Consider the following 57,671-nt stretch of genomic DNA (forward strand, 5'->3'; position numbering starts at 1 on the left):
TTAGCTCCTAAGATCCTAGTCCAAACATTCTAATCATCAGCAGCATCAGAGTCTGGAGTTTGCTTACTTTAAAATATTTCAAACCTTATCCCATCCAATTTTCATATTTCAAATGAATTAGTGTGTTTAACTATATAAGTAATCACTTACTGGAGAAGCTTTTTCAACTGAAGTGATTATTTTTGGAGAATAAATTAAACCACTGGTTTTGTATAAATTATAATCAAGCAAGCTGAGCCTAATTCATGCTAAAATGCTCGGCTTTCATCTTTGATCTAATTTTAGATCTCCTATCATCTGCCAGCCGAGAATTGCTAGCCATGTCTACTGCTTATACCATGCAGACTGCGCCAAAAGCGTTGTTTGATTACGACAAATATTGGGCGTCTTGCTTTGAACCTGCGCCATTTTTGCCGATGTCACGTGAGGAGATGGATCAACTCGGTTGGGATAGTTGTGACTTTATTTTAGTCTGCGGTGATGCGTATATTGACCATCCCTCTTTCTGTTCGGGCATTATTGGCCGTACTTTGGAGGCTCAAGGTTTCCGTGTCGGGATTATTGCCCAGCCGGACTGGACCAGCGTGGATGCATTCCGTGTCTTGGGTAAACCGAATATTGCCTGGGGTGTAACGGCAGGGAATATGGATTCCATGATCAACCGTTATACTGCTGACCGTAAAATCCGTTCAGATGATGCTTATTCTCCAGATAACGTAGCGAATAAACGTCCTGACCGCGCGGCAACCGTATATTGCCAACGTGTGCGTGAAGCTTATCCCGATGTGCCTGTGCTTTTAGGCGGTATCGAAGCTTCATTGCGTCGTATTGCACATTATGACTATTGGTCAGACAAAGTCCGTCGTTCAGTGTTGATGGATTCTAAAGCTGATCTTCTCATGTATGGTAATGGTGAGCGTTCGATTACTGAAGTAATGCATCGTTTGGCCAAAGGCGAAAAAATTCACGAAATTACTGATGTTCGTGGCACTGCATTTATCGTGAATAAGTTAAACCGTCCATCTAAAGCCAAGTTTGTGGAAATTGCATCGAATGATGTCGATACTATTGGTCGTGTAGATCCGATCATCAATCCTTATGTGATGACTGAAGACTTGGATGGCTGTGAAATTGAAAAAGATAAGGGTAATTCTTTAACCCAATACCAAAATTTCCAAAAAGAAATTGTTACGAATCAAATTGTTCGTGAAGGGGATCAACTCGATCCTGATACGCAAATTGTACAGTTACAGCCCGCATCCAAAGCAATTAAACACAAATTGCCACCACGTGAACTGGCGGTAATTCGTTTGCCTGCATTTGAAGAAGTGGTCAATGATCCTGTGCTGTATGCCCATGCCAACCGTATTTTGCACTTGGAAACCAATCCCGGGAATGCCCGTGCCCTGGTACAAAAGCATGGCGAACGTGATGTTTGGTTAAATGCTCCACCGATTCCGTTAACGACGGAAGAAATGGACTATGTGTTTGACTTGCCTTATGCACGTCTGCCACATCCAGCTTATGGTAATGCACGTTTCCCGGCATTCGACATGATCAAGTTCTCTGTGAATATCATGCGTGGTTGTTTTGGTGGTTGTACCTTCTGTTCGATTACGGAACATGAAGGTCGTATTATTCAAAACCGTTCAGAAGAATCGATTCTACGTGAAGTTGAAAAAATTCGTGATACCGCGCCTGGCTTTACTGGCATTATCTCGGACTTGGGTGGTCCAACCGCAAACATGTACCGATTGGCATGTAAAGATCCTGAGATCGAGAAAAATTGCCGTAAGCCTTCTTGTGTATTCCCGGGCGTGTGTCAAAACTTGCATACCGATCATGCACCATTGACCCAGCTGTACCGAAAAGCACGTGCGTTAAAAGGCATTAAGAAGATTTTGATCGGTTCAGGTTTACGTTATGACCTAGCGGTGTTAAACCCAGAATATGTCAAAGAATTGGTCACTCATCACGTCGGTGGCTACTTGAAAATTGCGCCTGAACATACCGAAAAAGGTCCATTATCCAAGATGATGAAACCGGGTATTGGCACCTATGACCGTTTCAAACAAATGTTTGATCGTTTCAGTAAAGAAGCCGGTAAAGAACAGTATCTGATTCCTTACTTCATTGCGGCGCATCCTGGCACGACTGATTACGATATGATGAACCTAGCGATTTGGTTGAAGAAGAACGGTTTTCGTGCCGATCAGGTACAAACCTTCTATCCATCGCCAATGGCCACAGCAACGACCATGTATTACACCGGTAAAAACCCGCTGGCGAAAGTGGCGCGTTATACTGAAAATGTGGATATTGTAAAAGGTGAGAAGCGTCGTCGCTTGCACAAAGCTTTCTTGCGTTACCATGATCCAAATAACTGGCCAATGTTACGTGAAGCTTTGAAAGAAATGGGCCGCTCAGACTTGATTGGTAATTCGAAACAACATCTGATTCCGAGCTATCAACCGCAAGGCACAGAAGGGCAATATCAGTCGGCACGCAAGAAAAACTCGACCTTGGCGGGAGATTCTGCAAAACGTACCGGTGAAAATACTGCACGTAATCAATCACGTAATGTTGCCAATACAAATGGCAATAATCGTCCTAAAAAAGGCCAGATCCTGACTCAACATACCGGCTTACCACCACGTGAAACTGGGGAAAAACGTCCATTTTCGGGTTCTAAATCCAAAACTAAATCTAAGCCTAAGTCAAAAGCTTGATTTAAAAATCAAAAAAGGACGCTTAGGCGTTCTTTTTTATCATTCAATTAAATAGCACTCTAATGAAAACAGCTCATCGGAATTGTAGGACAATATGCAAAAGTAGTCTTGCATCCCTACTGTGCCTTGAGCTACAGTAATTCGGTGTCAGATAATGGATGAATCCTAGGCATAGATGTAAAAAATAAAATCAGTGCAACTTTTTGTCAGCATTTATAATGATTTTGTCATGATTGAATGCAGTTCGTTTGCTTGAAATATTTAATAAAAATAAGCGTTGTATACTGAGGTTGATAACAAGCATCGGTGTGACACCGGAAAGACTATAAAAAATTAAAGGATTAAGAGGATGATAATTTATATTTTGGTAGGAAGTTTACTTCTGTTTGGCATTCTGCTGAAGGCTTGGAAAAGTCTGGAAGGTAGTGCTAAACAGCAAGATAGTGCTTTAAAACAAAGGGCTATTTTTAATATTAGTGAACAGATAACCTTTACACGCCTTAAAGAAATATTGCCGCGCAGTACCGTGTTGGTTCATGTTTCATTTGATGCCTTGCTGACGACCAAATACAGCCGTACCCGCCATAAATATCGCAATATGGTGGCAGATTTTGTGATTCTGGATGAACATCATCAGGTGCTTGCCATTATTGCATTGGATGATCCTATGGCCTTACGGCATCCGCAAAATGCCCAATATCAGGATGCGCTGTTGGCGATGGCCGGGTATCGGGTGATTCGTTATGAAGATGTGCCGGAATATTTTCAGTTAAGACAAGATTTTTTAATTGAAAACCCTACTGATTTTCAGCTAGATGAGTTAACAGAAGCTTCAATAAAAAAGTATGATTTTTATCCAGATTTAGGCCGTAAGAAAATCCGAATGTTAGGTTAAATCAGCATAAGCATGAATGACATTCATGCTTATTTTTTTGCATTTTTAATGCGATGCACGAACAGCAGTAACCGTCATTTCCACCAAAACATCAGGGGCATACAGCTTGGCTTCGACACAGGTACGGGGCAGGGCTTCAATATCAGTCACCCAGGCATCCCAGATTTCATTCATTGCTGCGTAGTCATTTTCAATATCTTTTAAATAAATAGTTACAGACATAATCTGGCTCTTGTCTGTACCCGCATCTGCCAGCAAGCGATCAATAATTTCCAGGGTTTGTCGGGTTTGACCTTTAATATCCAGTGTGGTATCTGTAGCCAATTGACCAGCCAGATATACCAGATTGCCTGAAATAGCAATTTCAGAAAAGCGCTTTTCAACATGCAGGCGTTGTACTGTCATAATATAAGTCCTATATTTTTGGCATAGTTGCTGCGAGCCATATCTTGGTCATACAAGCCTGCAGCTAGGTAGATGACAACATCATAATGCCATGAGCCTTTAGCGTAAATCATTTATCGAGCAGCCATGGTTAAGCTAAAGCTGTCGCAGAAGAGATTTTTAAAATTAACGGGAAAATTAGAATATGCAGCCTGAAATAGACTGTTTTTTAAGAATGTATAGAGAGGTGTAAAAGGATATGTAAGAGGTAGAAGAGAGAAGCCATGCTGTTCAACAGAGTTGCCCTGTAATATTCGGATTTGATCGTCACGCCAATCACAGGACAGCATGCTAAAAGTAAAGGTGATTTTTAGCATCTCGGCGTTTACATGGATAAATGTATCGCGCCCATAGAGTACCGCAAAAATACCTGTTGTGTGTAATCAATTGGTCTAATTACATTCTTTTGGTTGAAAAACACGCAAAATATTACCAAAGAGAAAGCTGTGACTGATCTTGCTGATCGGAAAGCTGATACAGCCCAACGCCAATGAGGCGAAATTGAAAATGTTTCGGAATATGCATTTCAATGAGTAGCTGTTGCAACACCTGTTCCAGTTGTTGCCGATTTTGCAAAGGCTGTTTGAAACTCTTGCTGTGTTGTAAGACCTGAAAATTTTTTAACTTGAGTTTGGCTGAAACGCCGCGTGCGCAAAGTTGTTTGCGTTCTAAACTGTTCCAGACTTGGTCAATCAGTCGAGGCCAAGAGTTCTGGCATTGGGTTAAGGTCAGGTCATCATCAAAGGTGGTTTCTTTGGAAATTTGCTGGCGTTCGCGCTCCGCCTGAACCGGACGTTCATCAATCCCTTGAGCATAGAGAAAAAGTTGTTTGCCATATTTGCCAAAATGCTGTACCAGCACATTCTGCTCAATTTTTTGTAAATCGCCCAGTGTTTGCAATTGCAGCAGTTTTAATTTTTCTTGCATTACTTTTCCCACACCGGGAATTTTTTTCAGCGGTAAATCCTGAATAAAGTGCTGCACCTGTGAGGGCTTAATCACACAGATGCCATTGGGTTTGTTCCAGTCTGAAGCAATTTGGGCTAAAAATTTATTCGGTGCTACGCCAGCAGAAGCGGTGAGACCCGTTGCCTGAAAAATGTCTTCCCGAATACATATGGCCACTTCAGTTGCACTGGGAATATTTTTCAGATTTTCAGTCACATCTAAATAGGCTTCATCTAAAGACAAAGGTTCAATGAGCGGGGTATAACGCTGAAACACCTGATGAATTTGCGCAGAGACCGCACGGTATTTTTCAAAGTCAGGTTCAATCACGACCACTTGCGGGCAGCGCTTGCGGGCTTGTGACATCGACATGGCAGAGCGCAATCCGAACTCGCGCGCCGGGTAGGATGCTGCACAAATGACGGCCCGTGGATGATGTGAAGACACGACTACAGGCAAATGCTTTAACTCTGGCCGGTCTTTCAGTTCCACGGATGCAAAAAAGGCATCCATATCGATGTGAATGATTTTTCTCATGCAGTCCCAAATTCTGCCTGTACATGCTGGACTAGTATCTCATCTTCATTGATCAAATTGTAGAGCAGGATCAGGTGGATACGACACAGGCTGACTGAGTAAAACCAGCCGGGTGTGTTGTTGTTCAGCCGCTTGAATCAGAATCTTTAAGCTTTGTTCGGTGTTGTCCGCCAGATAAGGTAAAAATTCCAAAGGTTGATCAATCGGCTTGAAAAAATTGTCCCAATGAATGGGTACAACCACTTTAGGTTTTAAGGTTCTCAGGGTTTGATCGAGATAGTTTTGCTGAAATTCTTTCGATTGGCGTGACAGCTGGGCAATGCCTAAAAATAGCGTATCGATTTTCAAATTCTTTAGTTGATCTGGAATGACGCCCGTACTGGCTTTAACTAAAATGCGCTGACCTGAATGTTCAATCAGATAGTCAAAACTATGACCTTCTTTAAATGCCGAGAAGCGGGCAGGAAGTTGCAGCGGTTGGGTAATTTCTTCACCCAGATCATTGTTTACGGCAGTGGGTGGCGTATGTTGTGACGGAATGGCGGTGACCCTAAACTGGTCAAACAGCATAGTCTTAAAAGGTTGCACCTGTAGCAGTTGCTGATCTGAAACGTGTCCACCCCGGGCGATATTCAAACTACTTTTAGAGCCGACAATTTTGGTCTTATTCAAGGCTTGAGCCAAAAATGCAAGATCAAGGGCATGATCATAATGTGAGTGGGTCACCAGTATAGCCCTAGTACGCTGTAACTGATATTGATTAATAACCTGTTTAAGGATTTTGGGCTGGCTTTGGATTTTAGAAAATAGCACTTGGCTAAGCGAAGGACGACTAAAGAAACCGTCAATCAAAACTTGTGTTTTGCCATCATCGAAAAGCAGGGTGGAAACGCCAAAGAATTTGACCTTTAGGCTTGAAGATGGAGCCGCTTTTGCAGACGACGGATATTGCCATTTTTGAAAATCAGACACTTGACCTGAAGGTTGCAGTAGCAGAACCACGGCAGCCACCAGAATGAGTATGCTGATGCCGAATGCCAGCCAAAATCCTTTTTGAATTGCCATCATTTTCCCATTTTTTATGCAGTTTTATTTTTATTGTGGATCAAGATTGAAGCTTATCTTGTTATTTTTTAGGTAAATTTTCAACCTTTTTAATTGGATAGATATCATTGCCTTCTAAAAAGTGCATCCAGTCTTCTTTATCACCATTAAACACATTCAAGTCCACTTCTTTAGGGATGCCTTTAATTTGTCCCTGATTGGTATGCTGCCAGAACAGCCATTTCGGATTGCCTTTTAAATCCGGTTTGCCGTGATATTCACGTACCCAAAGTGGTGTTTTTGTAAATTCCCCAGCCAAAATAATGTTATAGAAGGCTTTGGATGTATAAAAAATCGGTTGTTTACCATAATGCTGAGATAGCCGATCATGCATGACCTGAATTTCTTTAAGTAGCTGTTCCCTGGTATAGGTGTTGATGCAGTGACTGTCATATTCCAGATCAATCACCGGCGGCAGGGCATCGGCTTTATTGGGCACGGTTTCAATAAAATTTTGTGCCTGAATTGCGCCATCACGACATAAACGGTAAAAATGATAGGCGCCCACAGTCAAACCTTGTTCACGGGCTTGTAACCAATAGTCCTGAAATTTTCGATCTTTAAAATCGCCGCCTTCGGTAGCTTTCAGATAGACAAATTGATAACTCTTCGGTGAAATCTGTTGCCACTGAATATCGCCCTGATGATGTGAAACATCAAAACCTTTGACCGGATATTCCTGTGCAGAGGCAGGATTATGGTGCAAAACAAAAACATACAATACGATTGCAACACAGCTCAGCATGAGACCAATGCAAGAGGCATACAGCTTGTGATGATTGGATTTGGCTAATCGTTTTTTAGGCATAAAATAATTTGTGATGTTTTATCAGGCACATGATAACGCGATCTGAACATTCAGACCACGTAGTTTCTGATGCCAGCTGATTATACCGGGGTGTGGCGTGGAATTTGCCAGAAAATTGCTGCGGTAATCAGGTTAATGCATCCGAGGAAAATTAAGGTGCTGTGAAAAGCCGTCACGATTTGCTCGCTACCGAAATAGGCCGTAAACAGGTTCACCAAGGTGCCGGCTAAAGCTACCCCTATACTCATCGACACCATCATGATCATGGACAGGAAGCTGTTACCACTGCTGGCATCCTGTTGCGGTAAATCCTTTAGGGTCAGGGTATTCATGGAAACAAACTGCAAAGAATTCAGCATGCCAAAAACAAAGAAATGCAAGGTTCTTAACCAGATCGGAGTCTCCGCCGTGCTCAGGGCAAAACTGGCAATACATGCTCCGACCAATAAGGTATTGACCAACAATACCTTACGATAACCAAAGCGTTGAATAATCTGCCGGATAATCGGCTTGGAGGCTAGGGAACCCAGTACGGTCGGAATCATCAACAGACCGGTAATAAATGGTTCAAAACCGAAAGCCACCTGTAACATCAGCGGAATTAAAAAAGGTATCGCGTTGCCGCCCAAGCGCGCAAAGAAATTACCCACAATACCAATGGCATAAATGCGATTGCTAAATAATGTGCTACGAAACAGCGCATTGTGATGGGTATGCGCATGAATGGCATAAAGGATAGCTGCAAATATCCCCGCAATCACCAGCGCAATACTCCACCATAGTGACTGATGTGGACTGGCAAAATTTTCAATGCCCAGTGAAAGTCCTACCATGGCAATAACCAGTAAAATAAAACCTGAAAAATCAAATTTTTTGACGCTAGGCTCGGTCACATTTGGCATCGCTTTAAAGGTAATCAGGCAACCTAAAAACCCCATTGGAATATTAATTAAAAAAATCCAGTGCCAGGAGGTAACTTCAACCATCCACCCACCCAGTGTCGGACCAATCAGTGGACCCACCAGACCGGCCAGACTCATCAAGCTCATGGCCGATAAAAACTGGCTGCGCGGAATGACCTTGAGCATGGCCAGACGGCCTACCGGAAGTAACAATGCGCCACCAATCCCCTGAATGACCCGATAAACCAGCAGTTCATTTAAGCTGTTGGCCAATCCACATCCCAGCGATGCCAAGGTAAACACAATAATGGCTGTAAAGTAGGTATTGCGTACGCCAAAACGGTCGGCCAGCCAGCCACTTAAAGGAATACAGGCGGCGACCGAAAGCACATAGGCCACCACCACGCTATGCATTTGGAGCGGATCTTCAGCGAGACTGGCTGCCATGGCTGGAATTGCGGTATTGACAATGGTGGTGTCCAGACCTTGCATGAAGAAACCGATCGATACCAACAGAACCAGCAGTCGGAATTCAGGTTGTAGGGCTTGATGCGAAGGAGTGGCATTCATAACAATATTAAAGTGATTTTTTACAGAGTTTAAAGCAATACGTTCAAAGTGGTGTAATAAAAAGTTGTGCTATCCATTATGGGACAGCACTGTCTGGAGTTCGCTTTTTTGTGTTTGTTAGAAAGGGGGCTTAAATGGCAAAGTGTTTCGGGGCACCCAGATTTTTAATGGCATTGATAATCTGGTCGGCATGATTGCAGATAATCAGTTTGGCCCGATGCTGCGGCGGTAAAAAGCCTTCAGTAACGGCATGATCCAGCTGGCTAATCAGGGCATCATAAAAGCCATTCACATTATACAGCATCATGGGTTTCTGGTGCTGATTCAACTGTCCCCAAGTGGCAATTTCCAGAATTTCTTCAAAGGTGCCCAAGCCACCTGGCAAAGCCACAAAGGCACTGGCACGCTCGGCCATCATGGCTTTGCGTTCATGCATGCTGTGTACAATGTGTAACTCAGTCAGCTGGTGATGTGCGATTTCATAATCCAGCATAAATTCAGGAATCACCCCGACCGTTTCACCGCCACGCTGTCTGACGGCATCTGCCACTTGTCCCATAAGGCCAATACTTGCGCCACCATAGACCATGCCGAAACCCAGGTCTGCCAGTGCCTGAGCCAAAGCTACGGCTTTTTCCTGATAAATTGATTTATTGCCTGAACGTGAACCACAGTAGAGTGCTATTAAAGGTTGAGTTGTTTTGGGAGTAGGATTGTTATGTTTAGGAGTCATTTTTAATACACTGTTCATCATTATATTTTTACCATAGCATTTTATTTTTTCAGTCTCTAGCTTAACTGTTAAATATGACAGGTCGTGATCAGCCTTATACTGACTTTGCAAAGATTTGTTGAAATTGGCTGAGCAAAAAACAGCGCAGTGAGGAAAAGAGGATGAATTTCTACCTCATCTTGTTATACTAAAAATCTGTTTTCCAACAAATGAATTAACATGGGTAGTGGTTGTCCTCGCTCTGAACACTTCAATGCTTCCGAAAAAAATATACAGCATGCTGTTCATCGCATATTCAGCGATTTTAATATGAACCTTCTAAAATCAGTCCCTCATCATCCTGCGCAGGAGAACATCCAATGATCTTGGAATGGATGTCAGATCCATCGGCATGGATTGGACTGGCAACTTTAGTGGTTCTAGAAATTGTACTGGGTATCGACAACCTAGTTTTTATTGCCATTTTGGCGGAAAAACTGCCCCCGGAACAGCGTAATGCAGGCCGTATCGTCGGCTTAATGATGGCTTTGTGTATGCGGTTGATTTTACTTGCATCCATTGCCTGGGTAGTCACCTTAACTCAACCATTGTTCCATGTTTTAGATCATCCTTTTTCCGGTCGTGACCTGATTTTGTTGTTTGGTGGTGTGTTCCTTTTATTTAAAGGCACCATGGAGTTACATGAGCGCATAGAAGGCGTTCAGCCGCAAAAAGAAGACAATCCTGTACATGCTGCCTTCTGGATGGTGATTGTTCAGATTGTGGTGCTTGATGCAGTATTCTCTCTGGATAGCGTGATTACTGCAGTCGGCATGGTCAAAGACCTGTCGGTGATGATGATTGCGGTGGTGATTGCTGTCGGCATCATGCTGTGGGCATCGAAACCGCTGATGAATTTCGTCAACAAGCATCCGACCGTAGTCATTCTATGCCTCGGCTTCTTGATGATGATTGGATTCTCACTCATTGTTGAAGGTTTTGGTTTCCATATTCCAAAAGGCTATCTATACGCCGCAATTGGTTTCTCTGTGGTGGTGGAATTTATTAACCAAACCATGCGCCGTAATCAGGAAAAGATGGTGACCACTACCGACTTGCGTTACCGTACTGCTTCTGCCGTGATGCGCATGCTCGGGGGCAAGTCAGAATCGCAAAATAATGAAGCTGAAGATGTACTGGCAACCCGTGCCTTTGCCGATGAAGTCTTTAATGAAGATAATGGTGTTTATCACAGCGTGATGGTGCAAGGGGTACTTGGACTGTCAGAGCGGCCAGTGAAATCGGTGATGACACCGCGTCCGGAACTGGAATGGATTGATCTGGATGAAGATGATGCTTCGATTAAAGAACAGTTATTAAGCACCACCCATTCGCGCTTGATTGTGGCGCATGGCGAACTGGACAATATTGCCGGTGTGGTACTGACCCATAAAGTCATGAACGATTATATCGAAACCGGAAAGCTGAATTTTGAAGGTCATTTACGTGAACCGGTGATTGTGCATGAAAATGCCCAGGTGTTGATGGTGATGGAGCAGTTACGCCAGGCACCGTTACAAATAGCAATTGTATTGAATGAATATGGTTCAATTGAAGGGATTGCCACCCCGATTGATGTACTTGAAGCCATTGCCGGTGAATTCCCGGATGAAGACGAGTTTGAAACAGCTGCCGAAAGTCTGGAAGATGGGACTTTAATCCTGGAAGGTTCAACTGATATTCGCCATGTTTCCTTGCTTTTAGGTTGTGATTTGGTGGATGAATCTGAACAGTATTCAACGCTTTCCGGTTATATCCTGTTCCATCTGGGGCGTTTGCCGGAAAGTGGTGCCAAGCTGGAAGCAGACAACTATATCTTCGAGGTTGTCACCATGGAGGGCCATAAAATTGATAAGGTCCATATTATCCCGCTCAATCAAGATGCGGCTGAAGATTAATTTCATTCTGCGCAGATGAGTTTTAAACACCAAGATTGAATTAAAATAGCCCGCATAGTCGGGCTATTTTATTGCTCATTTAAATGGGAAAAATTGATGTCAGAAACACAGTGTCCATGTGGGACAGCTGATTATGCCAGCTGTTGCCAGCCACTCCATTTGGGGCAGGCCCAAGCGCAAAGTGCAGAACAGCTGATGCGTTCGCGTTATAGTGCCTTTGCCAAGCATGAAATTGACTACATTGTTAAAACCACCGCATTAGGCCAGCAACAGGCGCTGGATGTGGCTGCGATTGCCGACTGGAGTAAAGCCAACCAGTGGCTTAAGCTTGAAGTGGTGCAGGCTCAGGAAAAACTGGATAAACACCATGCCCAGGTCGAATTTAAGGCCCATTATCATGATGGCAAACAGGCTCAGGTTCATCATGAAATTTCACATTTTGTGAAGCATGAAGGTGCATGGTATTTTCTTGATCCGACCACAAATATGCACATCACCATGAAACAGCCCTGTATTTGTGGTTCAGGGAAAAAATTTAAGCAATGTTGTGCGCAATTTTTATAACTTTCTTCTAGATTTGTCTTAGAATAGCGCGCATCGATAACCCTCACTGGAAGCAGGGCAATGTTGCTATTGGTCATTTATATTATTGCGATTACGGCTGAAGCTATGACAGGCGCACTGTCGGCAGGCCGGCGTAGTATGGATTGGTTTGGTGTAACGCTGATCGCCTGTGTGACTGCACTGGGTGGAGGTTCGGTTCGCGATGTGCTGCTGGGACATTATCCGCTGACCTGGGTCAAGCATCCCGAATATCTGGTGCTAACCTGTGTGGCTGCCTTTGTCACCATCCTGATTGCCAAATGGATGCGCCATTTACGTTCTATCTTCTTGATTCTCGATGCCTTGGGCCTGATTGGTTTTACCATCATTGGCTGTCAGATTGCCTTGCAAATGGGGCATGGTTTTGTGGTTTCCGCGGTCGCCGGGGTGTTAACCGGAGTATCCGGCGGTATTCTGCGTGATATTCTCTGTAACGACGTGCCTTTAGTATTCCGCCGTGAACTGTATGCCAGTATTTCCTTTGTTTCCGTGATTTGTTATTGGATTTGTCAAGATATTGGCTTCTCGCTGGAGGTCACGGTTATTTCGACCTTAATCTTCGGTTTCTCTTTGCGCTGCATCGCCATCTATTTTGGCCTGGAAATGCCGAAATTCATCTATAAAGATGATGATGACCAGTCCGCATCTTCCAAAGATGCTTCATAAAATGACCGCCACAGGATGAATGACTGACGAAATAAGCGGTCATCATCTGTAAATTGGCGTATAAAAATCAATACAACTATAAATCCTGTTGGGAAAGCAGCATCTATTCTTTCACCAAATCAGAGCTCTTGTTATGGATTTAGTCTCACGCATACAACGCTTACCGATTGGTAAGTTTCACTATACCTTGCTATGGGTGATCGGTCTCGGCTGGATGTTTGATGCCATGGATACCGGATTGATTTCCTTTATTCTGGCCAAAATGGCCGAAGACTGGGCCATGACCCCGGATGATAAAAGCTGGGTAGTTTCCATCGGTTTTATCGGCATGGCGATTGGTGCGGTGTGTTCAGGTGGCCTTGCGGATCGTTGGGGACGTAAAACAGTCTTTGCCTCAACCTTGGTGATTTATAGTCTGGCCACTGCTGCCTGTGCTTTTGCGCCGAACCTGACCTGGTTACTGGTGTTCCGTTTCATTGTCGGACTTGGACTGGGTGGTCAGTTACCTGTGGCCGTGACGCTGGTGAGTGAATATATTCCTGCCCATGTCCGCGGGCGCTTTATTGTGTTGCTGGAAAGCTTTTGGGGTTTGGGTTGGCTGGTTGCAGCACTGGTTTCGCGTTTTATTATTCCTGATTTTGGCTGGCATGCCGCTTTCCTGATTGGCGGGATTCCTGCGCTGTATGCGCTGGTGATCTGGAAAATGGTTCCGGAATCGGTGCCGTACTTAATTAACCGTGGTCGTTTTGAAGAAGCGCATGCCTTGGTGAAAAAAATTGAAGCCAAATGTGGTGTGGAAGTCATTGAAATCTTTGAAGTCAAACCGGTGGCTGAAAAGCATGATATTAGCTTCTCTCAGCTCTGGTCAGGTATTTTTGCCCGTCGTACCCTGATGCTGTGGCTGATCTGGTTTGGGATCGTATTTTCCTACTACGGTATTTTTACCTGGCTGCCAAGTTTGCTGGTCAAAGAAGGCTATACCATCGTACAGTCTTTTGAATATGTACTGGTGATGATTTTAGCGCAGCTTCCGGGTTATTTAGTAGCAGCTTGGCTCGTTGAAAAGTTAGGTCGTAAGGCTACGCTTGCAGGCTTTATTGGGATGTGTGCACTGTCTGCCTACTTCTTTGGTCAATCGGACAATGTGACCCAGATAGTGGTGTGGGGTTGTTTGATGTCTTTCTTTAACCTGGGTGCTTGGGGTGTGTTATACACCTATACGCCAGAACAGTATCCAGCCAATATCCGTGCCTTCGGTTCTGGTTGGGCCGGAGCCATTGGTCGTATTGGCGGTATTTTTGCGCCATTTGCGGTGACTCATATGATGGTGCTCGATCATGGTTTTAGTTATGTGTTTATGATGTTTACTGCAGTTTTAATTGCCGTGGCACTGATCATTCTGGTGTTGGGTGAAGAAACCAAAGGCAAAACCCTAGAGTCGATTGGTTTATAAAATTGCTGATTTTTTAGTTGATTGACCCTTATAAAATGGATATTTTTAGTCCATAAGACACAATTTGTCGCAGAGTGTGGGTTACTGCCCTTGTGTAGTCTGCACCTGCGACATAGCATAACAACGTAGATACAAAAACGAATTATTTAGGATTTCACGCTTTTATGACCAGCCTTGTGCATCATGCGACAGAAAATCGTTCCGTAGCCGAATTTACTGAACAAGCTTACCTTAACTATGCCATGTACGTGATTATGGATCGTGCATTGCCGCATATCAGTGACGGTTTAAAACCGGTACAGCGTCGTATTGTCTTCGCGATGAGTGAACTGGGCTTAAAGCATAGCGGCAAGCCAAAAAAATCTGCCCGTACTGTGGGTGATGTACTCGGTAAGTACCATCCGCATGGGGACTCTGCCTGTTATGAAGCCATGGTGCTGATGGCACAGCCATTCAGTTATCGTTATCCTTTTATTGAAGGTCAAGGTAACTGGGGTTCGCCGGATGATCCGAAATCCTTCGCGGCGATGCGTTATACCGAAGCCAAGCTGTCGCAATACAGTGAAGTGCTGTTGTCTGAACTGGGGCAGGGCACCTGTGACTGGCAGGACAACTTCGATGGTTCAATGAAAGAGCCGGTGAACTTGCCTGCGCGTGTACCGAACATTTTATTGAACGGAACGACCGGTATTGCGGTGGGGATGGCCACCGATATTCCACCGCATAACTTGCGTGAAGTGGTCAAAGGCACCATCGCGCTGATTCGTAATCCGAATCTGTCCGATGAAAAGGTGGCGGAATATATTCCAGCGCCAGACTTGCCGACCAGAGCGGAAATTATTACTTCACCTGAAGAATTGCTCAAAATACAAACCACAGGTCGTGGCAGTTACCGTACCCGTGCGGTCTATAAAATAGAAAGAAATGAAATCGTGATTACCGACTTGCCGTATCAGGTGTCGGGTTCCAAAGTCATTACCCAGATTGCCGATCAGATGCAGGCAAAAAAATTGCCATTGGTCAGTGACCTGCGTGATGAATCGGATCATCAGAATCCAACCCGTCTGGTGATTGTGCTGCGTTCCAACCGCATTGATGCCGAAGCGGTGATGAGCCATCTATTTGCCACTACCGATTTAGAATCCAGCTATCGTGTCAACATGAACATGATTGGTGCTGATGGCCGTCCGCAAGTGAAATCGATTCGTCGCATCCTGCTGGAATGGATCGAGATTCGTAAAAATACCGTAACCCGCCGTCTGCAATATCATTTAAATAAAATTGAAAAACGCCTGCATATTCTTGTAGGTCTGATCATTGCCTATTTAAACATTGATGAAGTGATTCGTATTATTCGTGAGGAAGATCAGCCCAAACCGGTGCTGATGTTACATTTCAATATTGATGAAATTCAGGCCGAAGCCATTTTGGAACTCAAGTTACGTCATTTGGCCAGACTTGAAGAAATGGAAATGCGCCGTGAACAGGAAGAACTGGAAGCAAAAGCAGCCATTATTCGTGAACAACTGGCCAATCCTGAATCTTTAAAAGTATTGATCATCAATGAATTGAAAGAAGATGCGAAAAAGTTTGGCGATGACCGTCGTTCACCAATCGTGAAACGTGCTGAAGCACTTGCTATTAACGAACAGGACATGTTGCCGGCCGATCCGGTCACAGTGGTGTTGTCTGAAGCCGGCTGGATTCGCTCTGCCAAAGGCCATGAGGTCGATGCTGAAAATCTCAACTTCCGTGCCGGCGACCAATATTTAAGTCATGCCCAAGGTAAATCCAATCAACGGGTCTATGTACTGGACGATACCGGTCGAAGTTATGCGCTGGCCATTAACAGTCTGCCATCGGCACGTGGTTTGGGTGAACCTTTAAGCTCCAAACTATCACCTGCCAGCGGCGTCGGGTTTATTCAAATCTTTATTGCCGAAGATGACACTGAAGTTTTGGCCTTAAGTTCTAAAGGTTATGGTTTTAAAACTCAGGCTAAACAGCTGGATACCAATGCCAAAGCCGGTAAATCCTTCCTGACCGTACCGGAAGATGCTAAAGCGATGCCACTGCAGGCAATAGAACAGGCGACCCATGTAGCCTTGCTTAGTTCAGCGGGGCGTATGCTGGTGGTCGATTTGTCAGAATTACCAAGTCTGAATAAAGGTAAAGGTAATAAATTGATACAACTCGAAACAAAAGATCAAATTGTATCCATGACAATGCTTAATTTAGATGAAATAATTCAAGTGTTTGCTGGACAGCAACAATTAAAACTAAAAGGTGATGATCTTCAGAAATATATTGGTAAGCGAGGCAGTAAAGGTCAACTCTTACCACGAGGATATCAAAAAGCAAATAGACTGTTCATTCAAAGATAAAACTAGCATCCCAGATACGAAATACGCTATATATGGTGTAATTCGTGCAAATGGATGCTTTGTTGAACACCATAAAAGGAAAAAACTAGGTTCAGCAAAGAAAAAAACAGTTTAAAAACTAAGGATTAAGATTGGAGTAATACGCATTATGGAAAAGATTTGGTTCGCTGAATACCAAAAGACAGGGATTCCGGAAACTGTAGAATTACCTGCTGAAAATACCTCATTGGTTGATGTATTTGAACGTAATTTTCAAAAATTTGGCTCACGTGACGCCTTTATTTTCATGGATAAAGTTCTCACTTTTAATGAGTTGGAAGAAGCAAGTCGTAAATTTGCAACATATTTACAAAGTTTAGGTTTGGAAAAAGGTACACGTGTGGCGGTGATGATGCCAAACGTCCTTCAATATCCTGTCGTGGCATTGGGTATCTTCCGTGCCGGTCTGATATTGGTCAATGTAAACCCGTTATATACGTCGCGTGAGCTTGAGCATCAGTTAAATGACTCAGGTTCGGAAGTGCTTGTTATTGTTGAAAACTTTGCAACAGTTTATCAGGCTATTATTGGTAAAACTCCTGTGAAGCACGTTGTCGTCGCTTCTGTGGGCGATATGCTAGGTGCCTTAAAAGGTACACTGGTGAATTTTGTGTTACGTTCAGTACGTAAGCAAATCCCAGCTTGGAATATTCCAGGACATATCCGTTTTAACGCAGCAATGGCTAAAGTGAGCGCAAGCAACTATAAACGTCCTAACCTCACGCTCAGTGATACAGCGGTACTTCAATATACCGGTGGTACTACAGGTGTTTCTAAAGGTGCTGAACTGACCCATCGTAACTTGGTTGCGAACATGTTGCAGTGTGACGGTATTTTCCAAAGTAAATTTGGTGCTCAAGATGGGCAACCGGATGACCGTATTTTCTGTGCCTTACCGCTTTATCACATCTTTGCATTCATGGTGTGTGCGTTGTACGGTATGTATAAAGGTCAAGCCAACGTGCTTATTCCAAACCCGCGTGACTTACCTGCGGTAATGAAAGAACTGCGTAAATACCAGCCATCATTCTTCCCTGCAGTGAATACCTTGTTTAATGCATTGGTAAACAATGAAGAATTTAAACAGCTTGATCATAGCAAACTGAAAATGGCTATGGGTGGTGGTATGGCGGTATTGCCTTCTACTGCTGAAGCATGGAAGAGAGTTACCGGTACCAATATCATTGAAGGTTACGGTTTATCTGAAACTTCACCTGTTGCAACAGCGAATCCACCGCAATCAACTGAATTCAGCGGTACCATTGGTATCCCATTGCCACTGACTGAAGTTGCTATTCTGGATGATGATGGCAATGAAGTTGCTCTGGGTGAGCAAGGCGAAATCTCGATTCGTGGTCCACAAGTCATGAAAGGCTACTGGAACCGTCCAGATGAAACTGAAAAAGTGATGATCCATGGTTTCTTCCGTACCGGTGATATCGGTGTAATGGATTCTCGTGGTTATATCAAGATTGTCGATCGTAAGAAAGACATGATCTTGGTGTCTGGCTTTAACGTTTATCCTTCAGAAATTGAAGAAGTGATTTCTAAGCATCCAAAAGTATTAGAAGTTGCTGCGATTGGTGTACCTGATGAAAAATCAGGTGAAGTGCCTAAACTGTTTGTTGTGAAAAAAGATCCATCACTGACAACTGAAGAAGTACTTGCTTTCGCTAAAGAAAACTTAACCGGTTATAAACGTCCTCGTTATGTTGAATTTATGGAAGAATTACCGAAGTCCAACGTAGGTAAAATCTTGCGTAAAGACTTGCGTAAAACTGCATAAATGCTGCAATAAAAAAAGCGCCGTGATTGGCGCTTTTTTTTATTTGGGCCTTAATCTTTTAACAGCCATCGATCAATATAGGGACGTGCTATGCCAAAAATACCGACAAAGGTAAACATGGTACCAAATTGACGGCTAAAGCCGGGTAAATACAAGCTACCATAGCTGAAATAGTTGTCGATGAGGCAATACACCAAAATGCCTGATAGCCAGGACCATAAAGGTTGTCGTTTAATGGTGACCATCCACAAAGCTACAATTAAAATAATCAGGGTACCCAGCATAGACCAGGCATTCATATTGGCACAAATTGTAGCAACCAAGAATGCAACAATAGGCAATACGACTTTGAGTACACGATCCACTTTACGTTGATGTTGGCGTTGCTTTTCGAGTACATCAAACATTTTGTCTTGATCAGGATTGACCATCATGGATCCTTATTGCTGATTTATAAAAACACTATAATTTACAAAAAATATTGCGAAAACACCATGCTATGATAGGCAGCATAAAATTTTAATGAGAAAAATGAGATGCAAAGCATTAGCGGAATAATCTATCTCATCTTAATTGCATGTTTATTGCCCTATGTTTTTACCACTATTGCAAAAAAAACAGCAGGTTTTAAAGCACGAGACAACCAGAATCCGCGCGAATTTTTGGCTAAAACCACAGGTTTAGCAGCACGTGCCCATGCGGTACAACAAAACAGTTTTGAAAGTTTACCTTTATTTATTGCCTCTATTTTAATGGCAGAATATATGGTGGTTTCTCAAAACATCATTATGACTTTTGGTGTGGCATATATTGTACTCCGTATTTTCTACGGCATCTGTTATTTAGCCAATTGGGCCACTTTGCGTTCCATTATCTGGACCTTATCCTTGCTGTGTCCGATTTGTCTGTTGCTACTGGTGATTAAATTAACCACCTGAGCCTGAAAATGTGAAAATACATATTTTCACCCAGCAGATGTATAATCGAAAAGTTATTTAATACGCAAAAACCGTTATAATCGTTGCGGTTTAAAAAAGATTTAACTTGTTAAAGAGTGATGCTATGAGCTACAGCAATATCCCAGCGGGTAAAGATGCACCAAACGACATCTATGTAATTATTGAAATTCCTGCAAATGCAGCACCAATCAAATACGAAATCGACAAAGATTCTGATGCATTATTTGTAGACCGTTTCATGGGTACTGCAATGTTCTACCCGGCAAACTACGGTTATGTGCCAAACACCTTGTCTCTTGATGGTGACCCACTTGACGTATTGGTTGTGACTCCACACCCGGTTGAACCAGGTTCAGTCATTCGTTGCCGTCCTGTGGGTAAATTGAACATGGAAGATGACGGTGGTGTTGATGCGAAACTGGTTGCAGTTCCACACGACAAATTAACACCGATCTATAAAGACGTTCAGGAATATACCGATCTTCCTCCGCTTTTGATCAGCCAAATCGAACACTTCTTCCAGCACTACAAAGACTTAGAGCCAGGAAAATGGGTGAAGTTAAGTGGTTGGGAAGGTGCTGATGTTGCAAAACAGGAAGTACTTAGCTCAATTGCAGCTTATACAGAAGCAAACAAATAATTGTTTGTTTCGAATTTAGCCTGAAAGGCTTACACAAAAAAACCTGCACATTGTGCAGGTTTTTTTATTTAGCTTAAATAAGCTGTGGAATTAGAATAATTTCACAGGAATATCCAGGAAAATACGCCATTCGTTAGTGTCACCGATGTAATTACTTTGATAATCATTGCTTGCACGGTAGTAAGAATTACGTACGCGTAAGCTGGCATCTTTGGCAAAACCACTTTGAACAGTATATTTCACCTGGTTAAAGAACTCGCGTTCTTGAGCATCGTTACTGATCATTGTTCCCTTATTATCAGTTGCTTTGATGTCCCAACCGTAAACGAACGCTGATGTCCAAGTTAAACCAGGAACATTCATTGCACCAAAGTCATAAGTATATTGAATTTGCGCTGATTTTTCGTCATTACCAATAAAGTCTGACAGATAAGAGTTTGGCATGTAAATGGTTTGATGACCGTCACCCACACCTCGACCTAAACCATAGTCATAACCAGTATTGCCTGAGTTTTGCTGGTAAGCCAACATGACATTATGCGGACCTTTGTTATAAGTACCAGAAACTGCCCAAATTGAGTTTTGGTAATCACCATCAGCTGGACCAATGAATGAATATAAGTTGCTATTGGCGCCACGATCCCATTCAGTATGATAGCCACTGAAGTCATAAGTGAGTGAACTGTTGTTGGCAAGATTTTGCTTAAAGTTTACATTGGCATAATGGCGTTCTAATTTATTTTTAATATCAGTACCATAATATGAAGTATTCAAGTTGTCATTAACTTGATATTTTGCACCCCATACCACTGCACGGTCTAGTTCATTACCATCTGAATTGATCTGGTCTGAATACTGGTTTTTAGTGAATTTACCTGCGGTTAGTTCCAGACCTTTAATTTCACGGCTTGTTACAAGGAAGCCGTCGAAATATTCAGGAACTAAACGAGCTGTATTGCTGGCTAATACAGGCAAGTCTAAAACTTGGGTACCATAACGTACATCAGTATTAGATACACGTGCTTTTACATTGGCACCACCACGGGTCCAGTGATCATAAGTATCACCTGCACCTTTGGTGAGTTGACCTTGACTGTTTAGGCCAGTTTCACGTGGAATCATGCCATTACCGGCATGTTTATTTTCACCCAATTTAAATGAAGCATCACCCACGACACCCACACCAAAACCGATCAAGCCTTGAGTGTAGCCGGAATCCAGGTTCACAATTGCTGTTTGAGCAAAAGAGCTGGTGTCATCTACACCATTTTTTTTGTCACGGCTTAAATAGCCTGTACGGAACAATACAGAACCTTCTGCATCTTCAACAAAGCCTTTCGATTCGCTTTGCTCGCTAGCATATACAGTTGAAATTAAGGCAGCTTGAATTAAAACTGCTAAGGTAAGTTTTTTAGCTTTTTGCATTGGGAGAGAGCCTTATACAAAATGGGAGAAGAAATTGGCAGAATTGTATACGTAATGTATCGCAAAAAAAGCTTTTTTTAATACATTTTATTTAATTAAAGTTATAACGTGTTTAAATGTAAATTATACCTTTTGGTTAACAAAATATTAAAAAATTATTATTTGTGTAAATTTTTTTACAAAACAATATGATATTTTAACTCTAAATAAATTCTGGGTTAATGCCGATGCCTTATTAAAAATTGATAGGGGGTTGTGGTTTTGAAAAATGCTATTTTAGCGCCCTAAACTTTGATATCAGGCCTAAAACATGGCTTTTATCAATCAGTGATATCAGCAGAAACACCTCTTTATAATGATTTTATTTTTAAGAAAGTAGCAAGATCAGCTGATTTTTCCCTGAAATAATAAGATTTTTTGGTTAAAAAACTGGGTTTATATGTCGATTTTTTTGTTCCATAAACATGCTTTAAAAATGATCAAAAAATTGACCAAAAATTATAGACAAAGTTTTAATTTTTATTGTTCAGTTTATCTTTGAGTAAAATCTTAATCATTTCATAGCTGGAATAAATTCTGCTAAGTCCACATAAGATTGTATTATTTTTTGCGCGCAATAAGTGCCTGATTTATATGAGTCGAAAATACGCTCTGATCATTAGCAAAAAAGTCCATATGAGGCTTTGGTGTATAAAATGTGGGCAGTGAGATGAAAATCATGATCTGTTTTTAGCTATCAGTTGGGCATAGGTACATAAAAGCTGATTCATCCTTGGTTTCGCAGCTATTGGCCAGTCTAGGCCAGGACTTTTGAATAATCGTGTGCAGATCAAGATTAAGGTTTTAAACATAACTTTGCAGGAGGTCATGCTCCCGACCTCTACTGCGATGTGTGCTTAATAGGTCAGTAAGTCAAGCATGGCCAATATTGCTTGATTAAAGCGTGAGAAGGTAGCAGCTTATTTTGATAGAGATTTTTGAGCCGGTGGATTTGGGTTTTAAATGGCCGATTTTAGTCAGAGAAGGAGTGCGATGCATAAATAAGCGTACGGTGAATATTTTTTGTGCACTTTTTCTAGGCATTTTTAGCTCCACTCGAAAAAACAGTCTCAAAATAAGGCAGGTTGTAAATAAATATTTAAGCTATATCAGCATGCAGGCCATCTAAAAGAGAGAAAGCTGTCAATCTGGTGAAGCTCGAAAAATGACTAGGTTTTGCTTTTATTTTTAAATAATAAATTAATAAATATCAATATATTAATATATTAATGGCGATTTACGGGCTAAAAATTACTATGTTATTTTTTAAACTGGCATAGCAATTGCTGATATCTCTTGAATCCATAAAAATCTGTCGGGGATCTATAAAATGCTTAAAAAATTATTTGCTGTGACCACTTTAGCTACTATGTCAGGTGCTGTATTTGCTGCAGATGCACCTGCCTTACCTTTTGGCCTGTCTTTTAGTGGTAGTGCAGCCGTCACTACAGACTATCGTTTCCGTGGTCTGACTCAAACAGAAAATGATCCAGCCGTACAAGCAGGATTCACGCTAGCTCATGCTTCAGGGTTATATTTTGGCTTGTGGGGTTCCAATGTGAATTTTGGCAGCGGCACACCTAGCCTGGAACTGGATCCATCGCTTGGCTATGCCACTACCCTTGAAGCTTTCAGTAGCAAACCGACATTAGATGTTGGGGTGGTGTACTATAATTATCCAAGTGCCACTGATCTGAGCTGGGTTGAATTATACGGTAAATTAGGCTTCAAGAGTGTGATTGCGGAAGGTGACAGCATTTTAACCAATCTCAATTATACCAATGACTATGCGGGTGTAGATGCAGACAGCTGGAATGTGAATGTGGGTTATTCAGTTCCATTTGGTTCATCAGGTTTTGGTGGGGTTGCTGCTGTAGGCTATACCGTTGTAGATGAAGACAAATATACCTTTAATGATGGTGATGATAATTATGTAGACTGGAAAGTGGGGCTAAGCTATGGCTTTAAATCCATTCCAGGTGCCAGTGCTGAACTGGCAGCTGTAGGAACCAATATTGATACTGATGGTTTATCGGATGTTGCAGCACGTGCGGTGGATACCGGTGCGGTATTTACCCTAACCAAAACATTCTAATTGTAATTTCAAGGCATAAAAAAAACCTCCAAAGCATGACTTTGGAGGTTTTTTTATGGAGCTTATTGGGGGGGCTTCTGACATTTTTTCCCTTGCGCTAAAAATAAAGCAATGCTTTATTTTTGCTCATGTGGCAGAAAATGCAGCATGATAGCTGACATAACCTTGAGGTATATCTCCCTGAAAAGACAAAGCCTGAAAATATTGAGCCGGAACATGCTCCAAGAGTAATTCAGGAACAGCCTTAAAACCAAATTGGGCATAGAAATCCGGATCACCTAAAACCACACAGCCTTTGGCTGCATGAGTTTTCAATTGGCTTAATCCGGATTGGATGAGTGCTGAACCTATCCCTTGCAATTGCCATTCTGGTAAAACAGCTACAGGCCCTAAGCCATACCAGCCTTGCACACCTGAAGAAATTTGTACCGGTGAAATAGCGATATGTCCCACAATGTGCTGATTTAAAACAGCGACCAAAGAAATGGTCAGGGCATTGGCCTTGCGCAGAGCAGTGACAATGAATTGTTCGTTATGACTGGAGTATTGCTGCTTTTGAAATGCCTGTTCAATCACATGGCTAATTGCCGCATCATCATCAGGATTTTCACTACGAATCAGTAAATTATGCATCTTGGATTAGCCCTGTTGTGCCCGATAAGACAAAGCTTCGGTTAAATGCTGGCTTTGAATCTCGGCATGTTGCGATAAATCGGCAATGCTTCGCGCGACACGTAATACCCGATGATAAGCCCGGGCAGACAAATTCAAGCGTTGCTGTGCCATTTCCATAATTTTCTGAGCCTGCGCATCGAGGCAGGCAAACTGTTCAAGTTGCTGAGGCGTTAAAGCATGGTTCAGGCATTTTTGCCGTTGTATCTGCTGTTCATAGGCTTGAATCACCCGTTCCCGAACCGTATGTGAATTTTCAACCGCTGATGTATCTTGTAATTCGTGTGCCTGTAAAGGCGGCACATCAATATGCAGGTCAATCCGGTCCAGTAGTGGACCTGAAATGCGATTTTGATAACGTTTAATCGCATCTGCGGAACATTGGCAGCGAATATCCTGATTAAAGGCATAACCACAAGGACAGGGATTCATTGCGGCAATCAGTTGAAAGTTGGCTGGAAAGGTAATCTGTCTTGATGCACGCGAAATCACAATTTCTTTAGATTCCAGTGGTTGCCTTAATACTTCCAGAACTTTACGATCAAACTCGGGCAGTTCATCTAAAAACAATACCCCCAAATGAGCCAGGGTAATTTCACCCGGTTTAGGATGTGAGCCACCCCCCACCAGGGCAATTGCGGAAGCAGTATGATGCGGCGCACGAAAAGGACGCTGCCCAAAGGGATGCGAGTTATTGGCAACCGAATAAATGCTGGCAACTTCTAAATTTTCTTGCATATCCAAGGGTGGTAAAATACTGGCCAAGCGGGAGGCTAGTAGGGTTTTTCCGGTGCCGGGCGGGCCTTTAAACAGCAGTGAATGTCCACCTGCTGCGGCAATCTCAAGAGCACGTCGCGGGCGCAATTGACCTTTGACATCGGCTAAATCAAATTTGTACTGATTGATTTGGTTGCTGCTATGCGCTTGATATTGCTGAATCGGGTGCTGGCTAGATAAATGCTCACAGACATCTTTTAGATGATGGGCGGCAAACACTTCAAAATTGGGCAATTGCGAGGCATCTTGAGCATTTTGCTGCGGCAAGAAAAGATGATGTCCGGACTGTTGGCAGGCAATGGCGATACTCAAAATACCGGTGATGGGTCGAAGCTGACCATCCAGGGCGAGTTCACCAATAAATTCCAGATGATCTGTCACATTTTCAGGCAGTTGTCCCGAAGCGATTAAAATGCCCAAAGCAATGGGCAAATCCAGACGCGAACCATCTTTGGGCAAATCTGCAGGCGCTAAATTGATAGTGAGACGTTTGGTAGGAAATTGAAAACCACTATTGATAATGGCAGAACGGACCCGGTCTTTACTTTCACGAACTGCCGCTTCGGCAAGTCCGACAATGGTTAAAGAAGGCAAGCCCTGGCTGACATGCACTTCGACCTCTATCAGCGGGGCATGAAGTCCAAGCAGACCTCGAGTATAAATCTTGGCAAAAGACATTTATTATTGTTCCATTGTAGTGCGTTATTTTTAATCGTTTTTGGTCTTTTTATGCACTGAAAAAGTGCTTATTTATTGTTCTTTATTTTAATTTCTAAGGCTTCAACTTGTTTAAGCAGTTCATTTAATCGTAAATTGGCGGTATCGAGGGCAGTACGTTGTCGCTCGATTTCATCTCTAGACACCAGATCCATCTTGCTGACAGCTTCATTCAGTAAGGCACGTAAATTATGTTCAACATCCTTTTTCGGTTGATCAAGTTGTTCCATGATGGCTTGTAATAGGGTTTCAATCATTGCAGTGTCCATATAGTGATGGAGAAGTGGCGCTAGTGTAGCATTGCTCAAACCTAGACCATAGTCCCATGCGACCGGATATAACTTTATCCGATATGTAAAATCGTTAATTTTATAGTAAAAATGTCTACTTTTTGGAATTCAGACTACATCTAAAAGTATAAAATAGGTTATAAAGAAAACTCGTGTCAAAGTTTCTAATTCCCCCAACCTTAGAATTTTTGGCACGAAATTTGAACATAAAACCTTACTGGTGAAAGAAGCCGAAGGAAAACAAACATGAAGCTCGTAACTGCAATTGTAAAACCCTTTAAATTAGATGACGTGCGTGAAGCACTCTCTGACATTGGTGTTCAAGGGATCACCGTAACTGAAGTCAAAGGCTTTGGTCGTCAAAAAGGTCATACTGAACTTTACCGTGGTGCAGAATATGTTGTTGATTTCTTGCCTAAAGTAAAAATTGAAATCGCGATTAGCGATGAAATGGTAGATTCAGTAATCGAATCGATTACGCGTGTAGCAAGCACAGGTAAAATTGGTGACGGTAAAATTTTCGTTACTAATTTAGAACAAGTCATCCGTATCCGTACCGGTGAAACAGGTGCAGATGCTGTTTAATTTGGCATGAAGTTTGCTGAGTAGCTAATAACTCAAAAAACTAGGTTGGGGGATACGAATGAAAAAAATGCTCATTGCGCTGAGTTTATCTGGCGCACTTTTAGGTGGTTCTGTTGCATGGGCTGAAGAAGCCGTCACAGCAGCATCCACTCCTGCTGAAAATGTAGCAGTCGCTAATACTGCTGATACATCATTAACAACAAATTCTGAATTAGCTGCGGCACCTGCTCCAGCTGAACAAACAGCAGCACCTGCGAAAGAAGAACCAAAATTAGATACAGGTGATACATCATGGATTTTAGTGTCTACAGCACTGGTTTTATTGATGACCATTCCAGGACTCGCATTATTTTACGGCGGTATGGTTCGTAAGAAAAACGTACTTGGCACTATGGCACATAGCTTTGTTGCGGCAGCCATTGTCAGTATTACTTGGGTGGTGATTGGCTATACACTGGCTTTTGGTAGTGGCAATGCTTTCATTGGTAATTTAGATAAAATCATGTTATCTGGAATTACGACCACTGCCTTAACCGGAACAATTCCAGAAATTCTGTTTGTTATTTTCCAAATGACATTTGCCATCATTACTGTAGCCATTATTACCGGTTCGATTGCAGAACGTATGAAATTTGGTGCCTTTGTTGCATTCATTACGATTTGGAGCGTGGTTGTTTACGCACCAATTACTCACTGGGTGTGGGGCGGCGGCTGGTTAGCTAATGATGGTGCGCTTGATTTTGCAGGCGGTACGGTGGTTCATATTAACTCGGGTGTGGCAGGTTTAGTCGCTGCATACATGCTGGGTAAACGTATGGGCTTGGGCCGTGAATCTATGGCTCCGCATAACCTGACTTTAACCGTGGTTGGTGCAAGCCTGGTTTGGGTAGGCTGGTTTGGCTTCAATGGCGGTTCTGCATTGGGGGCAAATGGTTCAGCGGGTTATGCACTTATTGCTACACAAGTTGCTGCAGCGGCAGCAGCAATTGCCTGGTTGATTACTGAAAAATTGATTCGTGGTAAAGCCTCTGTATTGGGCGGTGCATCTGGCGCAGTTGCAGGTTTGGTGGTGATTACACCGGCAGCAGGTTTCGTGACTGTAGGTGGTGCATTGGCTATGGGTCTGATCGGCGGTGTGGTGTGCTTCTGGGGTATTACAGCGCTTAAACGTGCTCTGAAAGCGGATGATTCTTTGGATGCCTTTGGTTTGCATGGTGTAGGCGGTATTGTCGGTGCAATCCTGACTGCAGTGTTTGCAAGTGAATTCATCATGGGCGATAAAGTACCGACAGACATGATGCATCAATTATGGGTGCAACTTGAAGGTGTACTGGCAACCATCGCTTACTCTGCAGTATTGACCTTTATCATTCTGAAAGTGATTGATCTGGTGATTGGTATCCGTGTTGCGAGTGATGACGAACGTATGGGTCTTGACCTGAGTCAACATGGCGAACGTGTAGAATAATATAAAAACCTATAATCAATATATTGTGTAAAACAGCCCGTCAGGGCTGTTTTTTTTCCATATCTTGCGTAAGCCTCTACAAAGAGCAGAATTTTTGCTACACTCTAAATCCGATTTGATTTGTTCAATTAAACCGCTATGCATTGTCCATTTTGCAACGCTGCAGATAGTAAAGTGATCGATTCGCGTTTGGCTGCTGAAGGCTGTCAGATTCGTCGCCGTCGTGAATGTATCAGTTGTGGTGAACGTTTTACCACCTTTGAAACCTATGAAGTGGTAATGCCAAGAGTCATTAAATCCGATGGCAAAAGCGAACCTTTTGATGAGGCGAAAATGCGTCGTTCACTGATGCATGCTTTACAAAAACGCCCGGTGACTCAAGAACAGATTGAAACGGTACTCAGTGATATCCAGTTGCAGATTCGCCGTTTAGGTGAGCGCGATGTCAAATCTCGTACCATTGGTGAAATTGTGATGCAGGCTTTATTTGCCTTAGACCATGTCGCTTACGTCCGTTTTGCCTCGGTGTATCAAGACTTTCAGGATGTCGAAGCCTTCCGTCGTCAAATTGAACAAATGCAGCAGCGCGAACACTAAGATTTTATTTTCCAAGAGCCATTCAATGTCCGAGTTAAACCAAGATCTCATTCAACTAGATCAGCAGCAAGATCAGCTCTGGATGCAACGTGCTATTAAGTTGGCAAGACTTGGACAATATTCAACTAAACCCAATCCCAATGTCGGCTGTGTCATCGTTAAAGATGGGCAGCTGGTGGGTGAGGGTTTTCATCCTCAAGCCGGACAGCCGCATGCCGAAGTTTTTGCCATGCGCCAAGCAGGTGAGCAGGCACGTGGGGCAACGGCTTATGTCACTTTGGAACCCTGTGCGCATTATGGTCGTACACCACCGTGTGCCAAAGGTCTGGTCGAGGCCGGGGTAGCTAAAGTGATTATGGCTTGCCCTGATCCCAATCCATTGGTGGCTGGCAAGGGTGTACAAATTCTAAAAGAGGCTGGCATTGAAGTTGCTGTCGGGATCTGTCAGGTAGAAGCTCATCAGCTCAACCACGGCTTCTTAAAAGCCATGGCTACGGGCATGCCTTATGTACGTTTAAAAGTGGCGTCCAGTCTGGATGGTCGTACTGCCATGGCATCCGGTGAATCGAAATGGATTACCGGAGCCGCAGCCCGTCAGGATGTACAGCACTGGCGCGCGATTTCAGGTGTCGTCATTACTGGCATTGAAACGGTACTTGCTGATGACTGCCAGCTGAATGTGCGTCAGCTGGATGGCATTGCCGATATCAGTATGATTGTGCAGCCTAAACGTCTGGTACTGGATCGCCAGGGACGTTTACCTCTGACTGCAAAAATACTCCAGCAGCCCGAAACGCTCATGGTGATGGGGCCGTTTCGTCAGGAACTGGCCGATTTGGGCGTGCTACAATTGCCAGTACAGCCTTTAAAAGACCTACTACAGACCTTATCTACCCAATATCAAATTTATGATGTGCTGGTGGAAGCAGGGGCAACATTATCCACGGCCTTTTTGCAGCAGCAACTGGTGGATGAAATGATCAGCTATGTTGCACCGACCTTTTTAGGTCAAACCGCTCGTGCGATGTTTAATGCGGAATTCGACCGTATGGCAGAGCAACTTCGATTTAAGCTCATCGACCTGGTTCAAGTCGGGAATGATGTGCGCTTAAGGTTAATCCCTTCTCAAGAGACAGTATGAATTCAGAGTCTTCGGTTTATCATAAACGTCGTCATTCAGCACGTACTACAGATGAATACCTTTTCAACCAGCTTGTTCCGTATTTAGGCAATAAGCGCCGGTTACTGCATCTGATTTTGGAAGCGCTTGAGAGTACGGGAACCTTAAATAGCCACAATGGCCGGGCGCCTATTTTTGCTGACTTTTTCGCTGGTTCTGGGGTGGTTTCGCGTCTGGCGCGACAAAATGGTTATCGTGTGATAGCCAATGACTGGGAACCTTACAGCCATGCTTTAAACAGCGCCATTTTATCGTGTACAGAAGCCCCGGCTTTTAAAGAGTTGGGCGGCTATCAAAAAGCTATTGATTATCTGAACCGTTTGCCTGAAGTGAAAGGCTGGGTCACGCATAACCTGTGTCCGCGCAATGACGAAATTTATGATCCGACCCGCGATCGCCTGTTCTTCAAACGCCGCAACGGCATGCGTATTGATGCCATCCGTCAGCAAATTGCCACCTGGCAGGCACAAGGTGCCATTAATGATGTGGAAATGTCGGCATTACTGGCTCCCTTACTGTATTCAGCCAGTTTTGTCAGCAATACTTCAGGGGTATTTAAAAGTTTTCACCATGGTTGGGGTGGCAAAACCCAAACCGCTTTGGAACGGATTGAATCCTTACTCTGGCTGACGCCAAGCCGTTTCTGTGAAATCGGTGACCCGAAAAAACCGGCTGCGGAAATGTGGTGTGTCGATGCCCAGCATCTGGCCAACCAGATGAGTCATTTTGAGGTCGATATCGCTTATCTGGATCCGCCATATAATCAGCATGCCTATAGCAGTAACTATCATGTGCTGAATGCCTTAACCTTGTGGGATCAGGTGGATTTACCCAGCCCGGATACCAAAGGTTTCAAGAGCGGGATTGACCGGGCCTGGCGTAAAGAGCGTCCAAGCCAGTACAATTCATCCAAACATGCCAAAGATGCGTATGAGAAATTGTTGGCAACGATTAATGCACGTTATATTCTGACCAGTTATTCGACCGATGGTAATATTGAAGCCGGTGACTTGCTGCAGGCCAATCTGAAACGCGGCCGCGTCACCCTGCTCACTCAGGATGTTCCACGTTATCGGGTCAGCAAGCAGCGCCAGTCAGAACGTGCACGTGTACTTGAGTTTATTGTCATCACCGATACCCATGCCAAATCTGGCCCGCCGCTACGCCAACTCTTGGGTCAGCTGTACCATTTTGCTGAACTGGGCGGTGTCGATACCACCGGTGTAAGTACGCAATTGGCATTGTGGTAAAACAAATACAGCAAATAGAGAACAAGTTATGTTTACAGGCATTATTGAAAGTCTAGGTAAAGTGGAAAGTCTGCAAAGCGTGGGCGGTGATGTACGTTTGCGTATTGGTACCAACCTCGACATGTCTGATGTTCATTTGGGCGATTCGATTGCCACCAACGGGATTTGCCTCACCGTGATTGAATGGGGTGAAAACTGGTACGCTGCCGATGTCTCAAGGGAAAGTTTAAACCGTACCACACTGGGTAACTGGAAAGTCGGTCAGCGCGTGAACGTAGAAAAAGCCATGTTGCCGACGACCCGTTTTGGTGGACATATTGTCAGCGGCCATGTTGATGCGGTTGGGGAAATTACCCTGGTACGTGAAGACGCCCGCTCCATTTATTATGAAGTGACTGCACCGGCTGAAATTGCCAAATATCTGGCAGAAAAGGGTTCGGTAACGGTGGATGGCATTAGCCTGACCATTAACCACCTGCGTGGCAATATCATCAGCCTGAATTTGATTCCGCATACTGCAGAACGAACCAATATTGGGACCTGGAAAACTGGTGCCAAAGTGAATCTGGAAGTGGATGTATTGGCACGCTATATCGAGCGTTTAATGCTGGGTGACAAAGCTGCCGACACCAAAGAACAGTCAAAAATAAGCATGGCTTTTCTGGCAGAAAATGGCTTCTTGAAGTAAAACATCCTAGAATAGAAAACAGTCTGATTGAAAAAACCAGGCTGTTTTTTTATTTTTAGTTTTTATTTTTAATAAGTTATGAAAATAATGTGGTTAAAGTGAGTAGCTGAAGATGCTTGATTTTCTAATGCATATTGAACAATGGTTACCTACTTTACTGGATCAGTATGGCTTGTGGATTTATGCCATTTTATTTCTGATTATCTTTGCAGAAACGGGTTCGGTGTTTATGTTTTTCTTGCCGGGAGACAGTTTACTGATCGCCATTGGTGCCCTGTGTTCAACTGCAGCTGATGTGCATTTATCTTCTATGGGAGTGTTATTGTTTATTGCCTCAGTATTAGGTTATATCGTCAATTACTATACCGGGAAGATTTTGGGGTTTAGGTTTTTCCATGAGCACTCACGTTTTTTAAAACCTGAATATATCGTCAAGACCAATCACTATTTTACCAAACATGGCGGTAAAACCATTTTGATGGCACGTTTTGTTCCTTTTGTTCGTTCATTTGCGCCCTTCGCTGCCGGGGCAGGACATATGAATGTGTTCAGTTTTATGTTTTATAACATCACCGGCGGACTGGTATGGATTGGCCTGTTATTGGGGATTGGCTATGGCACAGGCAATATGCTCGGAATTGCAGTAGACTTGTTTTAATATCTGGATAATAAAAAATAAGTCCACCGAAGTGGACGCTTTTATTTTAACTTAGCATATTTAAAAATGGCCTAAATGAACTGAGATAAGCAATCAGGTTTTTGGCTTTTCCGTAGATAAATTAGAATTCTTTAAAATGTACTCAATTTCTTCCTGGCTAGCCTGATGTAACTTGGCACGGAATACGGTCACCGCTTGTTCAATCAGGGTTTCAGCTTCCAGTTCTAGACGTAAACGCACACTTTCCAGTTCCGATAATATTTCATGGTCAGTAATCGAGATCATGCCCTTAGCAAAATTCAAGGCCGGTCCCGCAGGGTTCTTGTGATAACGCGCGGTATAGGTTTGCGTTTCGTGCTCTAAGTTTTGACGAATAAAAGTCAAGGTGTGAACTTGCTCGGCAAATTGTCTTTCTTCATCTAACTGTAATGCCCGTGCATAAGCCAGCTGTTCAGCACGCTTTTTTTCCAAAGACTGTTCTAAAGCTCGTTGCTTGCGTAAACGAGCCTCTTCAATCAGTTGAGCCTTGCGATCTACATAGGCCTGTTCAATTTTTTCATAAGATTGCTTTTGTGCTTCTTTATCTTTTTCTAGCCACTTCTGAATATTGGTTTCAGGTTTCAGCACATTGCAGACACGGTGAAGGTCATCAATAAATGCCTGACGAACAGCCTCAGGTACATTTAACCAGCGCTGTTTAAAATCTTGACCGACATTTAATGCCACCCTATCTCTCCTTATTTCTATTGATCAGCTAAAGCTTGAAAGTTCGTGGCTCAATACCTAAGCGTCGATATTGTTTAAATTTCTCACGACCCAGTTGTTTTGCCGATTCGTTATTTTCTATGATTTCTATAATGTGACTAAATTTATCAATCTGTTCAATGGCTTGATTGTTAAAATTAAACACAATCCAGTCAGATTGTTCCGGTAGCCGGGAGGAGATACAAATTGGGGCCTGTTCCTGATCAATGCCATGCGGAATGAAACTGCTCGGATCAAAACTCCACAATTGTTCATCGAGCTGCTGTTGCAAGTCTGGGGCGGCACAATACAACCAGATATGCGCCGGCTGTTTCAGAATCTTGCGGCACAAACGGCAAGTGCTTTGCACTTGCCGTTCATTGCTTTTTTCAAACAGGTAGAAGCTGACTTTAGCCATTCGACTGCGCACGGTTTGCCAGGAATTGAACCAGTAATGGTACAGGGCGACCGGTTGCACCTTTGGCTGTACCTGAGTTCCATGCCGTACCGGCAACATCCAGATGTGCCCAACGATATTCACGGGTAAAACGTTGCAAGAAACATGCTGCAGTCACAGAGCCGGCTTTAGGTCCACCGATATTGGCAATATCGGCAAAAGGAGAGTCTAGCTGTTCCTGATAGTCTTCAAGCACCGGCATGCGCCATACCCGGTCAAAAGAGGTCTGGCCTGCAGCGGTAATTTCGGCAGCCAGTTCGTCATCTGGGGTAAACAAACCGGACAAGACTGAACCCAAGGCCACTACACAAGCACCGGTTAAAGTTGCAATATCAATCACCAGCGCCGGATTAAAACGTTTGATATAGGTCAGCGTGTCGCATAACACCAAACGGCCTTCCGCATCGGTATTTAAAATTTCCACCGTTTGACCGCTCATGGTGGTTACGATATCGCCCGGGCGGGTGGCATGACCTGAAGGCATGTTTTCAGCAGCAGCGATGGCACCCACTACATGAATCGGCAGTTTTGCTTCACATAATGCGCGCATGGTGCCTAGTACAGATGCAGCGCCACACATGTCAAATTTCATTTCGTCCATGCCTAGACCTGGTTTGAGTGAAATACCGCCAGTATCAAAAGTTACGCCTTTACCGACCAGTACCACAGGTGCCTGTTCTGTATTGACTTTATATTCAAGGGTAATCACACGGCCCGGACGGTCTGAACCTTTGCTTACGGCCAGGAAGGCATTCATGCCCAAGTCAGCCATTTGTTGTTCATTAATCACGGTCACTTTCAGCAAGTCCGGATACTGCGCTGCCAAGGCTTGAGCCTGTTCTGCCAGATATTCAGGGAAACAGATATTGCCTGGACGGTTGCCCAGGTCACGTGCCAAACTTTGACCTGACTGAACGGCATGAATCAGGCCCAACTGTTGCGGGTTTAAAGTGCTGTTTGCAGCAATCAGATTGATCTGTTGCAGTACAAATTCATTTTTCTTGGATTTGTATTCATCAAAAGCATAGCTGGCCTGAGTTAAAGCCAAGGCAAATAAATAATGCTGTTCGGGTGGCAATGCAGAAATATCAATACTGATCTGTTGGAATTTTTTTTGTGACGCTTTGATAATAGTTTGTGCGATTTTTGCTAATTTAGCTGGCTGAAGTTCTGCTGCCTTATCCAAGCCAATCAGGACAGTATTTGCACATGCTGCGACTTTGCCAATAAGAGGCAAAGATTCGGTCAGGCTGGCTTTAAATTGAGCAGCTTCTACTAATGTATTTAAACCATTGATTTCATAAGCAGTCTCTGCCTTTTGAAGTTGCTCAGAATCGACTAATATCAACAAATATGGGCTAGATGCATTCTCTTGGAATGACGTATTAATTGTCAGTTTCATGTTCTGTATTCATGCCTTTGAAAGATTGCAAACCATTAAACCATTGAAACATTTCTATGAATAGAGTTTCAATGCGCAACAACAGTATAGGTTTTATATTTTCACCATTCGGGTAAACTAGCGCTAGTTTTTATTTGCCTTTTTTTGGAAGAATTAATTTGATTATTCGGCGTTATCTGGTCAAGCAAGTGGTGTCTACATCCTTGGTGGTGATTGCCTTGCTGACCTTAATCATGATGGGTGGTCGGCTGATCAAGTTCTTTGGTGTGGCGGCACAAGGTCGTTTAGATACCAGTATTTTATTTAGTATTATTGGTTATCGACTGCCAGAATTTTTAACCTTAATTCTTCCGCTCGGCTTTTTTATTGGTCTGATGCTGGTGTTTGGCCGTCTCTATGTCGATCATGAGATGGCAGTCATGAATGGTAGCGGCATCAGCCGTAACCAGCTGGGGCGTTTGCTGATTCCATTGACGGTGGTTTTTCTTGCTGTGCAAACCGTGTTAATGGTGTGGATGTCTCCATGGGGACTACGTAAATTTGAAGAACTGACCACCAATCAGGCGGTCAGAACCGGTTTTGATTTGGTCCGTCCCAAAGAATTTATTTCTTCCGGTCCTTATACTATTTATGCCGGAGACCTGTCGGAAGACCGTCGTAACCTTAAAGATGTGTTTTTCTATCAACGCGCAGAAAAGCCGGGCAAGCCTGATGTCATGATTCTGGCGAAAGAAGCCACTCGTGTAGAAGTGGCCAATGAAACGGCCAGTATTGTCGATTTATCTGAAGGGCGCCGTTATGAGATTTTCCCCGGCACACCCAAATATACCCAGGCCGAATTTCAGTCTTACCGTTTACGTCTGGAAAGCGATAAAGAAGCCAAATTTGAAAGTGCGGAAGTCGAAGCCTTACCGATTGGCAAGCTCTGGAACAACCGTACTGATCCGGTGGTGGCAAGTGAATTGGGCTGGCGTATCTTTGTGCCATTTTCCATTGTGACAGCTTTAATGCTAGCGATTGCACTGTGTGAAGTGAGCCCGCGTCAGGGACGCTATTTAAAATTATTCCCTGCCTTACTGATTTTTGCCAGTTTGATTGTGGCACTCATGGCGGTAAAAACCCGGGTCAGTAAAGATGAAATGGGCATCTGGGCATATCCTATGGTGTTGCTGGCCTATGCTGTTGCCGCAGCCCTGTTTTCCCGAAAGCAGAAACTGGCACCGAAAATCAAGAAACGAATTCAGCAGGTGAGGTCTTAAAATGTTAGCACGTCGAATAATTGCCAAACATGTGACCAAAACCACGGCACTTGCCATGTTAGGTGCTACAGCTGTTTTATCGGTTCTACAGGTTTTATTTACCTATTTGGGTGAATTGGGTTCACTCAACGAGAACTATGGTGCCTGGCAGGCATTGCTCTATGTATTATGGGGTGCACCGCGTTATCTGTATGAAATTTTACCTATTTCTGCCTTAATTGGTGCTGTGCTGGGTTTAGGTACTTTGGCTTCCAATAGTGAGCTGGTAGTGATGCGTTCGGTTGGGGTCAGCCTGTGGCGTATAGTCGGCTGGGTGATTCGCTCAGCCCTGATTCTGGTAGTTTTATCCTTTGTCTTAAGTGAATGGGTGATTCCTTATACCAATGAACAGGCCAAAAGTGTCAAAGATCACCGTAGCGTAAGTTCACTGGGTGAAGTCAATGGTTACTGGACACGCGAAGGTCAGCGCTTTATTTATATTGATTATGCCAATGCGCAAGGACAGCTAAAACATGTTCAAGTGGTTGACTTTGATGATCGTTATCACTTGAAAGGTGTTTTAAATGCCGAGCAAGGTCAGTTTGTTAAAGATGGTGCTTGGAATCTGAAAACTGCTGCGCAAATGGATATTCTGCCGCAAGGTAATTCAACCTTGGTGAAAACCGATCAGCTGCCTCTGACTTTAGCCTTGCAACCGAAATATGTGCATATGGTCACGATTGACCCTGAAGATTTATCGCCGAGTCAGTTGGTGAGCTTTATGAGTTATATGCATGAATATAGCCAGATTCCAAAAACCTACCAGCTGGCCTTCTGGCAAAAAGTTGGTTCACCTTTTGCCTTGATTGGCCTGGTGCTGATTGCCTGTTCCTTTATTTTTGGCCCTTTACGTCAGCAGTCGATGGGTTTCCGTCTGGTGATTGCCTTATTTACCGGCTTGGGCTTCTTCTATCTTCAGGACTTCTTGGGCTATGCCAGTCTGGTCTATTCACCCTCACCAGCTTGGTTTGTGTTTGTGCCGATTGCGCTGATGATGTTGGTGGGCGGTTATTTACTGCGCCGTGCCCGCTAAATGCTTCAATACAAAGTGGTAAAAACAATGTGCATGATCAGCTTTAGTCATGATCTGCACATAGAGTCTTGACCGAAAATTCGGTAAGATATAACGATGAAATTGTAAACAAAAGAGTGTTCATTATGACGGATGCAACTGCTGGCAAAATCCCTCACGTTTTGGTAATCATGGATGGTGTGGGTCATCGCGAAGCGGTCGAAGACAATGCTTTCCTGGCAGCAAAACGACCTAACTTAACTGCTATGCAACAAAAGCATCCCCATGGTTTGATTTCGGGTTCAGGTGAAGATGTCGGCCTGCCTGATGGTCAAATGGGCAACTCTGAAGTGGGACATATGAACCTTGGTGCAGGCCGTGTGTTGTATCAGGATTTCACCCGTATTACCAAAGACATTCGTACCGGTGCTTTTTTTGAGCATGAAGTGTTGATTGATGCGGTAGAAAAAGCCAAAGCAGCAGGTGGTGCAGTACATATTATGGGCTTGTTGTCACAAGGTGGCGTACATGCGCATGAAGACCATATTGTTGCCATGGCTGAACTGGCGTTAAAACGTGGTGCAAAAGTTTATCTGCATGCTTTCCTTGATGGTCGTGATACTCCACCAAAAAGCGCTCAGCCTTCTTTAGAAAAATTAGATGCGGTTTTTGCCCAGTATTCGGGTCAGGGACGTATTGCGACCATGATCGGTCGTTATTTTGCCATGGATCGTGACAACCGTTGGGATCGCGTAGAACAAGCCTATCGCCTGTTGACCGAAGGTGAAGCTGCACGTACCGCAGCAACAGCTGTTGAAGGTCTGGAACAGGCTTATGCGGCAAATGAGTCGGATGAATTTGTCAAAGCCACCCGTATTGGCGAACTGGCTAAAATTCAGGATGGCGATAGTGTGGTGTTCATGAATTTCCGTGCTGACCGTGCGCGTGAAATTACCAAAGCCTTTGTAGAAAAAGACTTTGCCGGTTTTGAACGTAAAGTTGTACCAAACCTGTCTAAGTTTGTCATGCTCACCCGTTATCAAGCCACCATTGATGCACCTGTGGCCTATATGCCAGAAGCGTTGAAAAATTCGATTGGTGAATACTTGTCTGATTTGGGTAAAACTCAGCTGCGTATTGCTGAAACTGAAAAATATGCCCATGTGACTTTCTTCTTTAGCGGTGGTCGTGAAGATGAATACCCGGGTGAAAAACGTATTTTGATTCCATCTCCAAGCGTGGCAACTTACGACTTGAAACCGGAAATGAGTGCTTATGAAGTTACCGATGAACTGGTTGCGGCAATTAACTCAGGTGAATATGACCTGTTGGTGGTGAACTATGCCAATGGTGATATGGTAGGGCATACCGGTGTATTTGATGCAGCAGTGAAAGCCGTTGAAGCGGTGGATACTTGCCTGGGCCGTGTATATGAAGCAGTAATGGCTAAAAAAGGCCATATGCTGATTACTGCCGATCATGGTAATGTAGAGCAAATGCAGGACTACCAAAGCGGTCAGGTACATACGCAACATACCACTGAACTGGTTCCGTTTATTTATGTCGGCCCAACTTCTGCAACCATTGCTGAAGGTGGCGTCCTTGCAGATGTTGCTCCAACATTGTTGAACCTCATGCAAATTCCTGTACCTGCTGAAATGAAAGGTCGTAATTTGATTACTTTAAAATCATAAAATTTTTTGTATAAACAGGTGGATGGATGGCTTTACAGCGCTGGAAAAAGGTTGTCATTTTAACAACGTTATTCATATGCGTGAGCCATTCCGCCCTTGCTGCGGTAAAAGGCAAGGCTCAGCCTGTTTTAGATTTTGATGATGAAGTCGAACAGAATTATGCTGAAGTTCCGGTAGAATCAATTCAGCAATTTGTCCAGATTTATAGCATCGTCAAAGAAAATTATGTCGATGACAAAAATGACGAAACCTTATTTCAGCAGGCGATTAAAGGTCTGGTCAGTGGTCTGGATCGTTATTCACGTTATTTAAGTCCAGAAGATTATAAGCTGCTGTTGCAATATACCGAAGGCGATATTGCCTCTGTCGATTTTGAACTGGGTTATGACCAGCAGTTGCATCAATGGGTTATTCAAGGTTTAAAGGATAATGCCGACTCAGCCAAGCAAGGTTTGCGCAATGGCGTGAGCGTTTTCAAGGTTGATGATCAGGAACTGAAAAAACTCAACCATGATCAGGTCAATAGCCTACTGAATGGTTCGATTGGCTCTACCTTAAGCTTGCAACTGGCACAAAATAGCAAGCCGCTGATTTTGGTGCGTAATAAAAAAATAGAAACCGATATTCAGGCAACGCTGCTGCATAATCAGGTGCTGGTCATCAAAGTTAAAGTTTTTCAGCAAGATACAGCCAATGAAATCAAACGCTTGATTGAAGAACATTCTTCTTCTTCACGTCTGAAAGCGGTATTGCTCGATTTAAGAAATAATCCTGGCGGCTTGTTGTCGGCTGCGGTTGAATCGGCCGACTTATTCTTGAATCAAGGCATCATCGTATCAACTAAAAGCCGTTCCGAAGGCGATCAGCAGTTTCAGGCCTTGCCCAGTTTTGAATTTCAGAATTTAAAGCTTGGTATTTTAATCAATAACCGTTCAGCTTCTGCCGCTGAAGTTTTTACTGCCGCCATGAAAGATCACGACCGTGCCTGGGTAGTGGGTGAAAAAAGCTATGGCAAAGGGGTAGTACAAAAACTGTTCCCGCTGTCTAATGGTGCTGCTTTACAGATGACAGTATCGCATTACTACACCCCGAAAGGGCAGATGATCGAAGGCGTGGGCATTCAGCCAAATCAACAGTATCTGCTGCAACATGAGATGAAAGAAGAAAACTATCTGGAACATGTTGCAGAGATCATTTTAAGTCATAAATAAACAACCTAGTCCTCGTCAGTATCTAGGCCAAATTTTTTCAGACGATAACGCAAAGAACGGAAAGACATGCCCAGTTTTTTAGCGGCCAGTGTTCTGTTCCAATGGGTTAAATTCAGGGCATTGAGTAAAATATCTTTTTCAATATTTTCCAGATAAAGCTCTAAACCTTCATCAGGTAATTTCTTGGAAGAAATCAGGATATCACTACGCAATGTATGGTGATCTTCCGTTACGGCTGGCACTGCTGCGGTAGGATAACGTAAAGGTGCACTTTGCAAGTGTTGCAAGTCGATTCTTTCGTCATCGCTTAAGGTAATGGCACGTTCAATAATATTGCGCAGTTCACGCACATTTCCCGGATAATACTGACTCAATAAAAAGCTTTTCGCACGATCAGTCAGCTGTTTTGGTGGAATATCCCATTCCTGACTAATTTTCTGAATAAAGTGATGTGCCAATAAAATAATATCGTCACCGCGTTCACGTAGCGGAGGCAGCACCAGATCCATGACATGGATGCGGAAGAATAAATCCTGTCTAAAGCGGCCTTGCTGAACCAAGGCTTCAAGATCCTGATGACTGGCACTAATCACGCGAAAGTCGACATCAATTTCATTGTCTGAACCGACTGGACGAATGCGTTTTTCCTGTACCGCACGCAGCAGTTTAACCTGCATGCTTAAAGGCAGTTCGGCAATTTCATCCAGAAACAAACTGCCGCCATGGGCAGATTGAATCAGGCCCTGTTTGTCTTGTGTGGCGCCAGTAAAGCTGCCTTTTTTATGCCCAAACAGTTCACTTTCCATCAATTCAGTCGGAATGGCTCCGCAGTTAATGGCAATAAACGGACCTTCATTACGGTTACTGAGGCGATGTACCAGATTGGCAATCACTTCTTTTCCTGTCCCGGATTCACCGGTAATAAATACCGGTGCCTGAGAGCGGGCAATTTTATTTAAGGTCACTCGTAACTGTTGAATCGGCAGGGATTGTCCAACTAATAATTTTTGTTCCAAACTGTCTTCTTTGGTCTGAAAATGTTCAAACGGTTTGTTAAAAGCTTTTTGCAGGAGTTGTTCCAGATGCTTCTGATTCACCGGTTTGTTGACAAAATCGAAGGCGCCAGCTTTAAGTGCTGCAATGGCAATTTCCATATTGCCATAGGCAGTCAGTACCGCGACCGGTATGGAGGGAAAATGCTGGTTAATCCATTCCACCAGTTGCAGTCCATTACCGTCTGGTAAATTTAAATCGGTTAAACAGGCATCATAGCGGTATTCAGACAAGAATTTTTTAGCCTGTTCAACACGATGTGCAATATGGGTTTTGATCCCGATACGAGATAAAGACATTTGCATGAGGGTACACAAATCTTCCTCATCATCCACCAATAAAACAAGTGGTTGTTGTTCCACAATACACCCCAGCAATTTAAATTTATAAAGCAACTCGCAGGCATTCTATTCGAAAGCATGCCCCTTGTTCTTGTTCTACATAGTTCAGTTTTGCCTGATTTGCTTCGCAAAAACTATGTGATAGGTATAATCCTAAACCAGTTCCTGTGATTTCGGTACTAAAAAAAGGTTGAAATAAATAAGCCAGATCCTTGGAGGCAACGCCGGCCCCAAAATCACGGACGTCAATACGTACATTGGTTTCCTGTAAATAAACATTCAATTCGATATGTGAATGCTCAGGTGAATTATGTCGAATGGCATTGCGAATCAGGTTAATCAGAACTTGACGAAGTTGTGCCTCGTCGAAACGAATAAAAATTTTGCCCTGAACGGTAGATTTAATTTGAGTGGCAATATCCGCCAAATCTTCCTGGATTAGTAAGGGAATAAACTGTTTTAGCTCAATGTTTGAAGGATGGGTTTCTTTATTGCGCACCATATTTAGCGTGTCTTGTACAATACGGTCTATACGCTGCGCCTGTTTGGAAATCATTCGGCTCAAAGCTGCTTGTTGATGCTGATCGCTATCACTGAAAAGTTCATTGGCTTGTACAATGGCCGCTAAAGGATTGCGAATTTCATGGGCAATGCTGGCAGACAATTGACCTAATGCCGCGAGTTTTAATTGTTGTACGCGTTGATTGATTTTGGTGGCATCCTGCAACACCAGCAGGGTCAGGGTTTGATGCGGAACCATGAGTTTTTGCACTTCAATATGCATATGATAATGGCTGAGCTGCGACTCAAACTGGAATTTTTCTCCGTCCTGTAGTTGATCAAATTTAATTAATTCAAATAAATCGGGCTGTGCCTTGTATAGAGGATATTTGTCATAGGCATAGAGTGAGGGAATGCCTAAAAGCATGCAGGCAGCAGGGTTGCTCAGCACAATATGACAGTTTTCATCTAAAACCAGATACCCCAGTTCAATTTGTTCCAAGATATAGCGATTCAGGTTTTGCAGTCGGTTTAATTCTAGCGATTGGGAAAAATTTAAATTTTCCAGTAACTGGAAGCGTTTTACCGCAATTTGACCACTGCCATAAACCACGAAAAACAGAAAGGCCAGTACCGCGCTATTGCCAATATTATTCAGTGAAGAAAAATCAAAAATAGTGCCTAAAAAAAGCTGATAAATCACACTAATTACCGCAATTAAGGTAATGATCAGCGCCTTTTTGGCATTCAGTAATAACGATGCGGCAAAGATGGTAATCACAAACAGCAAACTTAATTGCAGGTTAGGACCATCTACTGCCAAGGTGAGTAAGCTTAAAGCAATCACATCGACAACAAATAACAGCGGCAGCTGCTGTGAAATTTTTAAGCGTAGATTTCTAAGCGTGATTAACTGGATACAGCTTATCGTTACGTAACCTATAAGGGCGTAAAGATAAAGCTGCGGATAATGATAGTCGGTATTTAAGCGCTGATAAGTTAACAAGAAAATCAGCAGAAGACTGGTCGCAATAATGAATCGGTAGGTGCTATACCAAATGCCTAAATGATATTGGTTAAACTCAAAGGTCTGGGTAGGTTGCGTCATGCATGTCTTCTACAAGCCAAAGGGTATTAAGGTTTAATCAGACCATAGCGAATGGCCAAGTGAGTTAGTTTGACATCACTATCCAGATTCAGCTTTTCAAAAATGCGGTAACGGTAAGTGTTCACCGTTTTGACACTGACAAAAAGTTTATCGGCAATTTCCTGGGCACTAATACAATTCACCACCATCATCGCCACCTGCATTTCACGTTCCGATAAGGCATCGAAAGGAGACTGTTGGGTGTCAGAAAGATATGAACTGGCCAGTTGTTCTGCAATGTCGGCACTGAAATACTTTCCACCTTGCATGACCTTGTTGATGGCACGGACCATTTCGGTCACAGGTGCACCTTTGGTGATATAGCCTTTAGCGCCTGCTTTAAGCAATAAGGAAGGATAGGGCTCTTCAGCCAAGCCGCTTACCGCCAGTACTTTGGTTTCAGGCGCAGTTTGCAATAGACGTCGGGTGGTTTCTACCCCGCCAATTCCGGGCATGTTTACATCCAGCAAAACGACATTAGGATGATGATGGCGGACTAAGTTAATCGCTTCTTCACCAGATTCAGCCTGACCAATCACTTGAACATCCGCATGGTCTTCGAGCATACGGCAAATTCCGGTACGTACTAATTCATGGTCATCTACCACTAAAACTGTGATCACCTAGTTCTCCCTCATATCAAAAAAATGCATTTTTTTTGTTACATAAAGCAAAATAAGCTTGCAATGAAATGACAAAATTAGCAATCCTATTCTATATCTTTCAATTAAATGTTATACACAATGTTGTGAGCAACAAAAAGTGTTCATCTTTGTGTCTAAATGTAAGCATTTTTGAGGGAATATACAAATGTATATTGCCTCCTTGAGTTGAGTAAATCACCGTGAAAAATTCGAAAAAATCTTTAATGCATATGCTGGGCATTTCAATTCTGCTTAGCATGAGTTCAGCCAGTTTTGCAGAACTGGTGATGGATGCGTCTAAAGGGACGGGACAGGCTGCGTTGAACTGGTCCTCTGAGGATGTCAATCAATTATTAAACGGTGATGCTTCAGCTGAAGAAGTCTCTCCACAAGGTTCAACAAAAATAGCCACTTCCGTACGTAGTTCGAATGGTGTGGTGACACATTCTGCACCTAAAACAGTACAAATTTTAAATAATTCCAATTATAGCAACCAGCCTTCGGTTAATGCCCGCGCTGCATTGGTGATGGACGGTCAAACTGGCGAAGTGCTTTATAGTAAAAATAGCAATACGGCTTTTCCAATTGCATCGATTACCAAGCTGATGACAGCTGTCGTAATTGCGGATTCCCGTTTAAATATGTCAGAAAAAATAACTTTACAGCAATCTGACTTTTCATGTTCGGGCTGTAAAAGTTCAAGTTCGACTTTACGCGCGGGTGATAGCATGAATCGCGCTGAAGCTTTACTGTTTGCTTTAATGAAGTCTGAAAACCCTGCAGCAGCAGCATTGGCACGTACTTATCCGGGTGGTCGAGCAGCATTTGTGGCTGCAATGAATGCCAAGGCAAAATCTTTAGGCATGAATTCAACCCATTATATGGAGTCTTCAGGTTTAGACCCGCGTAATGTGTCTTCAGCACGAGACTTGGGTATTTTGGTAAATACGGCGTCTCAATATAGTTTGATCCGTCAGTTCTCAACCACAGCAAGCTATGATTTTAACTTGGGCTATCGTGTATTAAAATCGAACAATACCAATGCTTTGGTACGTAACGGTGGCTGGAATATCAATATTTCAAAAACAGGTTATATTAATGAAGCAGGGCGTTGTGTGGTGATGCATACCACTTTAAATAACCGTCCTGCAATTGTGGTACTTCTTGGAGCAGATTCCTCTGCCGCACGTACCAACGATGCAACACGTTTAATGAGCTGGGCAACCCAGTTACCCAAACGTATTTAATGTTAAATTTTGGGAAGTATTCAAATTTACTCAACTTTTAAATACTTCTGAATTAAAAAGCCCTGCAATTGCAGGGCTTTTTTGTTTCAATCTAAAGATGAAATAAATTACATATTAGAAAGAATAGAGTCTTTGACTTGATTCATTGTCGCATCGATAGACAACATCACTGCATCAGAACATTGTTTGATTGCTGTGTCAGGGTCTTTTAAGCCGTTACCAGTCACTGTACATACAATTACAGAACCTTCAGCAATTTTACCTGCTTTAATGTCACGAATTGCACCACCGATAGATGCTGCAGAAGCAGGTTCTACGAATACACCTTCGTACATAGACAGCATGCGTTGTGCTTCAAGGATTTCGGCATCAGTTAGTTCGTCGAACCAACCTTGAGAATCACGAACAACCGCTTTGGCGTGGTTCCAGCTTTGTGGGTTACCGATACGGATTGCAGTTGCGATAGTTTCAGGGTTTTCCACTGGTGCACCACGTAAGAATGGAGCAGCGCCAGAAGCCTGGTAACCGACCATTGTTGGCAGACCTTCAGGTTTTGGACCAGTGAACTGATCTGTTGCAGCATCATAAACCACTTGTTCAAACTGGTCTTTAGGCTGGTTGGCAACAGCTTCAGTATAACCCATCCAGTGAGCAGTGATGTTACCTGCGTTACCCACTGGTAAGCAGTGATAATCAGGTGCACGACCTAATTCATCCACGATTTCGTAAGCAATGGTTTTTTGACCTTGCAAACGGTACGGGTTGATTGAGTTTACGATGGTCACAGGCGCTTGGTCAGCCACTTCTTTTACCAGACGCATGCCGTCATCGAAGTTGCCGCGAATTTGCATGGTTACCGCACCGTACATCATGGCTTGTGCCATTTTACCCATGGCAATTTTGCCTTCCGGGATGAGTACGAACGCTTTGATACCGGCACGGGCAGCATAAGCAGCCGCTGCAGCAGAAGTGTTACCTGTAGATGCACAGATAATGGCTTTAGAACCTTCTTCAACCGCTTTAGTTACCGCCATGGTCATGCCACGGTCTTTAAATGAACCAGTCGGGTTTAAGCCCTCGTACTTCACATAAATTTCAACATTTTTGCCAATAATGCGAGGAATGTTCTCAAGCTTGATCAGTGGCGTGTTACCTTCGCCTAAAGAGATTGCGCGAGTTGTTGCAGACACTGGTAAACGGTCGCGATAGCGGTCAACTAAACCAGTATAACGATTGGCATTAGACATGATGATGTTCCAATTGTATGTAGAGCTTGGCAAGGGGAATACTCCCCTCAACCCGATTAATTATCAAGCGATTCTAAACGAATTCGTACAATTTCGCCATGAATGACGGGCAATGCTTGAATTTGCTGAAGGGCTTCATCCATTTTTGATTCTTTCACTGGATCAGTCAGAATCACGATAGGAATAAGGTCTTTTAAGCGCGGCTGTTGCATGATCGCGTCGATGCTAATACCGGCACGGCTTAAAATGGTGGTGACATCGGCCAGAACGCCAGTTTGATCTTCGGCATTAATACGGATGTAATATCCGGTGGTCATTTCTTCACGTGGTAGAATTGGCAAATCGGTCAGGGCTTCAAACGCAAGCTGCGGAATAGTTCCAGCACCATCTTCTGTGTAAATAATGTCACGGACAATATCCACCACGTCCGCGACTACCGCAGAAGCCGTTGGACCAGCACCAGCGCCAGCACCGTAATACAGTGTTGGACCGACTGCATTAGCTTGGACTAGAACGGCATTTTTTACACCGTTGACGTTAGCAATCAGCTGGTCATCTGGAATCAAGGTTGGGTGGACGCGTAATTCAATTCCGGCATCGGTACGGCGTGCAATACCCAAGTGTTTGATACGGAAGCCCAAGTCTTCGGCATATTTTACGTCTTGAGCAGTCACTTTGCTGATGCCTTCGGTAAATACCTTGTCGAACTGTAACGGAATACCAAATGCACATGAAGCCAGAATTGTCAGTTTATGTGCAGCATCAATGCCTTCAACGTCAAAAGTTGGATCTGCTTCAGCATAACCCAGTTCTTGTGCTTCTTTGAGCACGTCTGCAAAGGCACGACCTTTTTCACGCATTTCACTTAAAATGAAGTTGCCTGTACCATTAATAATACCTGCCAGCCAGTCAATTTTATTGGCAGCCAAACCTTCACGAATCACTTTAATAATCGGAATACCACCGGCAACGGCTGCTTCATAGGCAATTTGCACGGCATTGTCTTCGGCCGCTTTAAACAGTTCATTGCCATGTTCAGCCAGTAAGGCCTTGTTGGCCGTCACAATGTGCTTGCCGTGTTTCATCGCTTCCATGATGACTTCATAAGCAGGGTGAATACCGCCCATGACTTCAACCACAACATCGACATCCGGTTGACGAACGATATCGAGCAGATCAGCACTTTGCTTCGCCGAAGCAGGTAAATCCAGATCAGGACGTGGACGACGGGTACCTACATGAGTGATTCGAATTTCTCGACCGGTGCGACGTTTAATCTCAGCAGCATTTTCTTTTAGTAGTTTAAGGGCACCACCACCCACAGTACCAAGACCGAGGATTGCCAGACGAACTGGTTTCACGTCACACTCCAAATATGTATTCAACTTTAAGCGAAGCTAGATCATAGCTAAAAAAACCGCCAGACTCTAGGGTAGATATCACTTTATCTTTACCTATTAAATTTAGTAAATGAATTGATAAAAATTAGTTATTTAAACGTTGCACCAATTCTTCAGGCGATAGATATCCACCCAGGTAAACACCCTCGGTATTATAAATTGCTGGAGTACCATTGACGCCCATATTCAAGCCCAATTGATATTGATCTTTCACTGGATTTTTACAGGTCGCTGGAGCAAGCGGTGCACCGGCAATGGCCTGATCGAATGCAGCTTGACGGTCGGCACTACACCATACGCTTTCCATGGCTGGCATGAACTGTTCGCCACGTGGCCATGCGATATAGCGTACTTCAATGCCCTGGGCATTAATTTCAGTCATATGTTCATGTAATTTATGACAATATGGACAGCTGGCATCGGTAAAGACATAGACCACATGTTTGGTCTTGCCTTTGGCTTTATAAACCAGCAGATCTTCAGTTTTTAAGTTGGCAAGCAGCTTCTTGTTGGTCTCAGACTGCAAGTTTTCACTGACATTGTGAATTTTACTGTCGCCTAAACGCAGTACATCGCCTTGAATAATGTATTTGCCATCGGCAGTGGCATATACAGATGACATGCCTTCGAGAGTGACCCAATACAGATTAGGGACTTCAGTCGCTTTAATATTTAAAATTTTGGCATTGATATTGGCTTTCTTGAAATGCTGCTGCAGCGTGTTCACCAGACGTTGCTGTGCATTGCGTTCTGAAAGGTTGGATGCTTCCCCGGTTGCAGGTGCGCTAGCGGTTAAAGTATTTTGCTTTTTTTCATCATTATTCGAATTGGAGCAGGCCGTTAATCCCAAGCCAACAACAAGTGTAGATGCGAGAAAAATTTTTGAACGGGTAAATAACATAAACAACCCTTTCTTGTAGGTATAAAAAAACAGGTGAATAAGCATAACAAAAAAAAATGCCTGAAATAAAACTTCTTAGTCTGATATTTACTGCCGTTAAGCGCGCGGGTGATAAGTGGCATGTAACTGTTGCATGCGAACCTGAGCCACGTGGGTATAAATTTGCGTGGTGGATAAATCACTATGTCCGAGCAGCATCTGTACCACACGCAAATCGGCGCCATGATTGAGCAGATGGGTGGCGAAGGCATGCCGCAGGGTATGCGGCGAAAGTTCGGCCTGAATGCCGGCTTGCAAGGCATAGCGCTTAATGGCATACCAGAAATTTTGCCGACTCATGATGCCACCATGCTGGGTTAAAAACACATAGTCAGTGGCAGATTTATACAGGCTGGCACGTGCTTGCTGCAGATATTTTTCAATCCATTCGCAAGCGACCTGCCCCAAAGGCACCAGACGTTCCTTATTGCCTTTGCCGACAATACGCAAATAGCCCTGTTTTAGGTTAATCAGTTCCAGCCTTAAATTGAGCAATTCAGATACCCGCAGTCCGCAGGCGTAGAGGACTTCAAACATCGCCCGGTCACGTAAGCCCAGAGCGGTATTGATATCTGGTGCATTAATTAAGGCTTCAACATCGGCTTCGGATAAATCTTTCGGTAGGGCCCGCCCAATTTTAGGAGTTTTATGGGTTGCCACCGGATTGTCGCTACGTAATTTTTGCTCACGCAGAAATTTATAAAAGGAACGCAGGGCAGAAAGTGAGCGGGCAATCGAGCGCGGACTTTTTCCCTGTTGGGTCAGGTTTAATAAAACATCGGAAATGTCATCACTGCTCCAGTCTGGCATGGTAACAGCACTGCATTCACTACATTGAATTAAATCAGATAGATAGGCATTACGGGTATGCGGACTGACGGTTTGGGCAATTAAATAATCTCGAAAGCCCTGCAAAAAACTTAAATTTTCAGGAATGTTTACAGCTGCGGGAATACGAGGCTTTTTATTGAGCATGTCACTTCTACGTTAAATGAAAACCCCAAGTTTTTCTTGGTCTTGATCAATGTAGACCAATTTTTTTGCAATGTCGAACGCCGCACACAAGATGAGAATTGGAATCAAACCTTACTTGGTAATTATTCTCATTTGTTTGTATACTGTACGAAATATTTTAGGATTAGATGCGGTGCGATTATCTGATTTGAAAGTGAAACAAACGGCCATCATTAGCAAAGTGAATCGTACTTTGGATGGTGATACAGCTCAGACTGATCTGGTGGCGAGTCGTTTAGAAACTTTAGGTTTTGTACCGGGGACAAAAGTTCAGGTCATTACCAAAGGTATTTTTGGTGGCGATCCCATTCTGATTCAGGTGGGGTTTACCCGTTTCGCACTGCGTAAAGTTGAAGCTGAAAAAATTGAAATTGAAGAGGGGATCACTGCATGAGTGATGCGCTACGTATTGCCCTTGTAGGTAACCCTAACTGTGGTAAAACATCATTATTCAACCATTTGACCGGAACACGGCAAAAAGTGGGTAATTATGCGGGGGTCACGGTTGAACGAAAGGTTGGGCAGTTCAGCTTGCCTTCAGCGCGTGCGGTTCGTGTGCTGGATTTGCCCGGGACTTATAGTCTGAATGCGACCAGCCCGGATGAAGCCATTACCCGTGATGTGGTGCAGGGCAAAATTGCTGAAGAAGGTGATCAGGATGCTTTCCTGTGCGTGGTGGATGCCACCAACTTAAAACTGCATCTCGGTCTGGTTCTGGAAATGATCGAGCTGGGGCGTCCTATTTTGCTTGTGCTGAATATGATGGATGAAGCACGCCGCCGTGGCATGCAGATCAACACGCAAAAATTATCTCAGCGTTTAGGTATTCCTGTGGTGGAAACTGTGGCGGTGCGTAATGCAGGCATTGAAAACCTGATGGGCGCGCTGGATGCGGAAACGTTTAGAACGCCCAACACTGAACTGAGCGATGTCAAAATTTCCGGTTCAAATCATGAAAAAATTGCCCAGATTCTAAAAGATGTGGTGGTTTTCGTTGACCATGAAGATAAGCGTTCTGATTTTCTGGATAAAATTTTCTTGCATCCGGTGTTTGGCTTAATCAGCCTGGCAGTGATGATGTTTATTATCTTCCAGGCGGTATTTGCCGGGGCTGCGCCATTTATGGATGGGATTGAAGCGGCCTTTGGATGGCTGGGAGAAACCGTGGGTGAGCATATTGCACATCCATTGCTGAATAGTCTGGTGGTGGACGGCATTATTGCCGGTGCGGGCGGTGTAGTGGTGTTCTTGCCACAGATTCTGATCCTGTTCTTCTTCATTTTGGTATTGGAAGAATCCGGCTATTTGCCACGTGCAGCGTTCTTGCTGGATAAATTGATGTTTAAGGCTGGTTTAAGTGGCCGGGCCTTTATTCCATTACTATCCAGTTTTGCCTGTGCTGTGCCGGGCATTATGGCAACCCGTAGTATCAGCGATCCGCGTGACCGTTTGACCACTATTTTAGTTGCACCATTGATGACCTGTTCTGCGCGTTTACCAGTCTATGCCTTGCTGATTTCTGCCTTTATTCCAGCAAAAATGGTGTGGGGCATGTTCAACCTGCAAGGTCTGGTGCTGTTCGCGCTGTATATGGCAGGTATTGTCAGTGCCCTGATTGTGGCGACTGTGCTGAAATTTTTCCAGAAAGACAAATCCCAACATGCCTTGTTGATGGAATTGCCAAGTTACCGTTTTCCGGATGTGAAAAGTGTCTGGATTGGCTTGCTTGACCGCGCCAAAATCTTCCTGAAACGGGTGGGTGGCATCATCTTTGCCTTGTCCATTTTACTGTGGTTCCTGTGTACTTTCCCGCAGGCGCCAGAAGGCGCAGTTGGGCCAGCAATTGACTATTCATTTGCCGGTATGCTGGGTCATGTGATGCAGCCGATTTTTGCGCCATTGGGTTTTAACTGGCAAATCTGTATTGCCCTGATTCCAGCCATGGCGGCTCGTGAAGTGGTGGTGGCAGCACTCGGTACCGTATATGCCTTGTCTGCAGCTGATGATGATGCGGTCGCGCAAGGCTTATCGACCTTAATCAGTAGCGGTGATTTGGCCTGGTCATTGGCAACCGGTTTATCTTTGCTGGTGTGGTTCATTTATGCGCCGCATTGCCTGGCCACGCTGGCAACGGTAAAGCGTGAAACAGGTTCATTCAAAACCGTAACGTTGATGACCATTTACCTGTTTGGACTGGCGTATCTCATGTCATTCCTGACTTATCAAATTGCTTCACATTACTTTGGATAATTTTGTCCAACGCCAAACAAGTGAAAGGAGACTGAAATGATTGAAATTCTCATTGTGGCTGCTTTGGTCATTTGGAGTGCTGTGGTGGTGTTTAAGAAAGTTTTTCCGAAAGCATCATATTCAGTCTTCAGCTCACTTTCGAACGGCTGCCAAAAGCAGGGCTGGACCGTTCTGGCAAAATGGTTAAAACCTGAAATGGTCTTTGGCTGCGGTGGCAGTTGTGGCTGTTCGGCCTCAGACAGTCCTGCCAAGAAAAAACCTGAAGTCCAGGCAGTAAAGTGGAAATAAAATCTACTGCCGGGAAAAAAATTGAAAACCGTCATTTATGACGGTTTTTTTACGCACTGACACAAAAAAGCCGAGATAAAGTCAAAACAGAAAAAGCATTCAAAACAGCAAAGTGCTAACATTTTGTCAGTTTTGAAAACGTACCAAAAAATGGGGCAAAAATGTTAATACAGCGTGGTGGATTAAAAGTCGTTGCAGGACTCGGAATTTCAGGTGTTGCAGCAGTAAACTTCTTACATGAAAATGGCTACCGCGTTGCAGTAACAGATTCTCGAAAGACACCACCCGGGCATGACCAGATTCCGGCAGCAGTGCAAACCAGTTTTGGTCAGCTCGATCAAGATCTATTATTACAAGCTGAAGAAATCGTGATTAGCCCTGGGCTTGATCCGAAAATTCCAGAAATTCAGGCTGCAATTGCCAAAGGTATTCCGGTAGTGAGCGAAATTCAGATTTTACGCCGTGCAACCGATAAACCGATTGTGGCCATTACCGGCTCAAATGCCAAAAGTACCGTAACCACACTCATTGGCCTGATGGCAAAAGATGCCGGCAAAAAAGTGGCTGTGGGTGGTAATTTGGGTCGTCCGGCACTGGATTTAACCAAAGATGATCCTGAACTTTATATTCTGGAATTATCCAGCTTTCAGTTAGAAACGACATCCAATTTAAATGCTGAAGTGGCAGTCGTGCTGAATATGAGTGAAGATCATCTTGACCGTCATGGTGACATGTTTGGTTATCATACGGCAAAACACCGCATTTTCCAGGGTGTGAAAAAAGTGGTCTATAACCGTGATGATTCTTTGACCCGCCCGCTGGTTCCAGATAACACACCAATGCAGAGCTTTGGTTTGAATGCACCTGATTTAAATCAATACGGTATTTTAAAAGAAGATAATGGCAGCATCTGGCTGGCCCGTGGTCGTGAACGTTTATTGAAAAGTTCAGACATGTACATTCAAGGTACGCATAACGTTGCCAATGCCTTGGCATGTCTGGCTTTGGGTGAGGCGATTGGCCTGCCTTTAGAGAGCATGCTTGAAACGCTGAAAACCTTTAAAGGTTTAGAGCACCGCTGTGAATTTGTCAAAGAAGTGCACGGGGTTCGTTATTACAATGACTCTAAAGGCACCAACATTGGCGCAACCTTGGCGGCTATTGATGGTCTGGGTGCAGCGATTGAGCCACAGGGTGGAAAAGTTGCTATTATTCTAGGTGGTCAAGGTAAAGGGCAGGACTTTAGCGCACTTCGTGAAGCTCTAACTAAATATGCCAAAGTTGCCGTGCTGATTGGTGAAGATCGACCCGTCATTGAAACCGCAATTGAAGGTACAACCACCTTAATTCATGCCGAATCTTTAAAAGAAGCGGTAGAATTATGCCAGCAACATACTCAAGCCCACGATGTGGTGTTATTGTCACCTGCATGCGCAAGTTTTGATATGTTCAAAGGTTATAGTGAACGTGGACATCAATTTGTCGATTGTGTGAATGCACTGGCTTAAAAGAACGATAAGGAAAGTTGTATGGCTGGGTTAGCTCAGACGACCATAAATAAAATTAATCAGGTCTACAATGAGTGGGGACCGAAAATCCCCGCTGAAGTTACGCCGCGTAATGTACTGATTTTTTGTGTAATCACCTTGCTGTGTATTGGTTCAATCATGGTGGCATCGGCATCGATGCCCTATGCAGACCGATTACATGAAAATGCATTTCACTATGTGATCCGACACGGCATTTCCATTTTTGTGGCCGCTGTTGCCGCGTTCTTGGCGTATAAGGTGTCATTGAATGTCTGGTTTAATAATACCTTTCCACTGTGGATTATGACCATTCTGCTGCTGGCAGTGGTATTGGTCGCCGGTTCCGAGGTCAATGGTTCCACCCGATGGATTCGTATTGCCGGATTTACCTTACAGGCTTCCGAAGTCGCCAAGGTGATGATGGCCATCTTCACCGCCGATTATGTGGTGCGGCGTGCCAAAGAGGTGAGAAACAGCGCTTCCGGCCTGTACCGCTTAGTCGGCGTGATGATCATCACTGTAGGCTTAATCCTGCTGGAACCCGATTTGGGAGCGACTGCGGTTATTGTCCTGATGATTTTAGGCATTTTCTTTCTGGCTGGCGCACCACCGATTCAGTTTATTTTCTTCCTGATCGCGATTGTATTTGCTTTGGCCGCTGCGATTATCTTTGAGCCTTACCGCCTGCAGCGCGCGCTGTCCTTTACCAATCCCTGGGCAGACCCTTTGGGAACCGGTTATCAGTTGTCTAATGCACTGATGGCCTTTGGTCGGGGTGAATGGATGGGGGTAGGACTGGGGCATAGTATTCAGAAAATGTCTTATCTGCCTGAAGCGCATACTGACTTTATGTTGGCTATTTTAGGTGAAGAATTTGGCTTCTTCGGGATCAGTACGGTATTGATCTTGTCCTTTATGATGGTGGTGTGCTGTATCAAAATCGGACACCGTGCCTTGCAGCACCAATACTTGCGTGCAGGTTATCTGGCCTATGGCATTAGTATTATTTTCTTGCTGCAAATCCTGGTGAATGCCGGGATGAATATGGGCATGTTACCGACCAAAGGTTTGACCTTGCCGTTTATTAGTTATGGGGGTTCATCTTTAATTATGTGTGCAGTGATGATCAGCCTGATTTTGAAGATTGATGCCACCACACAAAAGGCCAATCCAAGCAAAGAAGAATCTAGCTTCTAGCCCAAGCTGGCAATCAATCTGGCTAAGCATGGTTCAGTACTGTGCTTGGCATTTCAGTTTCACAATGCAGACATTTCACAAATTCTCCTTTTGATTTTGAAAGGGGAAGCAGTGGAATAAAAAATAAAGAAAAATAATTGCATTGCTGTTTCAATTCATAAGCGCTGCGTGTTCTGCAGACTGGACAAAGAAACTGACTTTTCTCCACTACCTTGGTTTTAGGACCAATGCCAAATATAAAAAACATCTTCAGCCTGCCATTTCTGATGTAGATCTTCTTAGCTTAATCCTAATCTGGATTTTATAAATAGCTGCCTTGTAGCTCGGTTGTATTTGGAATTAAGTCAATATTCCATTGGGAAATAGCCTGTTTTAGCATATTTTCTGGCGTGTCTAAATCAACTTCTGGCTGATGCAAAGCGCGAATGGCCTGCTGTAGTAATTCAGGAGCACGGCTGAGATCAAGCGCTTGCGCCAGATTTTGTTTAGAGAGTTTTTGACCCTGATCGTTCATCGCCAAAGGTAGATGCATATATTCAAGTTTGCGATAGCCCAGTAGCGAACCGAGCCAGATTTGCCGTTCGGTATTATCCAGCAGGTCGGCACCACGAACCACATGGGTCATGCCTTGCAGATAATCATCTACGACGACTGCTAACTGGTAATTGATAATGCCATCACGACGCTTCAGCACAAAGTCACCGAGGTCTTGTTGCAGGTTGCAACAATGCGTGCCTTGCAGGCGATCGGTAAAGCAAATTTGCTGATTGGATACTTTCAGACGGATGGCTTGATGCTCAAAAGGCAGATTTAAATCCCGGCAGGTTCCGGCATAGATATGATTGGAGCCGAGCATTTTACGGGTGCACTGGCAGGCATAGACCCAGCCTTGCTGATGCAGCTGCTCAATCACAGATTCATAAATATCGAGGCGGTCTTTTTGGAAAATGATCTCGGCATCAGGTGTGAACTGAAAAGCATCGATTGAGTGCAGGATATGTGCTTCGCTACCGGGATAAATACGCGGCATGTCGGTATCTTCAATCCGGACCAACCATTGACCCTGATGGGCACGTGCATCGCAATAACTGGCCACAGCGGTAATGAGTGAGCCAAAATGCAAAGGGCCGGTTGGCGATGGCGCAAACCGACCCACGTAATTCTCTCCAGCTTTCCCTCCCTTTTTTAAAGGGAGGGTCAGGGAGGGATTACTTAACACAGTATTAACCGTTATTTTGCTTCTCTTTGATTTCTGCTAGCGTTTTGCAGTCAATACAAAGGGTTGCAGTTGGACGTGCTTCAAGACGACGCAGACCAATTTCAATACCACAAGTTTCACAGAAACCGTAATCATCGTTTTTAATCGCTTCGATGGATTGCTCAATCTTGCGAATCAGCTTACGTTCACGGTCACGAGTACGGAGTTCAATAGCAAACTCTTCTTCTTGTGTCGCACGGTCATTGACATCAGGCAAAGCTGTATTTTCGTCTTGCATGGTGTTTAAGGTGCGGTCTACTTCAGACATCAGTTCAGCTTTCCATGCCAGTAAAATCTGGCGGAAATGCTCAAGTTGTCCTTCAGACATGTATTCTTCATTTTTTTTAGGCTGATAAGGTGCAATACCAAATAAGCTAGCAGTAGAACCACTTTCTGACGCTTTTGGCTTCGTTTTACGCACGCGTTTGGTAGATTTCTCATCTACCACATCAGTTTGTTCGTCCAAGACTTGATTTTGGTTGTCATTCGCCATATAGGGCATTCCTCATCATATACGTATTATCTATACGCAAAAAATATGGTGATATGCAAGTGTTTTTATCCAACCCTAAGGAGATTTTCCTTCGAGGGTCGTCATCATATAGACTTTTTGTGCTTTTAGATAGTCTTTGATGCTTGGATTCTATCGACCATGCTTCCTTTAGAAGGCATAAAGTAATAGAAAAAAAACAAAATGAAAAGTTAATAACCTGAAATTTCACTATTAATTTGTTGTCGTGCTGTTAGAACCCGGTAAATTTGGGTTTCAAGTTCACCATTGGCTTTCAGATGCAGGACACGAAAACCTGGAGCTTCATTATCCAGGGCAAAATCTTCACTTAAGGGTTTGAACTGAACACAGGTGGATGGGGTAGAAAAAAACTGGATGTGCTGCCATTCATGCCACGAATCCTGATGCACATGACCAAAAATAACCGCTTTGACATTGCTGTGCTTGGCTAAAATATCAGTTAAGTTTTCAGTGTTTTTCAGTATGTGCTGATCAATCCATTTTGATTGCATTTCAAAGGGATGATGATGACATGCTACGATCACGAATTGCTGTTGCAGTTTTGCTAAAAGCCTATCCAGTTGTTGCAGTTGCTCTTGTTCAATCCAGCCATCGGTCCGGTCTTGTACTGCACTGTTTAATAGCACAAAGCTCCATTTACCAAAATGAATGGCTTGCGCCTCGTCCTTATTTTGGTAGAAAGGGAAA

Annotated in this window: 53 protein-coding genes (1 of these 53 running past the window's edge); 28 read left to right on the top strand and 25 right to left on the bottom strand. The window is 43.7% G+C overall.

Annotated elements, in window-relative coordinates:
• The first annotated feature begins 320 nt into the window (after nt 1-320).
• Both WAE57_RS10440 and WAE57_RS10445 read left to right on the top strand, forming a co-directional pair.
• Nucleotides 321-2,729, top strand: a complete 2,409-nt coding sequence (locus WAE57_RS10440) for a YgiQ family radical SAM protein (RefSeq protein ID WP_337710587.1) — start codon at nt 321-323, stop codon at nt 2,727-2,729.
• 349 nt (nt 2,730-3,078) lie between these two features.
• Entirely contained in the window at nt 3,079-3,624 is a 546-nt protein-coding gene (locus WAE57_RS10445; RefSeq protein ID WP_086174178.1) for a DUF2726 domain-containing protein, read from the top strand.
• Nucleotides 3,625-3,669: 45 nt separating this feature from the next.
• Here WAE57_RS10445 and WAE57_RS10450 read toward each other — a convergent pair whose 3' ends face one another.
• The 6 genes from WAE57_RS10450 to WAE57_RS10475 all read right to left on the bottom strand — a co-directional run bounded on the left by WAE57_RS10450 (nt 3,670) and on the right by WAE57_RS10475 (nt 9,688).
• Nucleotides 3,670-4,029 carry a RidA family protein gene (locus tag WAE57_RS10450; protein ID WP_337710588.1) on the bottom strand — a complete coding sequence of 120 codons (360 nt, stop codon included), beginning with the start codon at nt 4,027-4,029 and terminating at the stop codon, nt 3,670-3,672.
• A gap of 468 nt (nt 4,030-4,497) precedes the next feature.
• The gene (gene dinB, locus WAE57_RS10455) at nt 4,498-5,553 is read right to left on the bottom strand and encodes a DNA polymerase IV (RefSeq protein WP_337710589.1); all 1,056 of its coding nucleotides are present in this window, start codon (nt 5,551-5,553) and stop codon (nt 4,498-4,500) included.
• Between the two features lie 45 nt (nt 5,554-5,598).
• Nucleotides 5,599-6,618: an MBL fold metallo-hydrolase gene (locus WAE57_RS10460; RefSeq protein ID WP_337710590.1), complete on the bottom strand. Its 1,020-nt coding sequence runs from the start codon at nt 6,616-6,618 to the stop codon at nt 5,599-5,601.
• A gap of 61 nt (nt 6,619-6,679) precedes the next feature.
• Nucleotides 6,680-7,465 carry a GH25 family lysozyme gene (locus WAE57_RS10465; RefSeq protein WP_337710591.1) on the bottom strand — a complete coding sequence of 262 codons (786 nt, stop codon included), beginning with the start codon at nt 7,463-7,465 and terminating at the stop codon, nt 6,680-6,682.
• Nucleotides 7,466-7,545: 80 nt separating this feature from the next.
• A complete protein-coding gene (gene mdtD / locus WAE57_RS10470; protein WP_337710592.1) occupies nt 7,546-8,937 on the bottom strand; it encodes a multidrug transporter subunit MdtD in 1,392 nt (463 codons plus the stop codon).
• 130 nt (nt 8,938-9,067) lie between these two features.
• A complete protein-coding gene (locus WAE57_RS10475; RefSeq protein WP_337710646.1) occupies nt 9,068-9,688 on the bottom strand; it encodes a TIGR00730 family Rossman fold protein in 621 nt (206 codons plus the stop codon).
• 341 nt (nt 9,689-10,029) lie between these two features.
• Here WAE57_RS10475 and WAE57_RS10480 point away from each other — a divergent pair, with 341 nt between their 5' ends.
• The 6 genes from WAE57_RS10480 (at nt 10,030) to WAE57_RS10505 (ending at nt 18,538) form a co-directional block, all read left to right on the top strand.
• Entirely contained in the window at nt 10,030-11,607 is a 1,578-nt protein-coding gene (locus WAE57_RS10480) for a TerC family protein (RefSeq protein WP_237787437.1), read from the top strand.
• A gap of 96 nt (nt 11,608-11,703) precedes the next feature.
• Complete coding sequence (locus tag WAE57_RS10485) at nt 11,704-12,171, top strand: YchJ family protein (RefSeq protein WP_337710593.1); 468 nt, start codon at nt 11,704-11,706, stop codon at nt 12,169-12,171.
• 60 nt (nt 12,172-12,231) lie between these two features.
• A complete protein-coding gene (locus WAE57_RS10490; protein ID WP_086174171.1) occupies nt 12,232-12,876 on the top strand; it encodes a trimeric intracellular cation channel family protein in 645 nt (214 codons plus the stop codon).
• A gap of 133 nt (nt 12,877-13,009) precedes the next feature.
• A complete protein-coding gene (locus WAE57_RS10495) occupies nt 13,010-14,329 on the top strand; it encodes an MFS transporter (RefSeq protein WP_337710594.1) in 1,320 nt (439 codons plus the stop codon).
• A 164-nt stretch (nt 14,330-14,493) separates the two neighbouring features.
• The gene (gene parC, locus WAE57_RS10500) at nt 14,494-16,713 is read left to right on the top strand and encodes a DNA topoisomerase IV subunit A (protein WP_337710595.1); all 2,220 of its coding nucleotides are present in this window, start codon (nt 14,494-14,496) and stop codon (nt 16,711-16,713) included.
• Nucleotides 16,714-16,861: 148 nt separating this feature from the next.
• Complete coding sequence (locus WAE57_RS10505; protein ID WP_337710596.1) at nt 16,862-18,538, top strand: AMP-binding protein; 1,677 nt, start codon at nt 16,862-16,864, stop codon at nt 18,536-18,538.
• 50 nt (nt 18,539-18,588) lie between these two features.
• On the opposite strand, the gene WAE57_RS10510 is transcribed toward WAE57_RS10505, so the two are convergent.
• Nucleotides 18,589-18,969 carry a hypothetical protein gene (locus WAE57_RS10510; RefSeq protein WP_337710597.1) on the bottom strand — a complete coding sequence of 127 codons (381 nt, stop codon included), beginning with the start codon at nt 18,967-18,969 and terminating at the stop codon, nt 18,589-18,591.
• Nucleotides 18,970-19,074: 105 nt separating this feature from the next.
• On the opposite strand from WAE57_RS10510, the gene WAE57_RS10515 reads away from it, so the two are divergent.
• Nucleotides 19,075-19,476, top strand: coding sequence for an MAPEG family protein (locus WAE57_RS10515; protein WP_337710598.1), 402 nt, complete (start codon nt 19,075-19,077; stop codon nt 19,474-19,476).
• Nucleotides 19,477-19,600: 124 nt separating this feature from the next.
• Nucleotides 19,601-20,137: an inorganic diphosphatase gene (gene ppa / locus WAE57_RS10520; protein ID WP_237787444.1), complete on the top strand. Its 537-nt coding sequence runs from the start codon at nt 19,601-19,603 to the stop codon at nt 20,135-20,137.
• 90 nt (nt 20,138-20,227) lie between these two features.
• Here the strand turns inward: ppa and WAE57_RS10525 are convergent, their stop codons facing one another.
• Entirely contained in the window at nt 20,228-21,562 is a 1,335-nt protein-coding gene (locus WAE57_RS10525) for an OprD family outer membrane porin (protein ID WP_337710599.1), read from the bottom strand.
• A 1,369-nt stretch (nt 21,563-22,931) separates the two neighbouring features.
• Between WAE57_RS10525 and WAE57_RS10530 the strand changes: the two genes are divergently transcribed.
• On the top strand, nt 22,932-23,696 hold the full coding sequence (locus tag WAE57_RS10530; RefSeq protein ID WP_337710600.1) for a TorF family putative porin: 765 nt from the start codon (nt 22,932-22,934) through the stop codon (nt 23,694-23,696).
• 126 nt (nt 23,697-23,822) lie between these two features.
• Here the strand turns inward: WAE57_RS10530 and WAE57_RS10535 are convergent, their stop codons facing one another.
• From WAE57_RS10535 to WAE57_RS10545, 3 genes are all read right to left on the bottom strand, one after another.
• Complete coding sequence (locus WAE57_RS10535) at nt 23,823-24,329, bottom strand: N-acetyltransferase (protein ID WP_337710601.1); 507 nt, start codon at nt 24,327-24,329, stop codon at nt 23,823-23,825.
• Between the two features lie 6 nt (nt 24,330-24,335).
• Complete coding sequence (locus WAE57_RS10540; protein WP_337710602.1) at nt 24,336-25,823, bottom strand: YifB family Mg chelatase-like AAA ATPase; 1,488 nt, start codon at nt 25,821-25,823, stop codon at nt 24,336-24,338.
• Between the two features lie 68 nt (nt 25,824-25,891).
• Nucleotides 25,892-26,119, bottom strand: a complete 228-nt coding sequence (locus WAE57_RS10545) for an accessory factor UbiK family protein (protein ID WP_237787448.1) — start codon at nt 26,117-26,119, stop codon at nt 25,892-25,894.
• Nucleotides 26,120-26,398: 279 nt separating this feature from the next.
• On the opposite strand from WAE57_RS10545, the gene glnK reads away from it, so the two are divergent.
• The 7 genes from glnK (at nt 26,399) to WAE57_RS10580 (ending at nt 32,578) form a co-directional block, all read left to right on the top strand.
• Nucleotides 26,399-26,737, top strand: coding sequence for a P-II family nitrogen regulator (gene glnK / locus WAE57_RS10550; RefSeq protein WP_086174160.1), 339 nt, complete (start codon nt 26,399-26,401; stop codon nt 26,735-26,737).
• A 58-nt stretch (nt 26,738-26,795) separates the two neighbouring features.
• The gene (locus WAE57_RS10555; protein WP_237787449.1) at nt 26,796-28,205 is read left to right on the top strand and encodes an ammonium transporter; all 1,410 of its coding nucleotides are present in this window, start codon (nt 26,796-26,798) and stop codon (nt 28,203-28,205) included.
• A gap of 138 nt (nt 28,206-28,343) precedes the next feature.
• Nucleotides 28,344-28,802, top strand: coding sequence for a transcriptional regulator NrdR (gene nrdR, locus WAE57_RS10560; RefSeq protein ID WP_086174158.1), 459 nt, complete (start codon nt 28,344-28,346; stop codon nt 28,800-28,802).
• 25 nt (nt 28,803-28,827) lie between these two features.
• On the top strand, nt 28,828-29,943 hold the full coding sequence (gene ribD, locus WAE57_RS10565; protein WP_237787450.1) for a bifunctional diaminohydroxyphosphoribosylaminopyrimidine deaminase/5-amino-6-(5-phosphoribosylamino)uracil reductase RibD: 1,116 nt from the start codon (nt 28,828-28,830) through the stop codon (nt 29,941-29,943).
• Nucleotides 29,940-31,232 carry a DNA adenine methylase gene (locus WAE57_RS10570; protein WP_237787451.1) on the top strand — a complete coding sequence of 431 codons (1,293 nt, stop codon included), beginning with the start codon at nt 29,940-29,942 and terminating at the stop codon, nt 31,230-31,232. Before ribD ends, WAE57_RS10570 begins: the two co-directional genes overlap by 4 nt.
• A gap of 28 nt (nt 31,233-31,260) precedes the next feature.
• A complete protein-coding gene (locus tag WAE57_RS10575; RefSeq protein ID WP_237787452.1) occupies nt 31,261-31,920 on the top strand; it encodes a riboflavin synthase in 660 nt (219 codons plus the stop codon).
• A gap of 112 nt (nt 31,921-32,032) precedes the next feature.
• On the top strand, nt 32,033-32,578 hold the full coding sequence (locus tag WAE57_RS10580; RefSeq protein WP_237787453.1) for a VTT domain-containing protein: 546 nt from the start codon (nt 32,033-32,035) through the stop codon (nt 32,576-32,578).
• Nucleotides 32,579-32,671: 93 nt separating this feature from the next.
• On the opposite strand, the gene WAE57_RS10585 is transcribed toward WAE57_RS10580, so the two are convergent.
• The 3 genes from WAE57_RS10585 to WAE57_RS10595 are packed head-to-tail and all read right to left on the bottom strand — an operon-like array spanning nt 32,672 to nt 35,181.
• On the bottom strand, nt 32,672-33,304 hold the full coding sequence (locus WAE57_RS10585; protein WP_237787454.1) for a hypothetical protein: 633 nt from the start codon (nt 33,302-33,304) through the stop codon (nt 32,672-32,674).
• A 28-nt stretch (nt 33,305-33,332) separates the two neighbouring features.
• Complete coding sequence (locus WAE57_RS10590) at nt 33,333-33,740, bottom strand: DNA polymerase III subunit chi (protein ID WP_237787455.1); 408 nt, start codon at nt 33,738-33,740, stop codon at nt 33,333-33,335.
• On the bottom strand, nt 33,733-35,181 hold the full coding sequence (locus WAE57_RS10595; protein WP_337710603.1) for a leucyl aminopeptidase: 1,449 nt from the start codon (nt 35,179-35,181) through the stop codon (nt 33,733-33,735). The genes WAE57_RS10590 and WAE57_RS10595 overlap by 8 nt, the downstream gene beginning before the upstream one ends.
• Nucleotides 35,182-35,339: 158 nt before the next feature.
• On the opposite strand from WAE57_RS10595, the gene lptF reads away from it, so the two are divergent.
• From lptF to WAE57_RS10615, 4 genes are all read left to right on the top strand, one after another.
• The gene (gene lptF / locus WAE57_RS10600) at nt 35,340-36,440 is read left to right on the top strand and encodes an LPS export ABC transporter permease LptF (RefSeq protein WP_237787457.1); all 1,101 of its coding nucleotides are present in this window, start codon (nt 35,340-35,342) and stop codon (nt 36,438-36,440) included.
• A 1-nt stretch (nt 36,441) separates the two neighbouring features.
• Nucleotides 36,442-37,512 (top strand): LPS export ABC transporter permease LptG, encoded by a 1,071-nt coding sequence (gene lptG, locus WAE57_RS10605; RefSeq protein ID WP_086174149.1) that lies wholly within the window; start codon nt 36,442-36,444, stop codon nt 37,510-37,512.
• 125 nt (nt 37,513-37,637) lie between these two features.
• The gene (gpmI, locus tag WAE57_RS10610) at nt 37,638-39,185 is read left to right on the top strand and encodes a 2,3-bisphosphoglycerate-independent phosphoglycerate mutase (protein ID WP_337710604.1); all 1,548 of its coding nucleotides are present in this window, start codon (nt 37,638-37,640) and stop codon (nt 39,183-39,185) included.
• A 26-nt stretch (nt 39,186-39,211) separates the two neighbouring features.
• The gene (locus WAE57_RS10615; protein ID WP_337710605.1) at nt 39,212-40,396 is read left to right on the top strand and encodes a S41 family peptidase; all 1,185 of its coding nucleotides are present in this window, start codon (nt 39,212-39,214) and stop codon (nt 40,394-40,396) included.
• A gap of 5 nt (nt 40,397-40,401) precedes the next feature.
• Here the strand turns inward: WAE57_RS10615 and WAE57_RS10620 are convergent, their stop codons facing one another.
• The 3 genes from WAE57_RS10620 to WAE57_RS10630 are packed head-to-tail and all read right to left on the bottom strand — an operon-like array spanning nt 40,402 to nt 44,061.
• On the bottom strand, nt 40,402-41,814 hold the full coding sequence (locus WAE57_RS10620; protein WP_337710647.1) for a sigma-54 dependent transcriptional regulator: 1,413 nt from the start codon (nt 41,812-41,814) through the stop codon (nt 40,402-40,404).
• Between the two features lie 19 nt (nt 41,815-41,833).
• Entirely contained in the window at nt 41,834-43,399 is a 1,566-nt protein-coding gene (locus tag WAE57_RS10625; RefSeq protein WP_337710606.1) for an ATP-binding protein, read from the bottom strand.
• Between the two features lie 26 nt (nt 43,400-43,425).
• Nucleotides 43,426-44,061: a response regulator gene (locus tag WAE57_RS10630; protein WP_086174145.1), complete on the bottom strand. Its 636-nt coding sequence runs from the start codon at nt 44,059-44,061 to the stop codon at nt 43,426-43,428.
• Nucleotides 44,062-44,282: 221 nt separating this feature from the next.
• Between WAE57_RS10630 and WAE57_RS10635 the strand changes: the two genes are divergently transcribed.
• Nucleotides 44,283-45,329: a serine hydrolase gene (locus tag WAE57_RS10635; protein ID WP_337710607.1), complete on the top strand. Its 1,047-nt coding sequence runs from the start codon at nt 44,283-44,285 to the stop codon at nt 45,327-45,329.
• Nucleotides 45,330-45,436: 107 nt separating this feature from the next.
• Here the strand turns inward: WAE57_RS10635 and thrC are convergent, their stop codons facing one another.
• The 4 genes from thrC to xerD all read right to left on the bottom strand — a co-directional run bounded on the left by thrC (nt 45,437) and on the right by xerD (nt 49,891).
• On the bottom strand, nt 45,437-46,576 hold the full coding sequence (gene thrC / locus WAE57_RS10640; protein ID WP_237787462.1) for a threonine synthase: 1,140 nt from the start codon (nt 46,574-46,576) through the stop codon (nt 45,437-45,439).
• A 56-nt stretch (nt 46,577-46,632) separates the two neighbouring features.
• Nucleotides 46,633-47,937: a homoserine dehydrogenase gene (locus WAE57_RS10645; RefSeq protein ID WP_301432936.1), complete on the bottom strand. Its 1,305-nt coding sequence runs from the start codon at nt 47,935-47,937 to the stop codon at nt 46,633-46,635.
• 124 nt (nt 47,938-48,061) lie between these two features.
• Nucleotides 48,062-48,877 carry a DsbC family protein gene (locus tag WAE57_RS10650; protein WP_337710608.1) on the bottom strand — a complete coding sequence of 272 codons (816 nt, stop codon included), beginning with the start codon at nt 48,875-48,877 and terminating at the stop codon, nt 48,062-48,064.
• A gap of 96 nt (nt 48,878-48,973) precedes the next feature.
• Nucleotides 48,974-49,891 (bottom strand): site-specific tyrosine recombinase XerD, encoded by a 918-nt coding sequence (gene xerD, locus WAE57_RS10655; protein WP_337710609.1) that lies wholly within the window; start codon nt 49,889-49,891, stop codon nt 48,974-48,976.
• 172 nt (nt 49,892-50,063) lie between these two features.
• On the opposite strand from xerD, the gene WAE57_RS10660 reads away from it, so the two are divergent.
• From WAE57_RS10660 to ftsW, 5 genes are all read left to right on the top strand, one after another.
• Nucleotides 50,064-50,324 (top strand): FeoA family protein, encoded by a 261-nt coding sequence (locus tag WAE57_RS10660; protein WP_086174140.1) that lies wholly within the window; start codon nt 50,064-50,066, stop codon nt 50,322-50,324.
• Complete coding sequence (gene feoB / locus WAE57_RS10665; protein WP_337710610.1) at nt 50,321-52,180, top strand: ferrous iron transport protein B; 1,860 nt, start codon at nt 50,321-50,323, stop codon at nt 52,178-52,180. Before WAE57_RS10660 ends, feoB begins: the two co-directional genes overlap by 4 nt.
• A 36-nt stretch (nt 52,181-52,216) precedes the next feature.
• Nucleotides 52,217-52,468 (top strand): DUF6587 family protein, encoded by a 252-nt coding sequence (locus WAE57_RS10670; RefSeq protein WP_337710611.1) that lies wholly within the window; start codon nt 52,217-52,219, stop codon nt 52,466-52,468.
• Nucleotides 52,469-52,629: 161 nt separating this feature from the next.
• Nucleotides 52,630-53,976, top strand: a complete 1,347-nt coding sequence (gene murD, locus WAE57_RS10675; protein WP_337710612.1) for a UDP-N-acetylmuramoyl-L-alanine--D-glutamate ligase — start codon at nt 52,630-52,632, stop codon at nt 53,974-53,976.
• A gap of 21 nt (nt 53,977-53,997) precedes the next feature.
• Nucleotides 53,998-55,194, top strand: coding sequence for a putative lipid II flippase FtsW (ftsW, locus tag WAE57_RS10680; RefSeq protein ID WP_086174136.1), 1,197 nt, complete (start codon nt 53,998-54,000; stop codon nt 55,192-55,194).
• A 22-nt stretch (nt 55,195-55,216) separates the two neighbouring features.
• Here ftsW and WAE57_RS10685 read toward each other — a convergent pair whose 3' ends face one another.
• The 4 genes from WAE57_RS10685 to cpdA form a co-directional block, all read right to left on the bottom strand.
• Nucleotides 55,217-55,441, bottom strand: a complete 225-nt coding sequence (locus WAE57_RS10685) for a zinc-ribbon domain-containing protein (protein ID WP_337710613.1) — start codon at nt 55,439-55,441, stop codon at nt 55,217-55,219.
• Nucleotides 55,442-55,495: 54 nt separating this feature from the next.
• Nucleotides 55,496-56,395: a tRNA glutamyl-Q(34) synthetase GluQRS gene (gluQRS, locus tag WAE57_RS10690; protein ID WP_337710648.1), complete on the bottom strand. Its 900-nt coding sequence runs from the start codon at nt 56,393-56,395 to the stop codon at nt 55,496-55,498.
• Nucleotides 56,396-56,417: 22 nt separating this feature from the next.
• Nucleotides 56,418-56,945: an RNA polymerase-binding protein DksA gene (gene dksA, locus WAE57_RS10695; protein ID WP_086174133.1), complete on the bottom strand. Its 528-nt coding sequence runs from the start codon at nt 56,943-56,945 to the stop codon at nt 56,418-56,420.
• Nucleotides 56,946-57,154: 209 nt separating this feature from the next.
• A protein-coding gene (gene cpdA, locus WAE57_RS10700; RefSeq protein ID WP_237787470.1) for a 3',5'-cyclic-AMP phosphodiesterase crosses the window boundary here: on the bottom strand, nt 57,155-57,671 show its 3' portion. 293 nt of this gene lie beyond the right edge of the window; the window shows 517 of its 810 coding nt (coding positions 294-810); its start codon lies beyond the right edge, outside the window; its stop codon occupies nt 57,155-57,157.

It is taken from the genome of Acinetobacter sp. NS-4 (assembly GCF_037402435.1).
Classification (GTDB): Bacteria; Pseudomonadota; Gammaproteobacteria; order Pseudomonadales; family Moraxellaceae; genus Acinetobacter.

Excerpts from the sequence above, each read along its gene's own strand:
- WAE57_RS10590 (WP_237787455.1), bottom strand. The coding sequence starts at position 33,740 with ATGGCTAAAGTCAGCTTCTACCTGTTTGAAAAAAGCAATGAACGGCAA.
- WAE57_RS10685 (WP_337710613.1), bottom strand. The coding sequence starts at position 55,441 with ATGTTTTTTATATTTGGCATTGGTCCTAAAACCAAGGTAGTGGAGAAA.
- WAE57_RS10485 (WP_337710593.1), top strand. The coding sequence starts at position 11,704 with ATGTCAGAAACACAGTGTCCATGTGGGACAGCTGATTATGCCAGCTGT.
- WAE57_RS10570 (WP_237787451.1), top strand. The coding sequence starts at position 29,940 with ATGAATTCAGAGTCTTCGGTTTATCATAAACGTCGTCATTCAGCACGT.
- WAE57_RS10525 (WP_337710599.1), bottom strand. The coding sequence starts at position 21,562 with ATGCAAAAAGCTAAAAAACTTACCTTAGCAGTTTTAATTCAAGCTGCC.
- WAE57_RS10625 (WP_337710606.1), bottom strand. The coding sequence starts at position 43,399 with ATGACGCAACCTACCCAGACCTTTGAGTTTAACCAATATCATTTAGGC.
- WAE57_RS10575 (WP_237787452.1), top strand. The coding sequence starts at position 31,261 with ATGTTTACAGGCATTATTGAAAGTCTAGGTAAAGTGGAAAGTCTGCAA.
- mdtD (WP_337710592.1), bottom strand. The coding sequence starts at position 8,937 with ATGAATGCCACTCCTTCGCATCAAGCCCTACAACCTGAATTCCGACTG.
- WAE57_RS10580 (WP_237787453.1), top strand. The coding sequence starts at position 32,033 with ATGCTTGATTTTCTAATGCATATTGAACAATGGTTACCTACTTTACTG.
- murD (WP_337710612.1), top strand. The coding sequence starts at position 52,630 with ATGTTAATACAGCGTGGTGGATTAAAAGTCGTTGCAGGACTCGGAATT.
- WAE57_RS10450 (WP_337710588.1), bottom strand. The coding sequence starts at position 4,029 with ATGACAGTACAACGCCTGCATGTTGAAAAGCGCTTTTCTGAAATTGCT.
- ppa (WP_237787444.1), top strand. The coding sequence starts at position 19,601 with ATGAGCTACAGCAATATCCCAGCGGGTAAAGATGCACCAAACGACATC.
- xerD (WP_337710609.1), bottom strand. The coding sequence starts at position 49,891 with ATGCTCAATAAAAAGCCTCGTATTCCCGCAGCTGTAAACATTCCTGAA.
- WAE57_RS10530 (WP_337710600.1), top strand. The coding sequence starts at position 22,932 with ATGCTTAAAAAATTATTTGCTGTGACCACTTTAGCTACTATGTCAGGT.
- WAE57_RS10650 (WP_337710608.1), bottom strand. The coding sequence starts at position 48,877 with ATGTTATTTACCCGTTCAAAAATTTTTCTCGCATCTACACTTGTTGTT.
- WAE57_RS10595 (WP_337710603.1), bottom strand. The coding sequence starts at position 35,181 with ATGAAACTGACAATTAATACGTCATTCCAAGAGAATGCATCTAGCCCA.
- dinB (WP_337710589.1), bottom strand. The coding sequence starts at position 5,553 with ATGAGAAAAATCATTCACATCGATATGGATGCCTTTTTTGCATCCGTG.
- WAE57_RS10505 (WP_337710596.1), top strand. The coding sequence starts at position 16,862 with ATGGAAAAGATTTGGTTCGCTGAATACCAAAAGACAGGGATTCCGGAA.
- lptG (WP_086174149.1), top strand. The coding sequence starts at position 36,442 with ATGTTAGCACGTCGAATAATTGCCAAACATGTGACCAAAACCACGGCA.
- WAE57_RS10475 (WP_337710646.1), bottom strand. The coding sequence starts at position 9,688 with ATGAACAGTGTATTAAAAATGACTCCTAAACATAACAATCCTACTCCC.
- WAE57_RS10460 (WP_337710590.1), bottom strand. The coding sequence starts at position 6,618 with ATGGCAATTCAAAAAGGATTTTGGCTGGCATTCGGCATCAGCATACTC.
- glnK (WP_086174160.1), top strand. The coding sequence starts at position 26,399 with ATGAAGCTCGTAACTGCAATTGTAAAACCCTTTAAATTAGATGACGTG.
- WAE57_RS10490 (WP_086174171.1), top strand. The coding sequence starts at position 12,232 with ATGTTGCTATTGGTCATTTATATTATTGCGATTACGGCTGAAGCTATG.
- WAE57_RS10495 (WP_337710594.1), top strand. The coding sequence starts at position 13,010 with ATGGATTTAGTCTCACGCATACAACGCTTACCGATTGGTAAGTTTCAC.
- WAE57_RS10445 (WP_086174178.1), top strand. The coding sequence starts at position 3,079 with ATGATAATTTATATTTTGGTAGGAAGTTTACTTCTGTTTGGCATTCTG.
- ftsW (WP_086174136.1), top strand. The coding sequence starts at position 53,998 with ATGGCTGGGTTAGCTCAGACGACCATAAATAAAATTAATCAGGTCTAC.
- nrdR (WP_086174158.1), top strand. The coding sequence starts at position 28,344 with ATGCATTGTCCATTTTGCAACGCTGCAGATAGTAAAGTGATCGATTCG.
- ribD (WP_237787450.1), top strand. The coding sequence starts at position 28,828 with ATGTCCGAGTTAAACCAAGATCTCATTCAACTAGATCAGCAGCAAGAT.
- WAE57_RS10540 (WP_337710602.1), bottom strand. The coding sequence starts at position 25,823 with ATGTCTTTTGCCAAGATTTATACTCGAGGTCTGCTTGGACTTCATGCC.
- WAE57_RS10535 (WP_337710601.1), bottom strand. The coding sequence starts at position 24,329 with ATGCATAATTTACTGATTCGTAGTGAAAATCCTGATGATGATGCGGCA.
- WAE57_RS10480 (WP_237787437.1), top strand. The coding sequence starts at position 10,030 with ATGATCTTGGAATGGATGTCAGATCCATCGGCATGGATTGGACTGGCA.
- dksA (WP_086174133.1), bottom strand. The coding sequence starts at position 56,945 with ATGGCGAATGACAACCAAAATCAAGTCTTGGACGAACAAACTGATGTG.
- WAE57_RS10515 (WP_337710598.1), top strand. The coding sequence starts at position 19,075 with ATGCAAAGCATTAGCGGAATAATCTATCTCATCTTAATTGCATGTTTA.
- parC (WP_337710595.1), top strand. The coding sequence starts at position 14,494 with ATGACCAGCCTTGTGCATCATGCGACAGAAAATCGTTCCGTAGCCGAA.
- thrC (WP_237787462.1), bottom strand. The coding sequence starts at position 46,576 with ATGTCTAATGCCAATCGTTATACTGGTTTAGTTGACCGCTATCGCGAC.
- feoB (WP_337710610.1), top strand. The coding sequence starts at position 50,321 with ATGAGTGATGCGCTACGTATTGCCCTTGTAGGTAACCCTAACTGTGGT.
- WAE57_RS10510 (WP_337710597.1), bottom strand. The coding sequence starts at position 18,969 with ATGGTCAATCCTGATCAAGACAAAATGTTTGATGTACTCGAAAAGCAA.
- WAE57_RS10555 (WP_237787449.1), top strand. The coding sequence starts at position 26,796 with ATGAAAAAAATGCTCATTGCGCTGAGTTTATCTGGCGCACTTTTAGGT.
- WAE57_RS10615 (WP_337710605.1), top strand. The coding sequence starts at position 39,212 with ATGGCTTTACAGCGCTGGAAAAAGGTTGTCATTTTAACAACGTTATTC.
- WAE57_RS10465 (WP_337710591.1), bottom strand. The coding sequence starts at position 7,465 with ATGCCTAAAAAACGATTAGCCAAATCCAATCATCACAAGCTGTATGCC.
- WAE57_RS10545 (WP_237787448.1), bottom strand. The coding sequence starts at position 26,119 with ATGATTGAAACCCTATTACAAGCCATCATGGAACAACTTGATCAACCG.
- WAE57_RS10440 (WP_337710587.1), top strand. The coding sequence starts at position 321 with ATGTCTACTGCTTATACCATGCAGACTGCGCCAAAAGCGTTGTTTGAT.
- gpmI (WP_337710604.1), top strand. The coding sequence starts at position 37,638 with ATGACGGATGCAACTGCTGGCAAAATCCCTCACGTTTTGGTAATCATG.
- WAE57_RS10670 (WP_337710611.1), top strand. The coding sequence starts at position 52,217 with ATGATTGAAATTCTCATTGTGGCTGCTTTGGTCATTTGGAGTGCTGTG.